This is a genomic window from Pseudomonas sp. SBB6 (assembly GCF_024213215.1).
Classification (GTDB): Bacteria; Pseudomonadota; Gammaproteobacteria; order Pseudomonadales; family Pseudomonadaceae; genus Aquipseudomonas; species Aquipseudomonas donghuensis.
In genome coordinates, this window is the sequence record NZ_JANAVH010000008.1 from 166,959 (window position 1) to 223,880 (window position 56,922).

Sequence of the window (56,922 nt, forward strand, 5' to 3'; positions counted from 1 at the left end):
TGGGGCCGAGCAAAGTCCAACCGGCAAGAGAACTTGGCAATGCCATTCGCAAACGCCGCTCGCTCCTGCTGTTACCCCAGCTGCCAAGCGATACCTTGCTGGATTTCAGCGGATGGAGCTCCCCTGCTCTTTCCAGGCAGAATCTCGAACAATTGCGTGCGCTGGCCATTGCTCCCATCGACCCGCTGGATGGTGCGTTGAGCGATCAGGATGAACAAGGATTGTTCATTCATCAGGGGCAACGCTGCGTGCGCTTGCCCCAAGGGTGGTTTCGCATCGAACAAGGCGCGGATGAGGCCTGGATGATTGTTGACCCGCACACCTCGGCACTTGGCCCACGCATCGTCCGTGGCAGCGCGGGCACCTGGCAACTCGACCTGCGTTTGCACCTGCGTGGCGGCGCGCCAGTTTCCAATGCGGCGCTTAAACGACTACAGACCCAGTTGCGCCAAGCCCACCTGTTGCTGGCGCAGGAAGCTGATGAAATCGCGGCAGGCGAGCGCTTTCGGGGGCTGCCAATAGAAGTCGAAGAGCGGCTGGAAACAAAAGCCCAAGCCCGGCGAGCCTGCGCTAATACCCTGGAAAAGCAGATTGCCAACTCACCTGATCAAAGCACCTCGCAAACCATTGGCCAGTTGCGCTCAAGTGCGCAACGCTTGCAACAAGCCGGGCGACGCCTGCGCATCGAACGTCTGAAAGCCTTACCCCCTACTGCCACCGGGATAGACTTTCTGCATGATCAACACGAGATTGTCATCACCCGCCTGGGTGAGCGCAGCGATGTTTCGGGCGGCAAAGGCATGGACTTTCTGCTGGAGTTCGCGGTGCAGGATCGCCGCGGCAAACCACTGGCCTATGCACACTTCCACTACAGCTCTGCCAGCAGCGCCGAGCTCAACTACCAGGCCGCCCACATCAAAAAACCTGAGCAACGCTTCATGGGTTTGAGCGGGCAAAAGGATCAGGCAAGCCGAGGAATGCCGGTAACCGCCATTTACCGTGATCACATCAGCCCGCAACTGGCGCGCAAACTGCTTTTCCAAGACTGACCTTGCAGCGCCTAGCTGCTTTCCAGCAACCGATCGAGCAACCACAACCCCGCCGGCCCCGGCGGGGTCAGCTTCGACCAGGCCACATCCACCGCAATCGGCCGCGGCCAGCCGCGCAGCTTCAGCTCGGTGAGCTGGCCATGGCCGTACTGCTTGACCAGGCCGTGCGGCAACTCCGCCCAGCCAAAGCCCTCCTCGGTCATCTCCAGCAGCATCAGGTAATCCGGCGCCGACCACACCCGCCCCTGGGGTTTGTTCACACTGTCGGTGTAGGTGTTCAAGTACAACTGCCGATGCCCAGCGAGGTGCGCCTGGGTCGGCTGCGCAAGCTGTGCCAGCGGGTGATTGCTGGCCACGAAAATCCCCATCTGCGCCTGCGCCGCCAGCCGCGTGGCGGCCACATCCGGTGGGTAGCCGGGTTGCGCGGCGAGCATGCCCAAATGTGCGCGGCCGCTCTGCAGCAGGTTCAGCACATCACCCGCCTCGGCAATCATGCATTCCAGCTCGATGTCCTGGTAGCGCTGCTCGAATAACTGCATCACCCGGTTGTCCGGGTTGAGCTGGTGCATGTCGGAAAACACGATCGTCAGCCGCGGCTCGACCTTGTCCGCCAGACGGATGCTCAACTGGTCCAGGCGCTCGCTGGCGGCGAGGATCTCGTGCACATGGCCGAGTACCTTGCGCCCGGCTTCGGTCAGCACGGGTTGGCGGGCCTGGCGGTCGAACAGGGTGACGCCGAGGTCGGCTTCGAGGTTGGCAATTGCGGCGCTGATGGTGGATTGGCTTTTGCGTAGCTTGCGGGCGGCGGCGGAGAAGGAGCCTAGGGCGACGGCTTCGACGAAGGCTTGGAGGGCTTCTGGGGAGTAGCGCATTGGGGGGTATCGATTTTTTCGATGCTGGTAACCATATTGTAGCGGGAAAAGCGATTTCAATACCGCGCCGGCGAAGCGTGCCCTGCCTGCATAACCCGCCGCACCCGCGCAGCCGCCGCTAATTGAGGGTAAACAGGTCCCCTTCCACACTCCGGTCACCGTGTTTACGACGCTGTGCGGCAGCGTCGTAGACGATCAGCAAAAGCTCCCTGCTCTCCTCACCCGATTTGAACAAGCACATGCCCTCTGCATAATCGTCGCCTGTGCCGAACGGCACCTCCAGCACCGTCTCCAATTGATCGGCAAACACCACCTGCTCTTCATCGGCTGCAAAGCCGCCGCGCCAACGGAACACCGTGACCGGGCCGTCCAGGTCCATGGTCGGCCCTGCCAGAATCAGCAGGTCGTCGCCCCTGCTGCACAGGTCTCGCACCCCCAGGCCGTTGAGCGCGAAGAAGTGCTTGCGGTAGCGGCGCCCATCAGGGCCGATCTTCTTGAGCACCAGGGTGTCGGTGGAGTCGCCATCGGGTTCAGGCTCGATCTCCAGCAGCACGGTCCAGCCGCGCAGCACCGGCCCCCGCAGCCCCAACAGCAGGCGCGAGCCGATGACGGCCAAGCCTTCGATGTCGAAACCGTTGTCTTTGCCCGGGATGCGCAGAAAGTCGCGTAGCTGATCGTCCTTGGCAATTTCCGCGGTCAGGTCGTTGCCGAGCGCATTGCCATGCAGCTGCGCCGCCGTACGTCCATCGCCATCCACCTTTTCGGCGAGCACATAGCGGTCGTTCTGCTGCACCACAGGGAGGCGCGCCAACAGAAAGCGATTGCCGTCCGCCTCTACGGTCGACAGGCGCTTGATGTTCTTCTGCGCAGATTTGTCGGCCTCCGCCTTCTTGCGCTTGAGGCTATGGGAGCCGACGACCCAGAGATACCCCCCGTCAGGGGCATAGGCCAGGCCCTCGATGTCGATCTCGGCTTCTGGATCGGGTATGGGCAGGTTCAGGTACTTCATCAGCGGGAAGGAGTGGTGCTCATCGCACGTCACGGCTTCACCGGGTGCTGCGGGCTGGATCGTCAGGCGTTCCAGGCTGGTGGTTTCGTCGTTGGCCAGCCACAGCGTGCCGCCGATCTGCAGGGCAACCGAAAGGCCATCGCGCAATGACGCAGGTGCCGGGTCAAAGTGCAGTATCAGGGTATTGGCTGGCTTGTTCATGGGGGCTCTCCCGCCTTGAGGGGGTAACGCGAAGATGTGTAAAGGCTAGTGGCTGTTTGTTAACAATCAAGGTTATTGGCAAGGTTCCCACCTTACGGCACTTCTTGTTATGGCGGCTTTGCGCAGGGCGCCTTCATGCGTGCCGGGTTCCTTGATCGCTGGCCTGGTAACCCGCGTGCAGCTGCTGCCCTCTTGGTTAGAGTGGCCAAAAAGCTACATGTCGTGAAGTGCTGCGATCGGCCAGAAGCAGACGTCCGCGCCAAGCCCCCCGAAACATCAATACCCATGAAACTCCCGAAATTCCTGGGCCTTGTGGTAATCAATCCACTCCCCCACCTCAAAGGGAATGTACAACTGCTGCCGCGCCCGTGAAATCGCAATATACACCGCGCAGATCCGCTCATCGAACGCGTAGGCATCCTTGAACTGCTCCGTGGTCAGCAACTCGGGCGTCAGCAACACCCGGTCGAATTCCATCCCACCCGCCTCCTGCGCCATCATCAGCATGCAACTGTTGCCCGGCTGGCCTTGCAAGCGGTTCAAGCGAGCGATGTCGGCAACGTTGAAGCCTTTTTCCAGCGCTGCTTCTACCCACAGGAAAGACTCATCGTACTGATTGGCATCGCGCACTTGGCGCCAATCGAGCAGCTCGCTGAAATCCGCGTGCCCGCCCTTCTCGCTTTGCTCGAGGCTGTAGTAACTGGGTTTGAACAGGGCGATAGCCGTGGTCATGAAATGCTGCAGGTCTTCCTGCGCGGCCTTGTTCGGAAAGCTAAAGGCGCAGTTGGCGTCGTGAATCTGCATGAGCCATTTCATGGTGTTCCAGCGCGAAGCCGTCAACACGACACACCCTTCGGGTGGCACGAAACCCTGGGGGTAATGCTCCACCACCACATCAGCGTTACGGGCGCCTTCGAAGTACACCTTGCTCTTGGCCGAGTGTCGCGAAATCAGTGGGTTGACCAATCGCTCCACGTTGCGCCCCGAACGCACGGAATAGCTGATATCGCTGCGCCGCACCTCCCGGGTGCGCTGCACGGTCGCGCCCTTGACCTGCTGGTACTCATCGCCCAGGGTGATCAACACCTGCTTGCTGCGCTCGATGATCTGCAACAGCGAAGCGGGAATGTCCTGACTTTCATCTATAAGCACGTGGGTAAACCGCGCCGGCACAACGCAGCCCGCCAGGCTGGCCCGTTTGATCATCATCAGCGTTGAGAAGTCCCCCTGACCGGCCCACGCAGGGGTTGAGTCCAGATAGGTCCACAGGCGGCTGGAGTATTCGAGCAATACCTTGGCATCCAGCGGCGACAACGCCTGCTGGAAGTGCGGCAGATGTGCAGCAGACAGGCTGTAGTCCCTGGCGCTGCAATAGCGCTTCAATACCTTGAGGCACACGCTCAAGGTGGCTTGAGCATCGAAGCCACGAAAGCCCAGGATATTGAGCTCCAGGGCAAGGGCCTGCTTGGTCGGCAATCTGGTTGGCTTGCTCGTCGGCTGAAACCTGGAACGCTTAAGGAGCTCATACGCAAAGGCCTCGAAGGTCGAGCCTGCCTTCCTGTCATGCTCCCCGCCCATGCGCTGGCGCAAAACATCGAGTTTGCTCTTTGTGCGCGCCAGGACCAGGATGGTTTCGGGGCGCAGGAACTCCAGCAAAGCCCCCAACAGGTGGCTTTTACCCACCCCCGCATAGCCTTGCACATGCAGGTCTTCATCCAGGTTGGCGCGGAAGGTACGCACCAGTTTGTCCTGCGCATCGCTCAGCCAGCGCTCACGATGCCGGGGTGTCACCAAATGCTCGCGGTAGGGGTCGTTCTGCTTGTGGTGACGAATACTAAAGCAGGCGTCCCATTCACCGCTAGGCAAGAGGTAAGGCTGCGCCGCCACCTCCTCTGCCTCCAAAAAACGCAGGTTCAGGTGTTTGATGGCTTCGAGACCGTAATACAACTTGCCCTGGTCGAACAGCCGTTTCGCCTCGGACAACAGGCCTGCCGCGTGCCGCGAGCTGATGGCCCAGCCAATCAGCCTGGCCAACACCTTCTCGGCCCCGGCGGGGTTAAGATCCTTTTCCGTGGCCTGGGCCAGGTTCTGGATGACCAGCACAGCGGCCAGCTCCGGGTCGCTCAGGGAGGCAAGCCCGAGTACGCCGTCGTCGGCCAGCAGGCGTGCGCAGGTTTCCTGAGTGACGGGCAGGAACAGAGGGCTGGATAAATCAAAGTGTTCGGAGTGCATACAATCTCATTGCTACGGCGTCCATTTCACAAAAGACCGCTCTCGCCTTGGGCCTCATTCATTGCGCAGGCATTGCTATCTGGCGAATCCAGCGCTTCAAGTGTCCACTTGTCGGTGATTCGCTCCACTTAAGAGGAGCCTGGAAAGTACGCCGGACGTCCTTGAGCCATCCCAACTCCATCAACCTTGACCGGATCGCTCGAGTGGGCACACAAAAGGTGAGGCCAAGATCCGTGAGAATCCGTTGAGCGGTTTCGATGTTGTGGTGCTGGTGGTCGACGTAGATTCGACCATGCCCACGGAATTTAACACCATAGTGCTCAAGCAAAGGCGCCAGATGACGCTCCAGCACGTCTTCCTCGCTCCACTGATCGACCTTGTTTTCGTCCACTGAATGCGCCTCCGACGGATAGGCGTCGAAGTATGCCACTTCCAATTGTGGTAATGGCCGGATCTAGGAGGCTAGGGAAGAAATTATCTCGGCAGAATGTTTCAACAGCACAGCCGCGCGGCAGGCGTCGCTTGCTTGATCGCTGGCCTGCTGACCCGCGTAAATCTACTGCCCTCTCAGTTAGAGTGGCCAAAAAACTACATATCGTGATGGGCTGCAATCGACCAGGAGCTGCCGGTCAAGGAAGGCCGCATCCGACCCGAAGCGGACAATAGTCTGTGTGTAAGCTCAGACGCCCAGTCTTTATGGCTCCTCAGCAGATACCTGCATAGTACATCTCAGATTCCGCCCCGTTCCCTCTAGCAGGTCGCATCTACGGTGATCATCACCTAGGTTTTGATGAAACGTGGCCGGAACGAGATTCGGCATGCAGAAGCAGAGCTGAATCAGGTGAGGTGTAGGTTCAGATTGGTAGCGCGCAACACTTGCGAAGGCCCTCGGTACTTGGCTTGGGGTGATGGCTTTCTGATTTCATTCCGGCTACGATCATGCGCATCAGGGAGGAGGCGCGATGAGCCAGTACCTTTTGAGTTTTGCAAGGCAGAATCTTGAAGGGCGCAGTGACGCTTACCTCGTGTTGCTCTGGTGCATGTACCAGGCGAACCAGAACAAGGGACGCTATTCCGACCACATCAAAACACACATCACAGCGGCAGCTGACCAGCTGCTGGATCGCAACTACCAGCGCATCGCCACCCGCTTCAAAAAAGTGCTCGACAGCAAGCCGGAGTTGGATCGGATACCGCCTTCCGGCCTTGGTGCGTTGGACTATCTTAGCGTGAAAAACTTCCGAGGCTTCGGAGAATTCGGCCCTGACGACAAAGGCTCCTACATCCGTTTCAGCAAACTGAAAAACATCTTCTATGCACCCAATGGCGGTGGCAAATCGTCCTTGTGCGAGGCGTTGGAGTTCGGCACCACTGGAGACATCAAGGAAGCGTCCAGGCGCAAGACCAGGCTTAGGCAGTACATCGCCCGGGGAGACATTCGGCACCAGCTCCTGCTGATGGGCGCGGATAAGCTTCCAGTCAAGCCAAGCATCAACTGGTCGAGTTGCTTCATCGACCGTAACCGCCTTCAGGAATTTTCACTGCTGGGTTCCAAGGACACTGGCAGTGTCGAGGGTGATGTCCTGGCGACCCTGTTTGGCTTGGAAGAACTCCAGGAGGTCATTGGACGGTTCGTCCGGCCTGAAAGCTTCTCGCTCAAAACCTTCATGCGTGCCGACCAAGCTGAGGCTCTGGAGACCCTGGAGCGCACCCGGGACAGTCTGGGCCAACTGCGGCGTAAGCACAGGGCAGAGCTTCGGGGATCAATTTCCCAAATCTGCGAGCTGCTAGGGCTGCGGTCAGATCAAGACTTCGAGATTCGCCCCAAAGTACTGCGGCTTCGCAAAACTATAGAAATGCATATCCGTGGAGCTGAGCGCTTGCTAGCCGCCAAGGCCCCGATCACTATCCCGCTGAGGCAGGTGAGGCGTATCTGTGCTATCGCTCAGCGCTTGCTCCACCGCAGAGTCGATATCGAGACGGTATTTCTGCAGAGGGCCAGCGAGGTCAATTATCGCGCCGTCTTCGAGGCCTTGAAGGCCATCGAGTAATTGCAGGCGGGGGAAACCTGTCCTGCATGCCTGACCCCCCTCGACAAGGTTACGGTGAACCCATTCGAGAGGGCGCGAGAGCAGATCAAGGCGCTGGGTGCACTGGAATCCCTGAAGCAATCTAGGCAGCGAAATGACGCCCGGATCGCGCTCTGGGCTTCACGAGTCGCCACGGGAATCAGTGCGGTGAAGGGCAATGAGTACGCCAGCGTTCCCTGCCCGCTGAAGATGGACGAATTGGAAGCTGTGCTTGCAGAATTTCATGCCGCTACCGATCGCTCGGAGGTGGCGCCGTCCGTTCTCGACTCGCTTCTGAAGCTTTGCGCGGGGAGTGCAGATCAGATCGAGGCCTATTTGCGTACCTGTGAGCGGAAGTGCCGGGAGGTTGGCCAGGCAGAAGCCCAGGCAGCCCGCCTTGAAGCACGGGTGGTGCAACTGAAAGCGGTTGATGAGTCGCTGAAGCAGCTGTTCGACCGCAAAACCCGCGCGGAAAGCGAGTACAGAGCCGGCAACGGCCAGATGGCAGATCTGGTAACGCAAAAAGCGGCCATGCTCAACGATGCAGTCGATAACAGCCGCTTCAATCAGTTGCTCAAGGATCTGGAGGCTGAGTACCGAACCCTGTATCGCGACCTGCTGGAATACAAGCTTGAGCTGGAGAAAGCGCGAATCACCGGGATCGAAGCTAAAGCTGCCGAGTACTACCGAGCGATCAACAACCACGACGATGACCATGAGCAGATCGCGTCGTTAAGCTTCGACCGGCAGTCGGATAGCTACCGGATCAAGATCACCAACGTGGACGGCTCATTGCTCGATGCGTTTGCTGTGCTCAGCGAAGGGCATCTGAGGGCATTGGGACTTTCCATCCTCCTGGCGATGGCTGAGAAAAACAACTTCCCGCTCATCGTCTTCGATGACGTCGTCAATGCGATCGACACCGAGCACCGATCGAACATCATCGACCTGTTCTTCAGCGATGCTTACCTGCGCCGGATCCAAATGGTAGTCACCACCCATGACCGCCTTTTCTGGGAGCGTTTCTGCATCATCGCCGACCGCCACCCTCAGTGCGATCAGCACATCAGCCATGTGCTCAGCTACACGAACAAGGGCGTCGTGGTCATTGATCACGCGGGTGGCTTCCAGAAGAAAGTCTACGTGGCGCTGTCGGTCTTCGACGTCCGTCAGGCTTTGCTGTATTGCCGTATCTGGTTCGAATCAATGGTGCTTGAGTTCTGCATCGAAAACGGCGTCACAGTCACGGCGAACTTCAATAAGTCGCAGCTCAAGAAGAGCATGTACCTGCAGGTCAGCCTGGAGCACACCTTCTCTCTAGTGGAGCCGTTCATTGACTACGACCTGTCGTACTTCAATTTCATCAAGAATGACCTGGTCAACTGGGGTGGGCAGAACCAGGAGCATCACGCCTTCGACGAGGGCAGCCTTAACTTCGTGCACTCCAAGACCAGCGGCGAGGTCTTGAGAATCTACGATGCCATCCGCTTCCTGGAGTGCCAGCTGTTCACGGCAAGGAAAAAGGAGTCCGGGGAGAAGTATCTTGCCGAAGTCAATCAAAAAATCGAGAAAAGCCAAAGGAAGCTGGCAGGGCTCGCCAAAGCACCAGCAGAGGTGCAGAAGGAGCATCAAGCAGCGTTGAAAGCTCTGGAAAAGCGCGCCGTCGAACTCGACCAGGAGCTTCAGTTCATCGAGCAGTGTCTCGCCAGCGTCGCTCAACGCGAGCAAGCTAAAGAATTGTCTTGAACTCTACTTCGCTTGGCACAGATCTGGCTGCTTTGGGCTGATATTCTGCAGAGTCTCAACGGCCGCTTTAGGTCGGAAGCGGTCATGCACGACCGGCAGCTTTCGACCCAAAGCTGCCTCTGCCGAGCTCGCGCTCCAATAGCAGCGTTTTTATGCCGACCAGCGGTTGGATCGGGCCGGTATGATTCAGCATGCTGTCTTCGGGGCTCATTCACCAATCCTACGAACAGCAGAGCTTGAATGGGGAAATGTGCTAGCGACGATCAATTGATTGACAGCTTTGAGTCGGTCCCGTCGCACCCGGCCTACATGCCTGGCACGCCATGCGGGACAGTGCTTCTCTTTTCGGAAATCTGATCGGTAGCGGTGGGGCTCAGACACTTGATGATGAGTCCGCGCTGCTGAAAAAAGGCCAGCCATCAGCTTCCGCTCAAGCAGAAATCTGCGCAATCGGCGCCCTTTGCTTGCACCGGTATAATGCTATCCTCCAATCTACTTGGTTTCGCCTGCTCCGATCAATTTCACAACCAAGCTTCATAAAACTCTAAAGGTTTTTATAATGGACGATAAAGGCCTGAAAATAACGCGAAATTTGAAGGTTGGCGCTCTTGATGCGGAGGGCGACGCTGAGCTACTGAATCGGTGCTTCGTTGACAACGGCTATTTGAACAGGTTGATGGACGTGGACTCTCCTGAGTCCATCATTCTGGGACGTACTGGATCGGGGAAAAGCGCTTTACTTTATAAGATTCAGTCCATGGCTCAGAAAGTTGTTAAGCTCGACCCTAACGATATTTCCGTCCGATTTTTAGAATACTCCGACATCATTCAGTTTTTCTGTGCGCTAAATATAAATCTTGATCTTTTTTATAGGCTTCTATGGCGCCACGTACTAACTGTGGAGTTTTTGAAGCTCAGATATGATATAAAAAATGAATTTGAAAGCAGAAGCTTTATTGATGGCCTTGTCAGTAAATTTAATAGGGATGTCACCAGAAAAAAGGCGCTGGAGTACTTTGGCGAGTGGGGGGACCGCTTCTGGTTAGATACAGACGAGCAGCTCCGGATAATAACAAATAAGCTAGAATCTGATACTAAAAGCTCTATAGGTGCAAAATACGCCGGTGTAGATCTTTCGCTAGAGGGAGCAAGAAAGCTATCTGACGAAGACAGGGTTGAGATAAAGCAGCGGGCCAGCCTTGTGGTTAACGGCTTACAGATACGTAAGCTCAACGAAGTTTTAGATTTGTTGGCTGAACATTCGTTTGACGATCCTCAGAAAAAATTTTACATCCTCATTGATCAGTTAGACGAAGAATGGGCCGGCACGGAAACTAGGGTTCGATTCATCCGTGCCTTGATAGAGGAAATTAAAACGTTTCGACGAATTCGGCAGACCAAGATAATTGCAGCGCTGCGGAAGGATTTGCTGGTCCTTGTATTTGACATGACACGCGATTCAGGGTTTCAGGAAGAGAAATATGAATCATACCTCCTCGAGCTAAGATGGTCTCCTGAGGAATTGGCGCGCCTCATAGAATTACGTATAAATGAGATCTTCAAGAGTCAATATACTAAGCAGCTGGTACGCTTTGACGATGTTTTTCCAAAAGCTCGTAAAGGAGGGGGGCAGACTGCAATGGAGTTTATTGTTGAGCGAACCTTACGCCGCCCGCGCGACATATTGCAGTTTGTGAACGAGAGCTTTGTTATCGCTGCTGATCGTGAGCGCATTTCTTGGAGGTCTCTGTTTGCGGCTGAAGCGCAATATTCAGAGAAACGATTGAAATCGTTGAAGGAAGAGTGGGGTGAGGTTTATCCATCTTTTGAAGACGTGGTGGAAATTCTCCGTGGCTTGAAGGCCACCTTCACTCGTTCGATGATCAAAGATGCGAGATTGGAAGATGTTATGTTGACGCTCTACGATAATGACACCACTGATCCATGCGTAGCTGTAGTTAAAAAATACTACGACGGCCAAAGCGTTAAGGAATCTGACGTTCTGTCAAGCTTACTTTCTTGTCTCTATCGGGTAGGTGCTATTGGGGTGAAAACCGGGGCTATGGATACGTATATCTGGTGCTATGTTGACCAGGCTTCAGTTACTAGGGGGGAAGTTAAACGAGTTGAGCACATGAAAATTCACAAAATGCTTTATCGTGCTCTTGATGTGATTACTGAGCAAAGAGAGATATTTGAGGCTGAAGATCTAGACTGACGATACTGCTTTTTCTGCGCTAGCGACAGGCTGCTTGTGGACTATTTCAATCGGGCGCCGAATGGCTGCAATGGGTCGAAAGCAGCCATCGGGACCACCCGCTTTCAGCCAATGTTAGCCTCCAGTACTCACCGTCTCCGCATGGAGGGGTCTGCCCTACAATCGCCCACTCTGGAGCAACTGCATCACACTACATACCCGGCACTCCAATTTTCCCCTCGATGCACCGACTACTGCGAGTCGATAGCTCACACCACCATCTCCGTTCTCCTTGCCCTACCCCACCCACCACGTTACTCTCCCCCAGTCGTTGCAAATTCAGCGACCGGGTTTAGCAGCTCGACCAATGATCAAGGTGCATACAGCGCCCCTTCTTGATCAATCGGCGCTTTTTTTGTGCCGGTTGTCTCTTGTTATGGCAGCTGTGCGCGGGGCGCCTTCGTGCGCGCCGGGTTCCTTGATCCCTGGTCTGCTAACCCGCGTACAGCTGCCACCCTTTCGTTTAGCAGCGATGTGTGGCGGTTCCATCGATCAAGGAGCACCACCATGACCAAACCCGTTCCCGATCCACCCTTCACCCCCCAAACCAGCACCACCTTCGGCACCTGCAACGGCAGCCACGACCCGCTGTTCGCCGTCCGCGCCGGTGTCTCGTCCGAAGACGCCCTGATCCACACGTCCATCCTGCTCAAAAGCGCCTACCAGACTAACGCCCACGCCTGTGAATTGGTCGATGCCGAGGTGCGCGGGTTGCTCTGGGCGACCGAGCAATCACTGGAGATGAGCCTCGCCCTGGTCGAGGCGTTGCTGGACGAGGTCGAAGCGCGCTCGGCAACCGCTGCGTTGTTGCGGCGTTCGCTGCAAGCAGGCCAATCGGCGGTGGAGTGATCGCCAGCGAGTGTCCTGGGCCGCCGATGCGGCCCGCTCGTCCAGTGCCGAGCCTGGGCACCCGCCGCGTCGCCCCCGCTCCTTTGGCCCAAATCAAGCCGCCGGGCCTGGTTCGCGAGACGATGGCTGAAAGCCGGCCACCGCCTTGAGCTCAGGCAACGCCATCGATCCAATTGCGCGGCATTGCATACCAGCATCGAATGCGTCATCTGGACTCGCCCCGTGTCAACGTGCGTGTGATTGGGCCAGATTGCCCTGAATACATTCGCCACGTCCTTACGGCAGACACGTTTAGTTGACCAGGTTCAGCCAGGGCCAGCGTTCACGATAGCTAGCCGCTTTTTGGCTGAACAAGCCAGGCAGCGGGTTCAGTTCGTTAAGCCTGAGCAGGTTGTTCTGAAGATCATCCAGGCCGTGTGTGCTGTATAGCGCCCCTGTGTAGACATCCACTCCCAGGCAGGTTGCGCTGATCAGGTAGCGATCTATGCCATCGGTTACTTTTCTCAATTGAGGATAGGCGGCGCCGAATTTCGATGCGTACCACAGGTGAACGCGGGCCTGATTGCGTACCTCTACGTTGACCTCAAGATGGGAGCAGGCATGGCGAACCCGTGTGATAACTCGATCCTCGGCCTCCCATGAAAGGTCCTCATCGAAATAAGCGATGTCGTAATCCTTGATACCCCATTCAGCGGGCTGTCCCGATTGATGATTCCAGAAGGTCTGGAACAGACATCCCGCTGTCAGCATGCAGTGAGGGATGTTCAGTGTCGGCAGGAGCGTAAGTAATGCGTGGTTGATGGCGTTTTCTTGGGCGATCGCCAGCACGTGCTCGTTGGTCAGTGAATGCATCGTTACCCTCCATGGTGGCTGGGGGTGAGCTTACCTGAGCGATGCCCGGGATGAATGATTTAATCTCCGCTTATAACTGTGGATGCAACCCATAGCCGTCATCGGCCCATCACCCCAGTGCTTCGTTATTCTCCATCCATATCGCTCGAATTGAACCCTCGGGTGCCTTCGATTATTTCGTAACCGCGAAACTGAGCGCCTGTTCTTGCAAGCTCGTTTTGATCAATGCAGCCAATTGTTGGGTGGCTGGTGTTGGGTCATCGCCACCGCGGTGAAGCACATAGCCAAGGCTTGGCACGGGGGGTAAGCCAGAAACAACGGTGAGATGACTCGGCAGCCCGATGCGAGTTCGCAGCGTCAGGCCCAATCCGGCGGCGACGGCCGCCCAGATACCACCGACGCTGGGGCTGGTCAGGGCGATCCGCCAAGGTATTTGCGCGCAATCCAGCGCCTGGGTGGCGGCGCTGCGCAATACGCAAGGCGCGTCGAACATGATCAATGGCAGCGGTGAGTCATCAAGGGCAGTCAGCAATGGCGTATCGCGGGCCCCGATCCAGTGCATCTGGGTTTCGCCCAGTCGCGTGGCATAGGGCGACATGTGCCCGGTGTCCCAGGTCAGGGCCAAGTCCAAGCCCTCGCTTTCGACCAGCGCCAGCAATTCGACATTGCGCGCAATCTTCACTTCCAGGCTCACCCTCGGGTACGTCTGGACGAAGCGTCGCAGGATATCGCTGAGGAAATGTTCCCCAAAGTCCTCTTGAAGCCCGAGGCGTATGGTCCCGGCAGTCTGGCTTTCATGCAGGGTCTGGAAAATGCTGTCGTTCAGCTCCAGCAACCGACGGGCATGGCTGAGCAGTGTTTCTCCTACGGGAGTCAACACCAGCCCGCGACCGGATTTAGCCAGTACCGGCGTGCCGACCTGCGCCTCGAGTTTCTTCAACTGGGCGCTCACGGCGGACGTCGATCGACCGAGACGATCCGCCGCTTTGGCGAAGCTGTTGAACTCCACGCCGGTGACAAAGGTGCGCAATACATCAAGATCGAAGGTCGGGCGGCGCATTCTATAGTCCACAAATTCGGGATGATTACCGCTATTAAATCTGATATTCGGCATTATCGCGAATTGATAGTTTTGCCCCGTCGATTAGCCAGTCAGAGGGAAAAACGTCATGACCCCATCCATGAACACTGCGCAAGCGCAACAGGCCGACTACCCGCACACATTTGCCGAATTGACCGAACATATGCTGTTCGGCGACAGGTGGACGCGTACGCAATTGACGCCTCATGAACGCAGCCTCGCCACAGCCCAGGAGTAACCGGCCATGCCATTTGCACGAATTTCACTGCACCGGGGCAAGTCGGCCGAATATTTACAGGCGTTGTCCCAGGGTTTGCACGACGCCTTGGTCGAGAGCTTCGAAGTGCCGAAGACCGATCGCTTCCAGGCCATTCACCAACATGAGGTCGGAGAGCTGATATTTGATCCCCACTACTTGGGTGGGCCGCGTAGCCATGACTTTGTGCTAATCGCGATTACCGCTGGCCGTCCTCGAAGTGTTGAGACGAAACAGCGTTTTTACCGCGATCTGGTCGAGAAACTGGGGCGGACGACGGGACTGAACGCGGAGGATGTCATGGTGGTGATCACCACTACGGCCAGTGATGAGTGGTCGTTTGGTGGAGGGCGGGGCAACTAGCCTTCGGGTGAGTGCAGCGCCTGTATTCCATAAATGCGGGCCGTCTGTGTCTATCGGCACCATTGCCAGATTGATACGGTCTGCATTTATTGTCGTTCGATGAGGCAACAATGGATCTCACTGCAATCCCCTTCGGTACCACCGATTGGTCAACGATAGAACCGGTAGCACATGCCGGTCAGACAGGCACAGCCTATTGGCGTACCTGCCAGTTTGGTTCAGCGCGCGTGCGGATGGTCGAGTACAGCCCTGGCTATTTGGCCGATCACTGGTGTTGGAGAGGACATATCCTGTTGTGCCTGGAAGGTCAGTTGCATACAGAACTGGAAGATGGTCGTCAGTTCACACTGACGCCGGGCATGAGCTATCAGGTGGGTAATAATGCTGAGGGACATCGGTCATTCACCGCCACCGGGGCGAAGCTGTTCATTGTGGATTAGTAGTGGGGACGGACCTGCATAACGCGCCCACCCTACCCGTTTGTGGCCAATGCGACCGCAATCGTGGGGTCTGAAATATATGTGTACAAATGACCGCTTCCGGTCGAAAGCGGTCGGTCGCCAACGACTGCTTCCGGCCAGAAGCGACCCTTGGGCGAACGATGAGCCCAGCATTTTCTGCATTAACTAAAGTTCGGCTCGGTCAACACGTTGCGTCCTGACGGGCGCAATCGCATGCGAAAAAGATAATCACGAAGCTTGGATGTTTTTTTCAGCCATTGTGCACTGTCGGGCACGCGTTCCAAATAATCGAGCATCGGCGTCAGGATGGCGTCCGCCATGCTGTAGTCCGCCCCGCAGAAAAATTGCTGCCCGCCCAACTGCTTCTCCAGCAGCCCAAGTGTTTGGGTAGCCATTGGCTCGGCGGTCGCCACCGCTTCTCTATCGATAGGGCGTGACGGTTGCGCAGGTGAAACCAGCAATAAAAGATAACGACGTATCAATCGATCATCGGCATACATCGCCAAGGCAGCGGACCACTGATCGACCTTTACCCTCTGGGCCAAGTCTGCGGGTCTTAGGGACGTGTGCGCAAAGGCTTCATCCAGGTAGCGGCAAATGGTGGTTGTTTCGATTACGCTCCGCTCTCCATGCAGCAATACCGGGACCTTGCCAAAAGGATGCAGTGCCTCGTGTTCAGGGCTGTGGAGCGTGATCGTTTTACCCTCCACGTGCATCCCGTGCGTGTAATCGAGCGCTTTCTCTTCGCAGTAAAGTCTGACACTACGCACGAAGGTGCTAAATCCAGGTCCCAGTATGTGCAATCGCATGAGTAGCTCCTTGAGGGAAGAGTCGGCAATTCTGGTCGGTATGACTTTATGTTCAAGAACATAAAGTCCCGTTTTGTCATACTCCCTCTCACGCTTTACTGAGGAGAAGACGTATGCCCTGGCCTGCTACACAGCGCGCAACCACTCGACAGGTGATTTTGGATAGCGCAGCACGACGCTTCGCACTGGAAGGTTTCGAAAAAGTCAGCATCGACTCAATTATGGAAAGTGCCGGACTGACCCGGGGGGGCTTCTATAGTCACTTCGCATCCAAAACGGAGCTTTACACCGAAGCGATTAGAAATGCCGCGAACGCGGGGGGCGCGATACTGGAAGAGGCTGGTAAAGACGGTTTGCAGCAGGTAGTGAAAGACTACCTGCGCATGGACCATCGGGATGCAAGCCGTATGCACTGTCCGTTAGCCTTCATGGTCAATGATGCTGCTCAGCAGAACGGAGCCATCCAGGAGAGCTACACCCAAGTGCTCGAAGCTTTCATTGCACGTCTGGAATCCAGACTGAAATCGACGACAGAGACCGATACACGCCAGCATGCTTTGCAAATTGCCGTAGGGATGATTGGTGGCTTGGCATTAGCTCGAGCTGTGGCCGATGAGCAATTGGCGCAAGAGATTCTCACAGCCTGTCAACAGGGGTGTTTGCAGCTCGTTGAGCGATGACATGCCTTAGCAAGCAACGAAACGACTGCATTGGGTCGATAGCGGTCACTCTGCGACCGGCAGCTGCCGACCCACAGCGCTCAGCAGCAGGCTTGGCACAGGTGTCGCTCACGACCTAGTGCAGCAGTTGCCCCTGACACCTCTGTACGTACTTCGGTTGCAGTCAAGCATGACTGGTGCGACACCAACCGCTCGGCGGCTCGGAGGGTTACTCAAACAACTCCGCGTGCGAGTCAGGTTTATAGCCATCAATAACAAGGACCTGCGAGATTTCACAGTCCGGATAGATCCACTTGCCCCAGTTGGCCAAAACCCAATCCCTACTGAGGCCCAGGCATCCTCCATTGCTCTCCCCAGGCAGCAAAACCAGCGGTAGGCCGGCTTTGTACCCAGTGGTAACCATCAGCCCAAAGCGACGATCCTCGTCCAGTGTTTCGAAAACCATGAAATCCACAACCTCTTCATACGGGTATGAGCCCCTGGCTCTGAATATGGTTCCGCGACTGAAAACCTCATTTGAGCATTCAAGAAGCGTTGTCATGAAATTCACTGTTCCTTATGTTCAGGTAGCCCAAGGCGTTGCGCAGTGTATGACAACTCGTGGCTCAAATTCCTGCTGGGCGGCCCAAGATATTGTTTGTCGAACGGCAGCTCTGGGTCGACAGCGGTCAACCGCGACCGGCTGCATTCGACCCATAGCTGCTTCTCGCGAAGGACAGCAACCGGCCAAAAGCGGTCAGTTGTCAGCTCCGATAACTGCCTCAAGTAGCTGGCCATCGAAGTATTCCGTGTCATCGCGGGGCTCTGTATCCAACCGCCGCCTGGCCTCAGCCAACATTTGAGGAACTGCGATTCGCTGATTCAGAAAAGTAGCGACCATGAGATCTGAAAGCTCTTTAAAGGGCGTGTCCCAGGCATCTCGACAGCGTTGTAGTAACGTTGTCGGCGCCTCTCCTTTCCAAGGGCCAATGATGCTGGTTAGTGTCGTCGGTTGGGCCATTGGCATCTGTTCGTGCTGGTTGGGAAAAGGGATCTTACCGACAGTTCATACGCAGTGCGAAGGGCAGCTTCGGGTCGAAAGCGGACGGTCGCGATTGATCGCTTTCGACCCAAAGCGAACGTTCCTGGCCTGTCCGCTTCTACTACATGCTGACGCTGTTGGTCCCGCCCGGGAGAGCCTAATCCTAAGGTCCAGCCTGAACATCGCCAGGGCTACAGGACTTTAAGACCGTTGGCAGTCTCGATGTATGCCTGCAAACCATATCGCTCACTCTGCAGGACACTGACCGGGCCGGAAAAGCCGATAGTCTCAAGGAGGTGTTCCACGCCCTCTGGATCGGGATGAACGACCTCCAAGCGTTGCAATTGGCAGCCCTTATCAGCGAGCCTCTGTGCTGGATGCTCCGAGTCGCCCCAGTCGATCAGGCTAGGCACTACCCCACCCAGCGGTAAGTGCCCGTCAGGCTGAATCGAAATATTCCACGACAGCGCTCCCCTGCTCATCGGCTCGATCATTCCAAAAGCCTTCTTGAGCCTTTCGTCTGCGGCATCTAGATGCTCTGTACGCGCTACCCAATGGGCTAGATAGGGCGCTGCTTGTGCACTCAGCTCATCTAGGCCGAACCACCTTGGTCTAGTGGGTAAAGGCGCCGTACCGTCGGGGGCAATTACCTCGAGATAAAAAAACTCCCCTAAGCGCAGCAGCAGGTTATGTGTACTCATACGCGCATGCTTACCTCCCGGCTGCAACTGCACCCCCAGTTGTTGCTCGACGAGTTGCGCGCCTGCCGTAAGGGTCGGTGACACAATGACCAAATGATCCAGGGTGGAACGCCTCATATGCACAGCTCCAGGTTCAGAAGGTCCTGTATGTCTTGTCGCCGCCTGATCATCCGAAAACTTGCGTTCTCAATCAGGACCTCGGGCAACAAAGGCCGACTGTTGTAGTTTGAAGACATCGAAGCACCATAGGCGCCCGAATCATGGATCACCAGAAGATCACCGACACGGGCCTGCGGCAGGTCTTGGGCAGCCAGGGCGTGTTCGTCCTGGGTGAAAACATCGCCGGACTCGCACAGCGGCCCAGCTACCATGGTAGGTTGCAAAGGGCGAGACACCGCAATCCCGTTGGCGTCTAGCAACGTCATGCGGTGGTAACTGCCGTACAAGGCCGGCCGCATCAAGTCGTTAAAGCCGGCATCAACCAGGATGAAAGTATTGCGGCCCATTTGTTTCACGGCGCGGACCTCGGTTACCAGGTAGCCCGACTCTGCGATCAGATACCGGCCCGGCTCTATCTCCATTCGCACGGAATGGCCAAGTACTTCCTCGATTTCCTTGCGGGCCGCCGCCCATGTCCGAGCGTAGCGCTGGATATCGACCGGCGTGTCGGTGCTTCTATACGGAACAGACAGCCCTCCGCCAATCGAGAAAGCCTCGATATCCCTATCTAGCTGGCCAACAAGCTCAATCATCGATCGAGCAACCTGCTCCAAGTGCTCGTAATCCACTCCTGAGCCGATGTGCATGTGCACGCCTACCAGATGCAAATCGTAGGTCCTGATACAGTCAAGCGCCTCGCCCAGCTGTTCGTGCCAAATGCCATGTTTGCTGTTTTCACCGCCCGTGTTGGTCTTGCGACTGTGTCCATGGCCGAACCCAGGGTTGATCCGAATCCAAACCCGGTGTCCTGGGGAGCGCTCGCCCAACTGCCGGAGCATGTCAATTGAGCCCGCGTTCACTTCTATCCTTGACTCGATCACCCGGGCCAATGTCACCTGGTCCAGCACATCGCACGTCAGCACCACCCCTGCTGGCTGGCCATCGAACGATGCCCCCGCAGCCAGGGCCCGTTCGATTTCACCTAGTGAGACGGCATCGAGGACCAGGCCTCGTGCCCGCATCAAGCGCAGGATATGCACGTTTGGATTGGCCTTCTGCGCGTAGCGAACCGTGTCGAAGCCTTGCAGGTTGTCGATACGATCGATGATGGTTTTTGCGTCGTATGCCCATAGGGGCGAGCCGTGTCGGCGAACCGCGTCGGCCAATAATTCGAACGGTGCAGAGTCGATCATGAAGAGTCCTCGTTCAGGGGGACCATGAGGATGGAGCAAGACGAGCATTCATAAAAATAGCTTTTGTTCTGGAATCGATTCATATCTGATATGACCATTGCATTCTTTCTGGTACCGCTGTGAAGCTATCCTTTCGCCATATCGAGATCTTTCGAGCCATCATGTCAGCCGGAAGCGTCACGGGTGCCGCACGTCTGCTCTTCACCTCACAACCCACCATCAGCCGTGAACTGTCACGGTTGGAACAGCTGCTTGGGCTACGTTTGTTCGATCGCGAGGGTGGCCGCTTGAAGCCAACGGCGCAGGCGTTGCTGTTGATCGAGGAAGTTGAGCTTTCCTACATTGGCCTGGAGCGTATCGACCGGTACGCTCAGGCCATTCGCAACTTCGAACATGGGAGGCTGGCCATCACCTGCCTGCCACTCTTCTCCCAGACCCTCCTACCCGAGGTATGTCGGCAATTCCATCAGCATCACCCAGGCGTGAGCGTAGGCATTACGGCTCAGGAGTCGCCATTACTGGAAGAGTCGCTGGTCGCCCAACAACATGACCTTGGGTTGACCGAAGTCGAGCAGATTCCCCGAGGGACGTCCGGCGAATTGCTGTTCAGCGCCAGGATGGTCTGCGTGTTGCCGAACCAGCACCCCTTGTTACAGAAGACTCAGCTTGAGCTAAGCGATTTTCACGAGGTGGATTTCATCAACCTATCCAGCCTCGATACCTACCGGCAGCAGTTGGATCAGCATTTCAGAATCGCCGGAGTCAACAGGCGCACGGTCATCGAGACCACCAACGCGGCATCGGTGTGCGCTATGGTCAGGCAAGGGCTGGGCGTGGCGGTTATCAACCCGCTGAGTGGGCTGGAAGCCGCGCAGAGTGGGCTGTCGATTCGCCAGCTAGGTGTCTGCGTTCGTTACCAGGTGATGATGATTCGCCCCAACCACCGGCCAGGCTCGGCGGCAGTGGATTTGTTCAGTGAGGCGCTGCGAACGCAAGCCCGAAAAATGAGCGATATCCTGGCAAAAGATTCTTGAAAAGACCTTCACTTTATGTGCGATCTGGGGCCTTACGAGGATGGCCCGAATATCCTCATGTCGAGATCATTCACTGGCGCTTACGTTGGTGGATGGGGCCGTTCGATGCGAGCCATGTACAGAAGCCGCGAACCCATTTAAGGATAATATCCAGACTAAAAACCTGACTTCAAGTTGTAGAGAAGACATCCTGTTTCGGCATAAAAAATCGAGCAAACAATTCAGATTGCGACTTGATATTCAATTTGCCGTAAATGTTGCGGCGGTGAACCTTTATCGTCTCCACCGAGAGGGAAAGCTTCCCGGCTATTTCCTTATTAGAGAAGCCACTCAACAACAACCTGAGCACATCACTTTCGCGCGTTGTTATTTGTGTGCCCAGCTGGGTCATCGTTTCTGGCCATAGCGGTGGCTCCGTGTGATTTTTCCCGACGTCAATTTCAAAACACATGCGTTGATGCATTAACGCAGTCACCCATGGCTTGATAATATCAAGCATTGTTATTTGCTCTTGATTAAAACGGACTTTACTACCAACGGAAATGCACAAGGTCCTGTCGGAATCGAGCTGGACATTGTACTGCACCTCATCCGCAGAAATGTATTGTGCAAAATACTGATGATAATACTCAGTCTCAATAAAATATTCTGGTGCAATATCCAGCAGGTGAAAAAAACCACTCTGTGGGTTTTCTCGATTAGCTATATAAAATGGATCCAGCAGGTAATGCCCCTTCACGTAGCGATGAATGAACGCGTTCACCTCTTCCGCATCTGCCACCTCAGGAAGACTAACCACTTCCACTTGTTGATTGCTGAAAATCAATACAACCCAATTATCGATTTGCACGTATTCATTCAACACCCGAACCAGTGAACTCCAGAACTCTGGACGGTTCAACTGCATGATCAGCTTCCCAATCGAACGGTGCCAAGCCAGGCTATGGAGGTCGAACGGCATTTTCTACCCCTTTTGGGTTAGGGATTCGTAGGTCAGAGCTAAGTATTCGTAGGTATTTACTATTCGGTAACGCCCGGTATATTCACTGCCAAGGCCTAGGATGGCCATGAAGGTACATCGTCTTGACAAGGATGTTGCATGAGAAAATCACATTTGCGAACCATTTTTTCGGCCACGCTTCTCTGTGTAGGGATAAGCACGTCAGTGGCGGCTGCAGAGCCTGGGATGTATCTGTATAACTGGTTCGGGCTGCTCGCACCGGAGACCCCAAAGGCGTTTGAGCAGGAAACCGGCACCCGAGTGCATATGGATGCGTTCGACAGCGCCGACATCATGCAGAGCAAGGTAATGGCTGGGCGCACGGGGTATGACGTGGTGGTGGCCACCTCCGATGTGTTGCCAAGCCTGATCCAGGCGGGAGTACTCCAGCCGTTGGATCGTGAGCAACTGAGTAATTTGTCACATATCGACCCTGATATCTTGGCCCAGGTCGCGGTCAATGACCCTGGCAATCGTTACGCGGTGCCCTATTTATGGGGCACTACCGGCATTGGCTATGACGTTGACAAAGTCAAGGCGGCATTGGGTGATAATGCGCCGGTGAACAGCTGGGATTTGATCTTCAAAGAAGAAAACATCAGCAAGCTCCAGTCGTGTGGCGTGGCAATGCTTGACTCTCCAAGTGAGATCATTTCGATTGCTTTGCATTACCTTGGACTCCCTAGCAACAGTAGGAACCCGGATGATTACCAGAAGGCCCAAGCCCTGCTGTTAAAAATCCGTCCCTATGTCCTCTATTTCGATTCATCCCGAATCGACGCCGACCTGGCTGACGGCAATATTTGTGCGGTTGTGGGATGGGCCAATGGTGCCCTTGCTGCACAGGCCATTAACGAGAAGGCCAAGACTGGACGCAAGATTACCTACAGCCTTCCTCGCGAAGGCGCACTGGTCTGGTCGGAAAATCTGGTTCTGCTAAAAGACGCCCCCCACCCCAAGGAAGGCATGGCGTTTATCAATTATATGTTGCGACCAGAAATTATTGCCAAGACGTCAAACCACACGCTATACCCCAACGCAAATAAAGATGCCACTGCGTTTGTCGAACAGACGCTGCGAGACAACCCTTGGATTTATCCAGACAAAAAGACTGTTGCGACACTTGTTCCACTTGAGCCACTGCCATTGAAACTGGAGCGAATCCGCACACGGGTCTGGACCAAAGTGAAGAGTGGTGTGTGATCTGACGTGATCTGTCGCCTGTTGCTCGATGCAAGCCTTTATTTTTATACCGGCGTGGATCGAGCAGCACGTTAATGCCTGCTACTCCCTTGAGCCCGAGATTACCCAGGGCCCTCTCCGGCCCACTGATTAAACGCCCGGTGAAACACGCTCGCCTCGCGTTGGAGTTGGCGTCGGAAGCTGCCAATCCTGATGGCCCTTGCTTTGGCCATTGCTAGTAACGGCATTCGCGCAGCTGGGTTGATTTTACCCAGCGTCCTGACATTGCTGTCTGCGACAGCGTCAATTCAACACCTTAGGTAAAAAGAGAACAGCGGATGTTCAGCCCAGCCCATCAGACCCACTTCAGTTTGACAATCGACGGTTTTGAGCACGATTTTCAAGTGCTCGCCTTCACCGGAGAGGAGGCGATCAGCAGGCCTTACTTCTTCAACCTGGAGCTTGTTAGCGAGCGGTCTGACCTGGATCTCGAAAGCCTCTTCGACCTCGAGGCTTTTCTGACCTTCGATGCGAAGGGCAACGGCATTCATGGACGGGTCTATCACATCGCTCAAAGCGGTAATGGTCAGCGTCCGACGCGCTACAGCCTGACCCTTGTACCGCACCTGTCCTACTTGCGCCACCGTATCAACCAGAGGATCTATCAACAGTTCTCGGTGCCGAAAATCGTTGCCTTGATATTGGAAGAGCATGGGATTTTGGGCGACGCTTATCGGTTTCATCTAGGGTCGACCTATCCCGAGCGTGACTACTGCATCCAGTACGACGAAACGGATTTGCACTTTGTTCAGCGTTTGTGCGAAGAAGAAGGTATCCACTTCCACTTCCAACACAGTGCTCGAGGCCACGTGCTGGTCTTTGGCGATGATCAGGCGGTTTTTCCCAGGATTGAGCAAGCCACTGCTAATCTTCGTACTATGCAGCGCCGCCACGCGGCGTATCGTCAAGCTGAAGGGCAAAGTGACCAGACCCGGTTAGTCAGTGGCCATGTGCTGGAAATCTCAGGCCATCCACGCCAAGCGTGGAACGCCCTATGGCTACTGACTCAGGTCATCCACGAAGGCAAGCAACCACAGGTATTGAGTGAGCACGTCGCCAGTGGCAACACTGACAACGAGGATGACTTTCATCAGGGTTACCGCAACCGCTTTATGGTGCTGCCGTGGGACGTGTTCTATCGTCCGCCTTTGACTCACATGAAACCTCAGGCGCCTAGCAACCAGACCGCTGTAGTCATCGCTGTGGAAGACGAGGAGATCCAGAGTGATCGGCGCCTCGGAAGGGTCAAGGTCAAGTTCCCCTGGGACCGCGAAGATAGATTTGACGACAAGAGTAGTTGTTGGCTGAGGGAAGCTTCCAGTTGGAGCTGTGAAATTACGCCCCCGCGAACAGGTATGGAAGTCATGGTCACATTTCTCGAAAGCGACCCCGATCAACCGCTGATCAGCGGTTGCCTGTGTTGCCGCTAACCGCAAACCCAATCAGGGCAGCGGGCCGAAATACAGCGCCTCGGCGGTGTACATCACCGGCCCGGCGCGCTCGGCGACGATGATTTCGTAGTCGACGCGGTTTTCCCGCAACGCGTCCGCGCCAAGGATGCAGATGCACAAATCTACGCGCTACTTCGAGCCGCTGCTTCAGGGCTGCACAGAGGCGCAGTTCTCGTACCACGACTTTACAAACTGTCTTCTTTGTAGAGCGATGACTGAAGAAACGCTGCAATCAGCGCTGTAACCTGCTGTTGGATCGCCTCGCGCGGGCGAGCGCTGTCGCCATCCTCGCAAATGATGCCATCGCCTGGTACGTCTTCTTCAAGCATTACCTTCGCACCAGGTTTGCATACCGACAAGAAACTGAAGTGGCTTGCGTCGCTGATTTCGACGTAACGGCTTGACGCCGCTGGCAGGCGTTTGGCCAGGTTGGCAGACTCCAACGCAGCGGGAAGCTCGCGCGACGGTGCGCCGGCAGCGATCACCAGCGCAGGTACTGGCAGCGCGGCCAGGCTTTCATCGGTCAGGCCCCGTGAAAGGCCCAGGTCCAATGTAACCACGGCAGCGACGCGTTTATCGCGCCAGTCAGCGGCCAATGCGGCCTTTGATTTTGAGCTGCTTGCAGGGTTTATCGTTGCGTAGACGGTGCAACCTGATAACTGCGGGTGTGCTTTGCAGTCATTGGCGAAGCGGTCTGGATCGAAACGCGCTCCGGCGATCTCCAGGGCGGTCAAGCCGCCGAGTGAATGGCCCACTACTGCAATTCGGCCATTGGCGACCACGCCGAACTTTTCAGGTTGGGTCGTGACCCTATCAATGACTCGGCGCATATCAACGGGGCGCTGCCATAACTGCGCCGCGGCTTGAGGGCTACGGTCCAAGGTCGTGGTGCCAGGGTGATTGATTGCCGCGACGATGTAACCCCTATGGGCCAGAGCACTGGCAAGCCAGGTCTGGTTGTTCCAGTTGCCCCTGTAGCCGTGGGAGAGCACCAGCAATGGATGCTTGCCAGCAGCTGGCGGCGCGTTACGAACGGCAGAGGCACCGACAAACACCACATCATCGCCGATCAATTGCGTGGCTGCGGTAGTTGCACTGGGGTACCAAACGACCATCTCCAGTGGGCGGTCATTGTGCGGGTCCGCCAGTGTGGACGATTGGAAGCCGACAGGGTTCTCGTCAGCGAGGGCGATAGTCGCCAGGCAGGTCAACAATAAGGCGCTGAACGTTATTTTCAATGTCGTTTCTTCCTTGATTAGACAAATGCACTGCAACCTGAACCCGCCGTTAGGCGCATCCACCTTCGCATGGATGGGTTTGCCCCGCAATGGCCTCGCGCTGGAGCAACTGCCAATCACAGGAAATGCCCGCCCCTCACACTGATGCCTGACCCCGCGCCCACACCTTTGACACAAATCAAAGCGCCGGGCGTGGTTCGCGAGACGATAGCTGCAAGCAAGGAACGGATCGATAACCGGCCAACGCCTTGAGCTCAAGGCAACACCGTCGATTCATGTGCGCAGCATTGTATAAGGAGCCTCATATGACCTCGTTGAACCACGTCCTGGTTGCCACCGACTTGTCCACCTCTGCCCGCAACGCGGCAGAGCGGGCTGCACTGTTGAGCAAGGCGCAGCATGCAGCACTGGATCTGCTCTACGTTGCCAACCCAGCCCCCTTCGAGCGTCTCAAGCAGGTAGTGGTACCTGATGAGAACTTGTTGAAACGCGTGCTGGAGACAGCCGGAGAGAAGATTCACGAACTGGCAGCAATGCTCTTCCAGCGCTATGACATCGACGCTGGCGTACAGGTCGTGCCCGGCGCGGTTGTCAGCGAAATCACCCGTGTGGTGCAGGACAAACGCAGCAACCTGTTGGTGTGTGGGGCGAAGGGGCAAAGCCTGGCCCGTCGCCTGCTGGGCTCTACCGTGCAAAGAATGCTGAGCCGTATGCTCTGCCCGTTGCTGGTGGTCAAGCAGGCACCCCACGACGCTTACCGTAGTTTGCTGGTTGCCGTTGATTTTTCGCCTTCATCGCTGCGCACCATCGAACAGGCAAAAGCTGTTGCCCCGCAGGCCGAGATCATACTCCTGCATGTGTTCGAGGCCCCCTTCGAGGGGAGCATGCGCTTCGCCCACATCGACCAGGACACCCTCACTCACTACCGCAATGTCATCAGGAAAGATGCCGTGGACCAACTCGCGGCATTGAGCGAAGCCGCTGGGCTGGCCAATGCCCGGCAAATCGTGGTGCACGGTGACCCCTCCTGGCGGATCCTTGAGAAGGGGCAGGAGTTGGACTGCGATCTGATCGTGATCGGCAAGCAGGGTGAAAGCGCTCTGGAAGAACTGCTGATCGGCAGCGTCACCAAGCATGTCCTCAACGATTCTCAGTGTGATGTGCTGGTGTCTTTGTAGGCGGTGTAGTGTCGAGGACGCTGAATCAGCGTCCTCGAAAACACTACACGTCAAACTACCGGCAGGCAGGTTTACCCCATCAGTAGCTATGCTTGATCTGTTGCCAGGCACTGGTAGCGACACCGTAAAAGGAGGTGTTTGAGATGCAACTGATCACGTTGAACATCGATAAGCCGCAGGTGACAAACTTCATTTTGGGCCAGACGCACTTCATCAAGTCCGTCGAGGACATCCACGAAGCGCTGGTAAACGCCGTGCCCGGTATCCCGTTTGGCGTGGCCTTTTGTGAAGCCTCTGGCAACTGCCTGGTGCGATGGTCCGGCACCGATACCGCCATGATTGAACTTGCACAGAAAAATGCGCAAGCCATCGCCGCCGGCCATAGCTTCATCATTTTCCTGGGCGACGGTTTCTATCCGCTGAACGTGTTGAACACCCTGAAAATGGTTCCAGAGGTCTGCCGTATATTTTGTGCAACCGCCAATCCAACTGAAGTGATTCTTGCTGAGACCGAACAAGGCCGAGCAATCCTGGGTGTAGTGGATGGCTTCTGCGCCACGGGTATTGAAGGCGACGCAGACATCCTGTGGCGCAAGAACCTGTTGCGCCAGATTGGCTACAAGCAGTGAATTGCTGCTGGTCATGGATGGCCAGCATCGGCCAGAACATCACGGCACCTTGAAACACTTGCCTTTGACCTGAAGGCAAAAGTCATTGTCCCCCAGGCTGCTTTTTCCGCCCCGCGCCTGCACCCAGAATCCACTCCTGATTTGACTTCCCGTTCAGGAGAACCCGTATGAATGTCTTCAAGCCCCTGCTGCTCGCCACCGCCCTGGCCAGCACCGCCCAAGCCTCCCTGGCCGCCGACTGGCAACACTCGCCCTATGGCCAGCACGACGAAATCGGCGCCGCCAACCTGCTCACTGCCGACGTGGTCAAGCAGGCGGTCGGCCTGGTCAAGACGGGCAAGACCTACCCGTTGGCCGTCCCCGTGGACAAGAACCTTCCTGCATACCGCCATCGCAGCTTTCGCCTGTACAACGTGCAGGTCGGGCAGCAGGCCGGCAAGTCGCTGGGGCCGAACCAGTTCACCTTCAACGATGAACTGGTGAACGCCTGGACCGGCGTTGGCACCCAACTCAACGGGATCGGTCATATCGGCATCGACAATGTGTACTACAACGGCAACAAGGCGGCCGACTTCGTGACGGTCGATGGCGTCACCAAGCTCGGCGTCGAGAAAGTGCCGCCGATAGTGACCCGTGGCGTGGTGCTGGACATGACTGCCTACTACGGCAAGGCCATCGTGCCCGGTGGCACGGAGTTCAGCGTGGCCGACATCCAGGCGGTGTTGAAGCAGCAAGGCCTGACCCTGCGCCAGGGCGATGTGGTGCTGTTCAACACCGGCTGGCTGGAATTGATCGGCAAGGACAACCAGCAGTTCCTGGAAGTGGAGCCCGGTATCGGCATGGAAGCGGCGCAGTGGCTGGCCGACCAAGGCATCGTCGCCTTCGGCGGCGACACCTGGGCCAGCGAGGTTTATCCGAACCCACATGGCAAGGACGAGTTCCCGGTCAACCAATACATGCTGGCCAAGCGCGGCATCTACAACCTGGAGCTGATCGACAGCCGTGCACTGGTGCGCGACAAGGCCTTCGAGTTCCTGTTCGTGCTCGGCCAGCCGCTGTACAAGGGCTCGACCCAGGTCAACATCAACCCGGTGGCCATTCACTGATAGCACGCTGGCTTTAGTCGATAAGTGGCTTCACATCCGGTGTCTTCGCAGGCAACCAACATATCGTTTTTTACGATGGAACCTATTTTTAACATAGGCAAAAAAGCGATGACAATGACGCCATCGAAACACACCTCAAGGTGACGTCATGAAACTGCAAGCCACCCACAAATCCTTCGCTGAACGCATCGTCCACGCCGTCGGCTTTGAAGTCATCGCCGTGCTGATCTGCGCGCCGATCGGCGCCTGGCTGCTCAACCGTTCGATGCTGGAGATGGGCGCGCTGGCGGTGATGCTGTCGACCGTGGCGATGATCTGGAACATGCTCTACAACGCGGCGTTCGACCGGCTCTGGCCCGTGAGCCGGGTAGCGCGTACGGTCAAGGTCCGCGCCCTGCACGCTGGCGGCTTTGAAACCGGCTTTGTGCTGATCGGCGTGCCGATTGCCGCGTTGATGCTCGATGTGTCACTGGTGCAGGCGTTTTTGCTGGAGATCGGTTTCTTCGCCTTCATGCTGCCCTACACCATGGCCTACAACTGGGTCTATGACCTGCTGCGTCAGCGCCTACTGAGGGCGCCAGTCAGCGTGGCCCGGGCCCGGTAACCGTACGAGTAAAGCGCGTGGGCCTCTTTAGCATCGAGCTAAATAGTGGCATTCTGCACCCCATGGATATCTACGCGATTCGCAAGCACAACCTGGTGCAGTTGCTCGGCACCCAGCGCAAGGCCAGCTGTGCCGAGCGCTGGGGCATGAGCCCTGCGCACCTGAGCCAGATTCTGTCGATGCGCACGGAAAAAAACCTCGGTGATGAAGTCGCCCGCCGTATTGAACAGGCCGAACACCTGCCGGCAGGCTGGATGGATGTATTGCAAGGCGACGCTGGCGTGCCTGCCAGCAGCAAGGCGCTGAGCAGCGCGTTCGTCAGCATCGCCCACTTCGACATCCGCGGTTCCATGGGCAACGGCAACACGCCGCCAGCCCACGTCGAGGTGATCCGCGACCTGACCGTGCACCTGGACTGGCTGCGCGGCCAGGGCATCAGCTATTCCGGCGCGCATAACCTGGCGATCATCAGCGGCGACGGTGACAGCATGGCCGGCACCTTCAACGACGGTGACGCGTTGCTGGTCGACCGTGGCATCAACGAGGTGCGCAGCGATGCCATCTATGTCTTCAGCCTCGACGGCGACCTGTTCGTCAAACGCCTGCAGCGCCTGACCGATGGCGCCTTGCGAATGATCTCCGACAACCCGCTGTACCCGCCGGTGCTGATCGAGGGTGCGGCACTGGAAATGCTGCAGATTCATGGCCGTGTGCTACTGGTTTGGAACGCGCGAAGAGTATGATGAGAACACAACCGACCGCCCCGGTCGGTTAATCAACATTAAATAGCAGCAGCAGGATGTAGCGATTCCAGCAACGGATTGCTCGACCGAATCCGTGTGACTGAGATCGAATCATGAGCGGCAATCTGTGGGTGTGGGAAGAAGAAGAGCTGCTGGCGCTGCGCAAGGCATTTGCCGCGCTCAAGGCCAGGCAGCGCCAGGCAGAGCGGGTGTCCCAGCGGCGCATGGCCGCCGAGCTGGGCGTCAGCGTGACCACCCTCAATGCCTATATGACCGGCAAGCGCGCGCTGGACATAAAGTTCGCATTGATGTTCGAACGCCTCACCGGCATCCCCACGCGCAGCTACAGCCCGCGCCTGGCTGACGAGATCGAAACCAGCAAGCATCAGCGCAAACCTGCGGTCTAGAGCCTCCCCGGCAATTGCGCCCGGGCATTGCTTGGCCTCGTGAAATTTATCTGGTAGTTTTTCATGAAAAAATACCAATAAAAATTCATGAGGTCCGCCATGTTCAAGCAATCCGCCCAGCATGTCGCCAGCTATTACGCCCAGACCTACCCCGCCCCTATCCCTCTGCGCCCTACCCTGCAGGAACGCCTCGATACCGAGGTGCTGATCATCGGCGCCGGTTTCAGCGGCCTGCACACCGCCTTGCGCCTGGCCGAGGCCGGCAAGCGGGTGACCCTGGTGGAAGCCAGCCGGGTGGCCTGGGCGGCGTCCGGGCGCAATGGCGGGCAGGCGTTGCTGGGCTGGTCGTGCGACATGGCCCCCCTGGAAAAAGCCCTTGGCCAGGAACGCGCACGACGCCTGTGGGACAGCATGCGCTGGGCCGCCAGCGAGATGCGCGAGTTGCCCGAACGCCACGGCTTTGCCGTCGACTACCGGCGCGGCAGCCTGTGGGCGGCGGTGCTGCCCCGGCGCGTGGCCATGCTCCACGCGGCCCGACGTGAGGCCGAAGCTAAATGGGGCTATGACCAGCTGCGGGTGATCGAGCGCGACGAATTGCCCGAATGGATCGGCAGCCCGCGCTACCAGGCCGCGCTGTATGACGCCGAAGGCGCCCACCTCAACCCGCTGAAACTGGCCCAGGGCCTGGCCAGCGCCATCGAGGCGGCCGGCGGACGGATCTTCGAGCAGAGCCGGGTGCTCAGCTACCGCGACACCCCGGCAGGCTTTGTCGCCCGCACCGACCAGGGCGAGATCCGCAGCGATGTGCTGGTCCTGGCCTGCAACGCTTACATCGACCAGCTCGACCGCCCATTGTCACAGCGCCTGCTGCCGGTGGGCTCCTATCAGGTGGCCACCGCGCCCCTGGACCCGGCCCTGGCCCGTTCGCTGCTGCCGCACAACAGCTGCGTGATCGACAACCAGTTCGTCCCCGACTACTTCCGCCTGACCCCGGACCATCGCCTGCTGTTCGGCGGCGGTTGCACCTACCTGGGCGGCATCCCCAAGGACGTTGCCGCCGCCACCCGCCAGGTGTTGGAACGGGCCTTCCCGCAGCTGCAAGGCGTACAGATCGACTACGCCTGGGGCGGCCATATCGATTGCAGCCGGCGCCGCACCCCGGACATCGGCCGCCAGGGCCAGCGCTACTGGCTACAAGGGTTTTCTGGCCATGGCGTGCTGCCAACCCTGGCCGGCGCCCGGGCGGTCAGCGATGCGATCCTTGGCAACCCTGATGTGCTGGCGCTGTACCAGGCCATCGACAACGGCCGCTTCCCCGGCGGCGACCTGCTCGCCGCGCCGCTGGAAGCTGCCGCCAAGGCCTGGTACCGCCTGCGTGACACTATCTGAGAGAACCATCCATGGACATGCAGGAAGAAATCGAAAGCCTGGCGATCCTCATCCGCGACCTGCGCAAGCACCGCAACCTGACCCTCGGCGAGCTGGCCGAACGCATCGACCGTTCGGTGGGTTTTCTCTCCCAGGTCGAGCGCGGCCTGTCACGGCCGACCGTGGCCGACCTGACCGCCATCAGCGAAACCCTGTGCGTGCCCACCACCTACTTCTACAACCTGAGCACGCCACGGCAAGTGGACTGGGTCACCCGCCCCGGCGAACGGCGCACCCTGTACTACGCCGCCGGGGTCACCGATGTGCTGGTCTCGCCCAAGCTCAACGGTGGCTTTTCCATGCTCGAAAGCCACCTGGCGCCGGGCGCCAGCAGCGGTGACGGGCACCTGGACGACAGCTCCGAACAAGGTGGCTTTGTGCTCGAGGGCGAGCTGAGCATCTGGCTCGATGACGCACACGTACCGGTCACCCTGCACGCCAACGACAGCTTCCAGCTGCCGCCGCACAGCCAGTTCCGCTACGCCAATCTGACCGACCACACTACCCGGGTGCTCTGGGTATTCCGTTGAAACCAAGCGCAGGATCGCACGTAATGACAACAATCAAAGACTGCCCTGAACTGCTGAACGAAGTACGCGCGTTTCGCGCCGAGCATCCTCAGGTGCGTTATGTAGACCTGATCAGCCTGGACATCCCCGGGCACTTTTACGGTAAGCGTTACCCCATCAACATGCTCGAAAAGGTCGCCGCCGGCAGCGCCCTGAAATTGCCGCAGAACTGCGTGCTGCTCGGTGTTCAGGGCGGCCTGCACCCGATTGGTGACTATTGCTTCAACGACGGCGACCCGGATGCGCCACGGCGACTGATCCCAGGCACCCTCAAGCCGGTACGCTGGGAGAACCAGCCACTGGGGCAGATGCTGATCAGCTCCGACGGCACCGACGCACCGATCGAATTCGAGCCGCGCGAAGTGCTTGCGCGAGTCTTGCAGCGCCTGCAGCGGCGCGGTATCCGCCCGGTGGTGGCCTTCGAGCTGGAGTTCTACCTGTTCGACCGCTCGCTCAAGGACGGCCTGCCGCAGTTCCCCCATGACCCGTTCAGTGGTGATCCGGATGATCAGCCGAACATGCACATCGAGCGCCTGTCGCGCTATTCCGATGTGCTGCGGGAAATGGTCGAAGCCGCCAACGAACAAGGCGTGGACGCCAACGTGATTACCGCAGAACTGGGCCCGGGCCAGTTCGAGATCAACTTCGGCCACTGCGACGACGGCCTGCGCGCCGCCGACTGGGCCGCACTGTTCTGCCGCAGCACCCGAGGCGTGGCGCTCAAGCACGGCATGCGCGCCAGCTTCATGAGCAAGCCCTACCTGGATGCCCCGGGCAGCGGCATGCACGTGCATGTCAGCCTCTACGACCCGCAGGGCAACAACCTGCTGGCGGCCGATGACCAGCGCCCGCTGCGCCATGCCGTGGCCGGTTGCCTGGAGCTGCTGCCGCACTGCATGCCGATCTTTGCCGCCAACCACAACGCCATGCGTCGCTACGGCGCTATGGTGAATGCCGCCAGCCGCGCCAGCTGGGGTTTTGAAGACCGCGACGCGTGCATCCGCATCCCCGAATCGGATGCGCGCAACCTGCGTATCGAGCACCGCCTGCCCGGCGCCGATGCCAACCCGTACCTGGTGCTGGCGGCGATCCTCAGTGGTCTGGAGCATGGCCTGGATGCTGGCAAGGAGCCGATTGCACCGCTCAACGACGACCGCAGCAGCGGCATCGATTTTCCCAAGGACATGCTCGCGGCGGTGGCGGCCATGCGTCATCACCCGGTGGTCAATGAGCAACTGGGCAGCGAGTTCGTCATGGTCTACTGCGAGAACAAGCGCCAGGACCACCTGGCGTTCATGCATGAGGTGAGTGCGCGGGAGTATCGCTGGTTTCTTTAACGACTGAAGGCAAAACCCTTGCTGGCTGCACCGGCCTCATCGCTGGCAAGCCAGCTCCCACAGGTTTTGCACCAACCTTGAGAACAGCTCCCAGAGAAATTGCAGCCCGCAACTTATTTAGCTATTGACGAAATTTTAGCTTGAAGCTAAATATTAGCTCAAGCCCACATTCAATTCAGAGAGGGCCTACATCCAAGACGGAAGGAGAAACCCATGAGCGTCAACATCGACCGCCTCACCATCACCACTCCGGTGGCCAAGTCGAGCACCGACCCCACTGCCCTGGAACTGACCGGCGCCCAGGCCCTGGAGCAACTGCCCCAGGTCATCGCCACCTTGAGCGACGGCTCGGTCCGCTTCACTGCCCCGACCAAGGGCGCCTCCAGCAAAAGCACCCACCGCACCCGCTGCGAATGGAAAGAGCCCAGCTACTGGTCACTCAACAGCGCAGTCAAACACCACAACCACCAGACCATGACCCTGACCAAGGTCAACTCGGCGCAGAAGGTGGTGATCTCCCAGTTGCACGTCAAAGACGACGACAGCCCGACGGTCAAGGTGTTCTGGAACAAGGGCAAACTCACCTACGGCTTTCGCCAGCGCTACAACCAAACCGCCCCGGCCAGCGTCACCCTGTTGGCCAATGTGCCGCTGGGCGCCGCGTTCGAGATCATCCTCGATGTCACTGCCCAAGGCGTGGTCACCCTCGTCGCCACCTGCAACGGCAGCACCGCCAGCAGCGGCCCGCTGCAGATGGATTCCAGCTGGAACAGCCGCACTTTCAACTTCCACGGCGGGGTTTACAACCAGGTTGACTACAACGACAGCACGCTCAGCACTGACGGTTCGATCTGCATCATCAGCGCACTGGCGCTGGGTCACCATTAAGCCCTGAGCTGCCCGCCAGGCGCTGCTCCAGCCATTGGCAGAAGCTCACAGTCAAGGCCTCCCCTTCACTGTTGCGGTGTACCAGCCATGCCCACTTGGGGCCGCGCACGGTCTGCTCGGTCAGGGCCACCAGGTTGCCCTGCACGCGAGCCTGCTCGGCCAGCAAGGCACTCACCAGGGCAATGCCCAAGCCCTGGCTGGCAGCGTCCAGCAACTGCCCGGGGTCGGAAAAATTCAGGCCCTGCAGCTTTTGCCCGACCGCCTCGCCACCCTGGGTATGCCAGTAGCTCCAGTCCATTTCCCGCTCGCCATGCAAGGTGGTCCGCAGCGGCACATCGACGCCCAGCAAGCGTGGATGACAAGCCGGATACAGCCGATCCTGGAGCAACACGCGAAAGCTGCAATCAGCCTGGGCGCTGATGTCGTCACGCACCGCAACGTCGATGGTTTGAGTGGTCATGTCAGGGATTTCATCGCTGGTGAACAGCCACAGGTCCACTTGCGGATACAGCCGGTGAAAGTCGCCCAGGTGCGGCACCAGCCAGTGCCGGGCAAATGCCGGCGTGGTGTTGACCACCAGTTGGTTGGGCTTGCGGTACTGCTCCAGGCGGCGGATGCCCACGGTCAGTTGCTGCAGCATCACCTGGGTGGTGCTGAGCAGGTCGTGGCCGGCATCGGTGAGCGATACGCTGCGCCCTTCGCGAAAGAACAGCGGTTGCTCCAGGTAGCTTTCCAGGCTGCGGATCTGCTGGCTGATCGCCGACTGGGTCAGGTGCAGCTCTTCGGCGGCCTTGTGAAAACTGCCCAGGCGCGCCGCCGCTTCAAAGCCGCGCAAGGTGTTGAGAGGTGGCCAGTGTTTCAGCATGATTGATAAGCCCAGCTAATCATATATCGGCAAAATCCATCGTTTGTTCAGGGGCAAAGCCCAGTTATAGCATGGACACCCAGGCAATCCTGCTGAAAACAATTACTTAACTGAAGGCTATTGCAATGCACAACGACAGCGCCAACAACAACGGCTGGTTCATGCCCGCCGAATGGGCAAGGCACGCCGCCACCTGGATGGTCTGGCCGCACAACCAGGCCCTGTGGGAGTCGACCTGGGGCGTGACCCTGGCTAATGTGCAGGCCGATTTTGCCCGGGTCGCCAACGCCATCGCCCGCTTCGAGCCGGTAAAGCTGGTGGTCGACCCCAGTGCGGCCGCCCAGGCCCGGGCGCTGTGCGCGGCCAACATCGAGCTGATCGAAATCGCCGTCAACGACAGCTGGTGCCGCGACTCCGGCCCAAGTTTCATCTGCCACCCGCAACAGGGCCTGGCCGGGGTCAGCTGGCGCTTCAATGCCTGGGGCGCCAAGTCGGCCCATGACCTCGATGAGGGCCTGGCCCGGCGAGTGCTCAATGGCCTTGGCCTGCCGTGCTTCGGCAGCTTCCTGGTCAACGAAGGCGGCGCCATTCATGTCGATGGCGACGGCACGCTGATCACCACCGAATCGGTACTGCTCAACCCCAACCGCAACCCGGGCCTGAGCAAAAACGACATCGAGGAAATCTTCATCCGCCTGCTGGGGGTGAACAAGGTCATCTGGCTGCCGGGCGACCCGGATTACGTCACCGGCGACATGACCGATGGCCACGTCGACGGCGTCTGTGCATTCGCCCGACCGGGCGTATTGCTGGTCGATGCGACCCACGACCAAACCTCTACCTACGCCCAGGTGGCCAAAGAGAACCGCCGCGCCCTTGAACGGGCGACCGACGCCCGTGGCCGACACTTCGAGCTGATCGACCTGTACGAAGCCTCGGCGGCCGTCGATACCGACGCCGAAGTGTTCTGCGCCTCCTACACCAACTTCTACCTGTGCAACGGTGCCGTGATCATGCCGGCCTACGGCATCGACGCCGACCAGCAGGCCGCCGCCACCCTGCAACAGGCCTTCCCCGACCGTACGGTGGTCCCGGTGCAGATCAACCAGCTGGCCCACGGCGGTGGCGGCGTGCATTGCATCACCCAGCAGCAACCGGCCTGGCCACTGGCGGGGAACAACGCATGAGCGCCCTGACCGTCGCCAGCCTGCAACTGGCCTGCAACTGGAACCTGGCCGACAACCTCGACCGCGCCGAGCAGTTGGTGCGCGAGGCCGCGGCAGCCGGTGCCAAGCTGATCCTTTTGCCCGAGCTGTTCGCCACGCCGTATTTCTGCATCGAGCAATGCCACACCCATCTGGCGCTGGCCGAGCCCTATGACCACAGCCCGCTGTTGCAGCGCTTTGCCGCCCTGGCCGCAGAACTGGGTGTGGTGCTGCCGCTGAGCTGGTTCGAACAGGCCGGCAACGCCTACTTCAATTCGCTGACCGTGGCCGATGCCGACGGGCGCTTGCTCGGCGTCTATCGCAAGACCCACATCCCCAACGCCATTGGCTACCAGGAGAAGGAATACTTCAGCCCCGGCGATACCGGGTTCAAGGTCTGGGACACCGCCGTCGGGCGTCTCGGCGTGGGCATCTGCTGGGACCAGTGGTTCCCCGAGACCGCTCGCTGCCTGGCCTTGCAGGGCGCAGAAATCCTGCTGTTCCCCACCGCCATCGGCTCCGAACCCGGCGCCGCGGCGCTGGACTCACGCGACCATTGGCAACTGACCCAGCGCGGCCATGCCGCCGCCAACATCCTCCCGGTGATCACCGCCAACCGTACCGGCGTTGAAGTGGCGCGCAGCGATGCCGACCTGCACATGCGCTTTTACGGCTCCTCGTTCATCACCGACCACAAGGGCCGCCTGCTGGCCGAAGCGGATCGCGACAACACCTGCGTGCTGCTGGCCGAGCTGGACCTGGCACACATGCGTGAGGAGCGCTTGACCTGGGGCATTTATCGCGACCGCCGCCCGGACCTGTACGGCGCATTGTTGAGCCTGGATGGCCGTCACCCGCACACCACCTGGAGGCAAGGCGCATGAACAGCCTGAAAACCCTGATCGCCGTTTCCCTGGCCCTGAGCTGCAGCCTGGCCGGTGCCGAAGACAAAGTGCTGCGCCTGTACAACTGGGCGGATTATTTTGCCGAAGACACCCTCAAGGACTTCACCGCCCAGACCGGCATCAAGGTCATCTACGACGTCATGGATAGCAGCGAAACCCTGGAGGCCAAGCTGCTCTCGGGCCACAGCGGCTACGACCTGATCTTCCCCGGCGACACCGTGGCCGAGCGCCTGGCCCGCGCCGGTGCCCTGCAAAAGCTCGACCCGGGCAAGCTCGAGCACCTGGCGGACGTCGAGCCCGGCCTGCAGCGCCTGCACCAGCGCTACCCCAACTCGCGCGAGAGCACCGTGCCCTACACCTGGGGCAGCATCGGCCTGACCTACAACCGCGCGGCCATCGAGCAGCGCATCGCCAATGCCCCGGTCAACAGCCTCGACCTGTTGTTCAAGCCAGAGAACGCGGCGCTGCTGGCCGACTGCGGCATTTCGATGATCGATTCTCCCGACGAGGTGCTGGCGGTGGTGCTCCACTACCTGGGCAAGGACCCGCGCAGCGGCAAGGCCGACGACCTGCTCGCCGCCCGCCAGATGCTGGGGGCGATCAAGCCGTACATCCGCAAGTTCCAGTCGCAGCCGGTAACCCAGCTGGTCAATGGCGAAACCTGTATCTCGCTCGGTTACAGCGGCGACATGATCCAGGCCCAGCGCGCCGCCGATGCCGCCGGTAAAAAGGTCGAGTTCCGCTATCACATCCCGGTGGAAGGCACGACCATCTGGATGGACAGCATGGCCATCCCCGCCGACGCCGCCCACCCGGAATACGCCTACGCTTTTATCAACTTCGTCATGCAGCCGCAGCAGATGGCCGCCATCAGCTCCTTCACCGGCTACCCCACCTGCAGCGCCAAGGCGCGGCCGCTGGTCGAGCCGCAGATGCGTGACAACCCGGACATCTACGTCAACGATGCGACCTACGCGCGGCTGATCCCGGGCAAGGACATTTCCCAGAAAGACATGCGCGCGCGCATGCGCACCTGGACCACCCTCAAGACCTCCTCGGCCCATTGAGCCGTTACTACGAGAGCCACACCGATGACACCCCGTCGTACCTTTCTCAAGCATCTGTCAGTCGCCGCCGGCATCGCCGGCCTCGGCCTGGGCCCGTTGCGCCTGGCCATGGCCGCTGACCAGCGCTGGTTCATGCCCGAAGAAGACCAGGCCCAGCGGCGGATCTTCCTGGCCTTCGCCGCCGCCGAAAATGTCTGGGAAGACCAGGCGGACGCGGTCAACAGCTGTATCGCGCAACTGGCCCGAACCATCGCCCGCTACCAGCCGGTCAGCGTTCTCTGCCGCCCCGAAGACCTGGCTGAGGCGCGCCAGCAATGCGGCAGCGACAACATCGAGTTCCTGCCGATGGCGCTGGACGACATCTGGATCCGCGACTACGGCGGCTGCTTTGTCATCGACGACGACGGCAACAGCGCGCTGATGGACTTCAACTTCAACGGCTGGGGCAACAAGCAACGCCACCGCAACGATAGCCGCGTGGCGGCAACGCTCAGCGAAACCCTGGGCGTGCCCTACCTGCAAAGCGAGCTGACCGGCGAAGGCGGCGGCATCGAAGTGGATGGCCACGGCACGGCGATCATCACCGAAAGCTGCTGGATCAACGCCAACCGCAACCCCGACTGGAGCCGTAGCGACGTCGAGGCCGAGCTCAAAGCCAACCTCGGCCTGCGCAAGATCATCTGGCTACCGGGTATCAAGGGCCAGGACATCACCGATGCCCATGTCGACTTCTATGCACGCTTCGTCAAGCCAGGGGTGGTGATCGCCAACCTCGACAATGACCCGGATTCCTACGATTACCGGGTCACCCGCAAGCACCTGGAGATCCTCAAGCAAGCCACCGACGCCGACGGCCGCCCCTTGACCGTGCACCTGCTGCCACCGCCAAGCAAACTGCGCAGCAACCGCTTCACCCGCGACAACCCGGAGTTTGCTGCCGGCTACATCAACTACCTGCCGATCAATGGCGCGGTGATTGCCCCGCAGTTTGGCGACCCGCAGGCCGACCAGCACTGCAAGCAATTGCTCGGCGAGCTGTACCCGGGGCGGATCATCGAGCAGGTCAATATCGATCCGATTGCCGCCGGTGGCGGCGGGATTCATTGCATCAGCAAGAACATGCCCGATACCCGGCAGTAATCCAGTCAGCCGTCTTGCTCACTTGACGGCGTGCAGCAGTAGGCCAATAATAGATCGATCAGTCAGTCTATTAATGAGCCGAGCATGAGAACCGTAGACCCGGGAAAAGTCGCCGCCAAACGCAAGCAGATCCTCGATGCGGCCATCGAGTGCTTCGCACGCAGTGGCTTTCACTCCACCTCGACGGCGCAAATCTGCGCCGCTGCGGGCATGAGCCCGGGCAACCTGTTCCACTACTTCCCCAGCAAGAACGCGATCATCGAAGCCATTGCCCAGGACGACCAGCATGGCATGGCCGAGTTGATCGCCCACCACGCCAAGGCCAAGGACGCCCTCGTTGCAATCGAGAACATCGCCATCGACATGATGGAGTTGTGCAGCGACCCCACCTATGCCCGGATCAGCCTCGAAGTCGCCGCCGAAGCCTTGCGCAACCCCGAGGTCGGAGCCCTGCTTGCCGCCAATGACGCCAAGGTCAAGGCCGATCTCCAGGCCTTGCTCAAGCGCGGGGTCGAAGCCGGGCAGATTGACCCGACGCTGGATGCATCGATGGCCGCGACCTGGTTGATCGCCCTGACCGAAGGCGGCATCGGCCGCGTCGTGCTTGAGCCAGGCTTCAAGGCCAAAGCCCATAAACCGATACTGCGTACGATCATCCGCAGGTTCCTGCAGATTCAGCCATAAGCCTCCTGACATCGGCCTGTCGTACTCGCTGTTGCCTCCCTTGTTGATGTGCCCACTCGAGATTGATCGCGATGGTATCTGTGCTGCGAGACAAACCCCGCCTGGTGATCCCCGGCCTGCTGTTACTGCTCGTGACTGGCTGGGTGCTGGTGATGCCTGCCAGCGAACAACCGGATATCGCCCCCCCGCAAGTGCCCTTGCTCAAGGTCAGCAGCGTGCTGGCCGAACCCGGCACCGTGAGCCAGACCCTCCACGTCACCGGCAGCCTGGTGGCCCGCGACGAGGTGTCCATCGGTACCGCGCTGCAAGACACACGCATTGCCAGGGTCCTGGTCGAAGAAGGCGACACGGTGGTGGCCGGGCAACTGCTGGCGCAGCTGGAAACCGATACCCTCGACGCCCAGGTGCGCCAGGCCGAGGCAACCCTCAATCGTAATGCAGCCCTGATCAGGCAACAGCAAGCGCTGGATATCGAGGCACAGGCCAGCCTGGTGCGGATCAATGAGTTGGGCAGCATCGGCGCGGTCAGCGCCCAGCAACTCGACCAGCAGCGCGCCCAGGCCCATGCCAGCGCCGCCGCGTTGGCTGCCGCGCGGGCCGAACATCAACAGGCCATCGCGCAACTGACTGACGCCCGCACTCGCCGCGACAAGGCCGACATCCTTGCCCCGGTCAACGGCATCATTTCCGAACGTCACGCCCGCTTGGGTGCCATGGCCGGTAGTGAGCCGCTGTTCAAGCTGATACGTGACGGGCAACTCGAGCTCGATGGCGAGCTGGCGCAAAGCGCCCTGCAGACGATTCGGGTCGGTACCGCGGTTCAGGTGCACGTCGCAGGAATGCCCGATAGCGTCGCCGGCACGGTGCGCTTGCTGGCGCCCAAGGTGGATGCTGGCAGCCGGCTCGGGCGTGTGCGCATCAGCCTCGCGGCAACGCCCGGGGTGCGCGCTGGCAGTTTTGCCAGCAGCAGGATTGAAACCGGCACCAGCGCCGCTGCGGTGGTCATTCCGTTACGGGCGGTGACCTTTACCGACGACGGCGGCGCCACCGTCATGGTGCTCGATGACAATGGCCAGGCGAGCGTGCGCAGCGTGACCCTCGGCCAGCGCAACAGCCTGCGGGTGCAGGTCAGCAGCGGCCTTGCCGGCGGTGAGCGAGTGGTGGCAAGCGCCTCGGCATTCGTGCGCGACGGCGACGTGGTCAGCCTGGCGCAGGAGCCAGGACAATGAGCCTGGCGGTGTCGTCCTGGGCCATTCGGCGGCCCATCCCTACCCTGGTATTGTTCCTGGTACTGGCCGTGGCCGGCTGGGTTTCCTTTATCGACCTGCCGATCAACGCCAACCCGCGGGTCGACTTTCCGGTGATTACCGTCGCCGTTGTCCAGGTCGGTGCCGCGCCGAGCGAACTCGAGCATGCGGTCACCCAGCGGGTCGAGCGCGCGGTGTCCGGCCTGGCCGGTATCCGCCACATCACCTCGACGATTGCCGATGCCATTTCGGTAACCACCGTGGAGTTCCAGCTCGGTATCGACCCCGACCGCGCCGCCAATGATATCCGCGACGCTATCGGGCAAATTCGCGCGGACTTGCCGCAAACCATCGAAGAACCGCTGGTCACCCGCATTGATGTCGAGGGCGGGGCAATCCTCAACTACGCAGTCAAATCCAGCGCCCGCAATGCCGTGGACCTGAGCTGGTTTGTCGATGACGTACTCGGCCGGGAACTGCTTGGCGTGCCCGGGGTACAAAAAGTACAGCGCCTGGGCGGCCTGGAGCGTGAGGTCAAGGTCGAACTCAAGCCCGAGCGTCTTGAAGCACTGGGCATCTCGGCCGACCAGGTCAACACCCAGTTGCTGCACAGCAACAGCAACGTGCCCGGCGGGCGGGCGATTCTCGCCGACAGCGAGCAATCCATACGCACCCTGGGCAGCGCCCTGACCGTGCAAGCCTTGAGTGAAACGCCAATCGCCCTGCCAGACGGACGTTGGGCACGCTTGAACGAGCTGGCAAGCGTGGTCGATGGCGCCGGTGAAATGCGCGCCCTGGCGCGCCTGAACGGTGAGCAGGTGGTCGGCTTTGCCGTGTTTCGCGCCAAGGGTTCCAGCGATACCCGAGTGGCTGCAGGAGTAGAGGCGGCACTACAGCGCCTGCAGCAACATCACCCGGATATCGAGGTCCAGCAGGTCGCCTCGATGGTCGACTACACGCTGGCCAGCTACAACGCCGCGATCATGACCCTGATCGAAGGCGCACTACTCACCGTGCTGGTGGTGTTCCTGTTCCTGCGCAACTGGCGCGCGACCCTGGTGGCGGCCATCGCCCTGCCCTTGTCGATCCTGCCGACCTTTGCCGCCATGGCCTGGTTCGGCTACAGCCTCAACAGCATCACCTTGCTGGCCCTGACCCTGGTAATCGGCATCCTGGTCGACGATGCGATTGTCGAAATCGAGAACATCGAGCGTCACCTGGATCAGGGCAAGCGCCCCTACCAGGCCGCCATTGATGCTTCGGACGCCATCGGCTTTGCCGTGGTGGCGATTACCGCGACCATCGTTGCGGTGTTCCTGCCGGTGAGTTTTATCGGTGGCTTTGTCGGCCAGTACTTCACCCCCTTCGGCATCACCGTGTCGGCGGCGGTGTTGACCTCGCTGCTGGTGGCGCGGCTGCTGACGCCACTAATGGCTGCCTACCTGCTCAAGCCCAAATCGATTGAGCATCAGCAGCATGCTACGCAGGCGCCCGCCGGCTTGCTCGGTCGCTACCTGCGCCTGCTTCAGTGGGCACTGGCGCATCGGCGCAAGAGCCTGGTGATCGCGGCGGCTTTCCTGCTGGCCTCCTTTGCCCTGGTACCGCTGCTGCCTTCGGGGTTCATGCCGGTCAGCGATACCAGCCTGAGCCGCATCGATGTGTCCCTGCCGCCCGGCACGCCACTGGCGCAGACCGACCGGACCCTGCAACAGATGGCGGCGAAACTGCGCGAGCAGCCGCAGGTGCTGTTTGTCTTCAGCACCGCCGGCGGCGAAGATGCCTCCGGCGCCACCGATGTCGCCAGTGGCCAATTACTCGTGCGCCTGGTGCCACCCGAGCAGCGCGAGCTGAGCCAGAAGGCTTTCGAACACTCGCTGCGACCGCTTCTCGGCGAGTTCGCCGATGTGCGCTTTGCCTTTCGCAGCGACAGTGCGGCGCGAGACATCTCGGTGATTCTCGTCGGTGCCGACGCCCGGCAACTGTCCCAGGCAGCCTACGCGCTGCAAGGCGAAATGCGCATGATCAAGGGGCTGGCCAACGTCCAGGTCAATGAGCCCTTGCCGCGCCCGGAGCTGTTGATCCGCCCGCGCCTGGATGAGGCCGCCCGCTCTGGCATCAGTGCCCAGGCCATCGGCACCGTGGCGCGGATTGCCACCGTGGGCGATATCAATGCCAATTCAGCGCGCTTCAACTTCCACGACCGGCAAGTACCGATTCGCGTGCAACTTGCCCAGGCGCAGCAAGGCGACCTCGACACCCTGCGCAACCTGCGGGTGGCCAGCGACAACGGCGGCACCCTGGCCCTGCACAGCGTCGCCGACATCGACTACGGCAGTGGCCCGACAAAGATCGAACGCTTCGACCGGCTGCGGCGAATCTCGGTGGACGCCGACCTCGCCGGCATAACCCTCGGTTCGGCACTGGAAGCGATCCAGGCCACACCCGCCTTGCGGCACCTGCCCCTTGGCGTGCGCGAGGTGGAGTATGGCGATGCCGAGTACATGAATGAAATGTTCGAGAAATTCGCTACGGCAATGACCTTCGGCATCCTCATGGTGTTCGCCGTGCTGGTCCTGCTGTTTCGCGACTTCCTGCAGCCACTGACCATCCTCGTTTCCCTGCCCCTGGCAGTCGGCGGTGCCATCGGTGGCTTGCTGTTGTATGGCGCGGCCATCGACCTGCCGGTGGTGATCGGCTTGCTGATGCTGATGGGCATCGTTACCAAAAACTCGATTCTGATGGTCGAATTCATCATCGAAAAACGCCGCGCCGGCATGCCCCGGCAGCTGGCACTGATGCAATCAGGCGCCGAACGTGCCAGACCCATTGTCATGACCACCATCGCCATGGTGGCAGGTATGATTCCGGCGGTTCTCAGCAGCGGCGCCGATGCCGGCTTTCGCGCGCCCATGGCGATTGCGGTTATCGGCGGACTGGTGACCTCAACCTTGCTCAGCCTGGTCTTCGTGCCGGTGGTCTTCAGCTACATGGACGACCTGAACAATTGGCTGGCCCCGCGCCTGGCCACACTCACCTCCGTGACCGCGCATGACCGGGCGACAGCGCAACTACAACGAACAGAGGCAGACAATGATCAGACCATTTGAAGCAAACGACATGGAAGCGGTTCTGGATATCTGGTTAGCGGCCTCGATCCAGGCCCATGACTTTGTCGATCCAGCCGTTTGGCGCGGCCAGGTCGACAACATGCGCACACTCTATTTACCCGCTTCGCAAGTTTATGTCGCCGAAGACGATAGTAAAACGATCGGCTTTTATGCACTGCATGATAATAACCTGGCGGCGATCTTTGTCCGCCCAGCGTGCCAAGGCCAAGGTATTGGCAAAGCGCTCATTGCCCACGCCAAGCAGCAACGAACAGAATTGACCCTGTCGGTGTATAAAGAAAATCACGCCAGTGTCCAGTTTTATCTGGCGCAGGGCTTTACCCTCATTGCGGAAGCGGTGGATCAACACACCGGCCACCCCGAGTACATCATGCGTACCCGTAAACAGCAGATATAAACGTTATTACCTCTGCCCGAAAGAACGTCCAGCACACAACTGGACACTCCTGCCCTGTGGCAAACGTTATTGCCTGCTTATCAACATCGCCCGCCCTTCTATTATTCATCGCCTACTGTATGGCGCGGCACGACTGTGCCCGAAATTTTTGAAAGCCATTAACTAATTTGCCACTAACAAAGTTTTACATCCTGCACACGGATACTAACAACGAAGCCCCCTAGCATAAAAGATCCTTAGTTCACGAAACTCTCGTAAACCACCATGAAGACAATACGGATTTATACTGCATTGACCGGCTTCTGTCTGATAACCACTTCAGCGCACTTATTGGCCGACGATTGGCAATTTACCCTGCAAGGCGGCGCGGCCAATGCGCCGCGTTACAGCGGCAGCAATGAACGCTCTACGGCACCAGTGCTTGGCTTCGAGATCGAAAGCCCTTACGGGTTCTTCCTCAAGGAAAAAGGCCTGGGCTGGAAACAGGAATGGCACGACGCCAGTTTCAGCACCTACATCGGCACCAGCGACGAACGCAAAGACCGCAAGAAAGGCTATCGCGGCTCCGACCGTCTGCGCGGCATGGGCTCGATCAAATCCCGTGCCCTGGTGGGCATGGAAGGGTCCTACACCTGGGGGCCGCTGACCTTCGGCGCCACGTTCGAACATGCGCTGAAAAAAGACAGTAACAAAGACACCGGCTCCGCCTACCAGACCCTCGAGTTGAGTGTCGGCACCTCGTTGTACGAAGGTGATTTCGGTAGCCTGACCGGCAACGTCAATGCGCTGTTTGGTGACGCCGACTACGTCCGCACCTGGTACGGCGTCAGTGAGCAGCAAGCCGCCAACAGCCGCTTTGCCGCGCACAAGACCCATGGCGGCCTGGTCAGCCAGGGCGTCAACCTGACCTGGAGTCTGCCACTGGGCGAAAATACCCGCCTGCATACCCTGCTGGATGTACAGAACCTTTCCGGGCATGTCAGTGACAGCCCGATCGTCGACCGCCGGGTGCAAACCTCCATCGCCAGCGTGCTCGAGTACAGCTTCTAGAACGCCCCCTTGTGCCCCGGGGCCTGTGCCGCAGGCTCCGCGGGAGGTGCCTGCAGCCCTGTTTGACAACCGCGCGCGCCAGGCCGGAACATGAGCCGCTCACGCACACCAGGAGGTTCATCGCATGAGCAAGGCACCCTATGTCCCGCCTCGGGTCTGGCAGCACGACGCGCCGTCTGGCGGCGAGTTTGCCAACATCAACCGGCCCGTCGCCGGCCCGACACACGACAAGGCCCTGCCCGTGGGCAAGCAGCCGCTGCAGCTTTACTCCCTGGCCACGCCCAATGGCGTGAAAGTCACCATCCTCCTCGAAGAGCTGCTGGCGCTCGGGCATGCCGGTGCCGAGTACGACGCCTGGCTGATTCGCATCAGCGAAGGCGAGCAGTTCTCCAGCGGCTTCGTCGAGGTCAACCCCAACTCGAAGATCCCCGCCCTGCTCGACCGTAGCGTGCAGCCGCCGATCCGGGTGTTCGAGTCGGGTTCGATCCTGCTCTACCTGGCGGAAAAATTTGCCGAGTTCCTGCCCAGCGACCCGGCCGGTCGCACCGAGACCTTGAACTGGCTGTTCTGGCAGATAGGGGCAGCGCCCTACTTGGGCGGCGGCTTCGGTCACTTCTATGCCTACGCGCCGGAAAAGCTCGAGTACCCGATCAACCGCTTCAGCATGGAAACCAAGCGCCAGCTGGATGTGCTCGACCGCCGCCTGGCTGAAAGCACGTACCTGGCTGGCGATCGCTACAGCATCGCTGACATCGCAGTTTGGTCCTGGTATGGTCAACTGGCGCTGGGCAGGCTGTACTCGGCGGGCGAGTTCCTCAGCGTGCAGGACTACCCCCATGTGCAACGCTGGGCACAGGCGATTGCCGAGCGCCCGGCGGTGGTCCGCGGCCTGCGCGTCAACCGCACCTGGGGCGATGAAAGCAGCCAACTGCCCGAGCGGCATGCGGCGCAAGATCTCGACTGATCAGGGACCCTGTTCCAGGATGGAGCACTACACATCACTGCTGCAGGCGCTGTTCTTCTTCGCGCTGACCTTCGCCCTGGGCTATCTCTCGATTCGCCGCATGCGCACGCTGCAGGAGGCCGTCGACCGCGAGTTCCAGGCAGCGCTGCGCCGCCACCACATTGACAGCTACGAAGTACTGCGTGACCGCACCCGCAACCGCTACCACCCGGAGGCGATCCAGGTGCATCGGATACTGCGCGATGACAAAGGCCAGCACTACCTATGTACACATCAGCGACTCGCCCGGGGTGATGCAAGCCCTCAGCCGTGAGCGGGCTTTGGCGGCGTTAGCCTAGGCTGAGCAATCCCACCTTCGACCCATGGATGATCCTGTTGAAACCCCTCAAGCACCGTTTTCTCGCCATCGCCATGCAAGTGGTGCTCAACATCAGTATCTGGAGCGGCGGGCTCTACATGATCTGGGTACTGCTGGACCGTGATGCAACGCGGTACTTCGAAACCTACGTCGTCTTTGCCATCACCGGCCTGTGCCTGTTCTTCTTTACCGCACTGTTTGTGCGCTGCCCGGAATGCAATAAGTCCATGCACCATCTGTACAAGCCTGGTGACGGACTGTTGATGCACCGGGGGTTGCTGCCCCATGAGGTCTTCACCCAGAAGCTGATCGAGTGCCCCGCGTGCAAGCAGGTGGTGAAGTTTCGCGATTAGCGCACGCTGATAACGACCTTGCGTGCGAGCATCCCCACCAGCATGCCGGCGATCGTCAGGAGTACATCGGCGCTGAACTTCGCCGAGTAGTCAGGGGCGTAAATACGGTCATGGGTGTAGAAGGTCGGACCGGTGTTGAACACCGTGTGGTAGCCATTGGGGAAGAATGCCACCAGGCACGGCACCACGATCAGGCCCAGGGTCCAGCCGCCGGTACCGTCGTAGGATTGGCTACGAAACCAGAGGAGAATCCAGGTCAGCACGGCAGCGAAGATGGGGGTCCAGTATTGGCTGGTGATGGCGTCGTAGAATTCCAGGGTGAAGTACATGGCGTTGCTGAGTCCTTTCAATGAAACAGGTGTAGAGGGTTCTGTTGCCCGCCGCAAAAACGCGAAAGGCCCTGGGTTATCAGGGCCTTCAGGTTGATGCCGGCATTCGCTGTGCGCGGTGCATTCTATCACGCTACGCGCACTGACTCCGCACTTGTCCCGCCTCAACCGGCTGGCGCAATACGGACCGTTTCCAGACGGTCCAGGCCTACGCCGTAGAAGAACGAGAACGGCCGCCCGGCCTGATAAGCGAAGTTGCCGCACATTTCACGCAAGCCCTCGCGCCCGGCATCGGCCAGGTCGAAAGGCTGGTATGGGTGCACGCCGAGCGATCCGAATTCAATCGACAGCCAGGACGAACGAAACTTGCCATAGGACATCTGACTGTCCACGCTGACCTTGAGCCCACCGGCCTCGAGGCGCACCCGCAAGTCACGGTCGTCAAAGTACAAACTCGCAGGAACGCGCAAGGCCATTTGATCGTGGGTGAGAATGTCCATGTCGCCCACCAGCTGTGCGCCGTCGGCCTTGAAGCGGGTGATGATGAACGGCAATGCCGTTTGCACGAAGCTATCGACCTGACAAATTGCCTCGCCATTGACCGTGCGGCTACCGGCAAAGGCATGACGCCGCTCGCTGTCGCTGACCAGCGTATTGAGGCTCACCTCTGACGGAAACTCGAACCACAGCGCCAGCACCTTGCGCCCCATTGCGACGACGTTTGCAGGGGCCTGCCCGATTTCCCGCCCCGCTGCATTCAATCGCCTGGCCTGGCTGTAATCAAGCGTCAGTTGCAGGCTGGGAACCACGGCCTTGCGCGCCTGCAGGATGGCCTCGAACTGACGGCTCAAACCCTGGCGCTGCGCAGGGTCAAGGGCATTCTCGGCACCGCGCAGCAGCAGCGTGTCGCTGCGCTGGGGGGCCAGCTCCAGCTGCAGCTGTTGCACGTCGAGTTGTTGCGCGGCCAGCACATGCTGCATGGCCTGCAAATACCCCTCGTGCACTTGCGTGGCGTCGTGGCGAGGATGGGCACCGCCCTGGAACTGCAGCTCGGCCAGCACCACCTTGTGGTCCTTGAGCAGCGCCACGGCGAGCAACACACACAACCCAACGCCCGACCCGACCATCAGCTTCCATGCTGCGCTTTGACTCATTACCTGCCTGCTCCTTCAGATTGACCACAGCGTCTCGCTCAGCCACGCACTGGCACCCTTGCGCCATGCCGGCCCAAGCCAGGGCGGGGATGATAACCGGCATTGCCCGGCATTGCCGCTACAACCGGGTTGACCAGGGGCAGATACCACGCCGTAGGCCACCTGCTGCGCTTATACTGGCCGCAATGGGCCATGGAGGGACATCTTGGACAGCCTTGTGAAACGTCGAATCATCTTGAGCGTCAGCGCACTTGCCGGGTTTTTGCCCGTCACCCTGGTGTTTATCTGGGGCGCCTTGTACTTTCTCGCGGGAACCTTGGGCTCCTCCCCCATTGTCTGGGAGAACCTGCTTGTGGTGCTGGTGCCCATTGCATTTTCGCTTTTCTGCCTCTGGGCATGCTGGAAACTCTACGCCATTTCAATGGCCACAACGCCCGAAGTCCGCCACAAGCGTCTGCTGGTCATGGGTGTCCTGGGTACGATCGTCTGGGGGTTGCCCTGGGCTTATCTGGGCCGTGACTTCCCCATGACGATCTACATTTTCCTGATGCCCGGCCTCACTGCAGCGGTGATGCTGGGCATGGCGCTGAACGGGCAAAGGTCGGCAGTGACGCGCGCTCAACCCGACGCATGAGCGACCTGGCACCTGACAATGCGAGCCAGCCCGGCCAGCCCCGGGCCGCCTCCAGGCCCCTGGCGGCCCGGCCAATGCGAGTAGCCATCCTCCCCCTCCCGTCATAGCATGCTTGCCTAACGGTCGACGCGCCAAACGGACTTGGAAGATGAACGCCAACACACAGCTCGACGCCAGCACCCTAGGCCTGAACGAACAGCGCCTGCGCGCCCTGGCCCACCGCGACACCCTGGAAACCTGCAGCCTCGACCAGCTGCGCGACGTGCAACTGCGCCGCCTGCGCTGGTCGCTCAAGCATGCCTGGCGCAACGTGCCCTGGTACCACCATCAGTTCGAAGCCCAGGGGCTGCACCCCGAGGATCTCCAGCAGCTGGAAGACCTCGCCCGCTTTCCCTTCATCGGCAATGCCGAGTTGCAACATCACTATCCGTTCGAACTGTTCGCCGTACCTGCGCACCAGGTCGTGCGCCTGCAGGCCTGCAACGACGGTAGCGCCCGCTCGCCGGTGATTGGCTACACGCGCAACGACCAGGAGGTCTGGGCGGCGCTGGTCGCGCGCTCGTTGCGCGCCGCCGGTGCCCATGCCGGCGACCGACTGTACGTGCTCGGCGGGCAGGACGCCTTGGGTGCCAGCGGCGGCATCCAGTTGGGCGCCGAGCGCCTGAACTGTGCGCTGATCCCCCTGGCGGCGCGCCAGGCCGGCCAGCAGGTCCGCCTGCTCTGTGACTTCCAGCCGCAGATGCTCATCGCCACGCCTTCCCACTTGCTGGCCCTGGCCAACGAACTGGAGCGCCAGAACATCGCGGCGTCGGCACTGTCCCTGCGCATGGCCCTGATCGGCCCGCAACCCTGCAGCAGCGCCCTGCGCCAGGAGCTCGAACAGCGCCTGGGCATCCAGACCCTGGCACTCTACGGCGTACCGGCACTGATGGACCCGGGTATCGGCATGGAATGCCTGGAAACCCGCGACGGCGTGACCCTCTGGGAAGACCACTTCTACCCGGAAATCATCGACCCGGACAGCGGCACACCGCTGCCTGATGGCAGCTTCGGCGAAGTGGTACTGACCAGCCTGAGCCGCGAGGCCCTACCGATGATCCGTTACCGCACCGGCGATATCGGCCGCTTGCTGCCGGGTACCACCCGCAGCATGCGCCGCCTTGAACGCCTCACCGGCAACAGCGCCACTACCTTGCGCCAGAGCGCCTGAACAGGACCCGGTCAATGACTACGATGCACCAACTGAAAGTCGCCGATATCCGCCGCGAGAGCGCCGACACCGTCTCGATTGCCTTTGAGGTGCCAGCGCACCTGGCCTCGACCTACCGCTTCCAGCAGGGCCAGTACCTGCAACTGGAGGCACAGTTGCAAGGTGAAGCGGTACGGCGCTCTTATTCGATTTTCAGCGCCCCCACCGACGGTGAACTGCGCGTAGCCATCAAGCATGTGCCCCAGGGGCGTTTCTCAAGCTACGCCAACACCCAACTGGCAGTGGGCGACGCATTGCTGGTGATGCCACCCGCAGGCTCGTCGTACCGTCCTGAGCCACAGGCGCAGGTCCATCACTGCCTGGGCATGGCCTCAGGCAGCGGCATCACGGCGCTGCTGCCGATCATCAAGACCACCCTGGAAAACGATGAGCGCAGCCGCTTCACCCTGGTCTATGGCAGCCGCGACCGCGCCAGCATGCTGTTTGGCGAACGCCTGGAGGCACTGAAGGGGGTGTATGCAGAACGTCTGCAATTGATCCTGCTGTTCAGCCGTGAAGCCAACAACAACGGGCTACCGTCCGGGCGCCTGGACATCGCCACCTGTGATTGCCTGTTCCGTGAATGGGTCGACGTCAGCCTGCTCGACGCGGCTTTTATCTGTGGCCCACAGGCCATGGTCGAGACGGTGGGTGGGGCGCTGAAGGATTACGGCCTGGCAGCCGAGCGCCTGCATTTCGAACGTTTTGCCGAGCCACAGCCTCTGCGCGAGGCGTTGCCTTCCTGAACCGCGCGGGCCTTGCGCTGCCTGGCAGCGCAAGACGATCGTTCGCTCAATCGCGGTCGCGATGGTCGGCGACGCCGCGCATCCAGTAGCCCTTGCTGCGGACCAATCGACGTGGAATCGAACAGGCCTCGGTGAGGTAGTCACGCACCTCATTGACGCACTGCGCTTCGCCGGCGATCCAGAACTGCCCGACCCCCGACGGCAATTGCAGACGGTCGATACCCTGCAGCAACAGATTGCTACCGGCGGGATGCTCATCGCGGAAGAACCACTCGCAATTGACTGCGGCCAGCGAATCCAGCGCTTGCAGTTCGGTCATGGTTTCGGCCTCCAGCACCACCAGGGCGCGGTCTCCCGGCGACAGGCTCTCAAGGATGCTCATCACCGCCGGGGTGCCGGTTTCGTCTGCGGCCAGCAGCATCCACTCGGCATCTTCCTGGGGCTGAAACCCACCTCGCAACGCCGAGCAACCAATCTGATCGCCGAACTGTGCCTGCTCGGCCCAACGTCCGGCCGGGCCATGGTCATGGCGCACGAAGTCGATATCGACATTACCCGACTGCGGGTAGTGCCGGCGGATGGTGTAGGCCCGGCTGACCTGGCTGCCGCCACTGGGCAGGAACAGCTTCAGCCACTGCGAAGGCTGGCACGGAAGCGCGGTGGCGAACAGGTCGCCCTTGAAGGTAACACGCCGCACCAGCGGCGTGACATCGCGGATATCGATCACATCGAGGTTGTATTTCAACTTCTTGCGGAACTCGAACATGAATACTCCAGATTTACTTGGCTTTCGCCTTGGGTGAACGGGCCAGCCAGACAATGGCCAGAACAGCGCAGAACAGCCATGCGCTGGCGAGGGAGAAATCGTTCAGGGCCAGCATATGCGCCTGCCGGTCGATGGTTCGCGCCAACGACTCCAGGGCGCCCTGGGCCGACAGCCCGAGCGAGTTGAGGTTGTCCTGGGCCTGGGCGCTCCAGTGGTCGAACGGCGTCATGCGCTCGGCCAGGTCGACCTGGTGCTGGCGTGCCCGGTGATCCCAGAACGCAGGGCCCAGTGACACCGCGAAGCTGGCGCCGGTCATGCGCAGGGCGTTCTGCAAGCCGAGGGCCGCCGGAATTTTCTCCGGTGGCAGGCGCGACAGCGAGATCGCCACCAGCGGGGTGAACAGGAACGCCGTGCCGGCGCCCATCAGCACCGAGTTCCAGCCGATGAACTGAATGTCCAGGTTGGTCTCGAAGTACATGCGCCACAGTGATGCGCCGATCCAGCAAATGAACGCCATGCTCGCCAGTACCCGCGCGTCGGTATGCTGCATCAGCCTGCCGATGAAGGGCGCCAGCACCACCCCGGCGATCCCCAGGGGTGCGGTGGCGATACCGGCCCAGGTCGCGGTGTAGCCCATTTCGGTTTGCAGCCACAACGGCACCAACACCAGCGAGGCGAAGTACAGGGCAAAGCCCAGGCTCACGCTCAGGGTGCCGATGGCGTAGTTGCGCTCCTTGAACAGGCGCAGGTCGAGAATCGGGTGTTGCGCAGTTAGCTCCCAGGTAATAAGGGAGGCGAACCCCAGCACGGCAATGACCGCCAGGACACGAATCGGCGTGGCAGAGAACCAGTCCAGGTCCTGGCCCTTGTCGAGCAGGATCTGCAACGAACCCACGGCAACCATCAGCAGCAGCAGGCCGACCACATCCACCGGCAGCTTGCGCGTGGGGTTGTCCCGCCCGCTCAGCACCTGGCCGAGGGTCAGCAGGATGAAGATGCCAACCGGCACGTTGATATAGAAGATCCACGGCCAACTGATGTTATCGGTCAGGTAGCCGCCGAGGATCGGGCCGCACACCGGCCCCAGGAAGGTGGTCATCGACCACACCACCAACGCCGTTGTACGCCGCGCAGGCGGAAAGATCGCCACCAGCAGCGCCTGGGACAACGGCGCCAAGGGGCCGCAAACGGCGCCCTGGAATACCCGAAACACCAGCAGCGAAGTCAGGTTCGGGGCCAGGCCGCAGCACACCGAGGCCAGCACGAACAGCACCACGGCGCTGAGGAACAGCTTGACCTGGCCGAAGCGCTGGGCCAGCCAGCCGGTGAGCGGCAGGCCGATGGCCAGGGAGATGCTGAACGAAGTCAGCACCCAGGTGCCCTGGTCAGGGGCCACGCCGAGGTTGCCGGAAATGGTCGGCACCGCGACGTTGGCGATGGTGGTGTCGAGCACCATCATGAAGTTGGCCATGCCGATCGCCAGCGCGCCGAGGACCAGCGTGCCACCGCTCAATGGCTCGATGGGACGCTTGGCGCTGCTCATCGATCGTTCCTCGAGACGCTCAGTTTCGATACTTGCAGGTTCTCGGCGATGATCCGGTTGACCAGCGCCTCGCTGCCGCTACCGATGTTGCCGTAGACCTCGGTGTTGTCCTGGACGCTGGTGGGGGCCTGCTCGTCCGACTCACCCAGGGTGGCCTTGGCGGTCATCGACAGGCCGATGCGCAGCGGGTGGCGCAACACTTCTTCGCGGTCCAGGGCGATGCGCACCGGTACCCGTTGCACCACCTTGATCCAGTTGCCGGTGGCGTTCTGCGCCGGGATGGTGGCGAACGCTGCGCCGCTGCCGGCTTCGATACCCTGGATGCGGCCGTGGTAGACCACGCTCTCGCCATACAGGTCAGCAAACAGTTCGACACGCTGGCCGACCTTGATCTGGCCCAGTTGCGACTCTTTGAAGTTGGCCTCGACCCAGACCTTGTCCAGCGGCACCAGGCCCATCAGAACAGTACCCGGTTCGATGTGCTGGCCCACTTGCACCGCGCGCTTGGTAATCAGGCCGTCCACCGGCGCCGGGACCTTGGTCCGCGCCAGCGCCAGGTAGGCTTCACGCACACGCTCGGCAGCAGCGGCCACCTGCGGATGGTTTTCCACGGTGGTGCCCTGGATCCGCGCCTGCAGGCCGACCAGTTTGGCCTCGGCCGCGCGCAGGCCGGATTGGGCGATCTGCGCAGCTTCCTCGGCGTGGTGCAGGTCTTCCCCGGACACCCCGCCCTGGGCAATCACTGAACGGCGCCGTTGCAGGTCCTGATTGGCCCGGTTGGCTTCGGCCTGGCGCAGCTTGACCTGGGCGGTCAGGTCGCTTTCTTCGGCGAACAGGCTGTTGACCGTGCGTACGGTCAGGGCCAGTTGGTGGGTGGCGGCGTCCAGGCTCAGGCGCGCATCGGCCGGGTCGATTTCGACCAGGGTGTCACCGGCCTTGACCGTATCGGTGTTCTGGATATTCACCGCAGTGGCCGTGCCGCGCACCTGGGCGGAAATCAGCACCACGTCGCCACGCACATAGGCGTTGTCGGTGCTTTCATAGAGGCGGCCATATACCCAGTACCACAGGGCGGCAGCCACGGCCGCCGCCAGGGCGACCAGGGTGATGAGCAGGAAAATCGGGCCGCGGCGCGACTTGGCCGGAGCCGGGGCTGGGGTTTGGGTGGCGTCAGTCATGGGAGGTTCCTGCAAGCGTAGTGGAGTTCTGATCAGCTTCTTTCCAGCCGCCGCCAAGCGCGCGCAGCAGGCCGGCATGGTTTTGCAGCGCCGAGGTCTTCAACTGGACCAGTTGCATGCGCGTATCGAGCACCCGGGTCTGGGCGTCGAGCACATGCAGAAAATCGGTGAGGCTTTGCCGGTAACGCAGGTTTTCCAGGTCGTAGACCTGTTCGGCCTCATCCAGCCCCTGCACGGTTTTCAGGCGCTGGCCTTCGATGGCGCGCAGTTGCGAGACATGCCCGGCCACTTCGCTCAGGGCATTGACCAGGGTCTGGTTGTAACTGGCCACCGCTTCGGCGTAACCGGCCTGCTGCGCCCGGTACTGGCCACGCAGACGCCCGGCGTCGAAGATCGGCAAGGTCACCGCGGGGCCCACGCCATAGGTGCGGCTGTCGTGGTGGAACAGGTTCTGAAAACTGAAACTCTGAAAGCCTGCGAATGCGAGCAGGTCGATGTTCGGGTAGAACGCCGCACGCGCCGCGCCAATGCGTTTGCCTTGCGCTTCGACGCGCCAACGCTGGGCGACCACATCAGGCCGGCCACCGATCAGCTCGGCAGGCAGATGCCCCGGCAAGGCCACGCTACGCCGGGGGTCGGCGACCTTGGGCTGCCATTGCTCGCCCCAGCCCGGGCCCTTGCCGGCCAGGGCCGCCAGGCGCAGTTGATAGCCGCGGGCGGCGCCTTGCAGGCGCGCCTGCTCGGCTTCGAGCAACGGGATCGGTCCCCGTGCCCGCACCACGTCGACCTGGGTGCCCAGACCGGATTTCAGCCGGTCTTCGCTCAGGCGCAGGATGCTGCGGCGCTGCTCCAGGGTCTGGTTGACGATGGCCTGCTGCTCGAGCACGCCGCCCAGGGCAAACCAGGTTTCCACCAGGCTGCCGCTGAGCGCCAGACGGGCCACCGCCTGATCGGCCTGGGCGGCGCGCAGGCTGCCCACCGCCGCTTCGTTCAGGGACCGGTTCAGGCCCCACAGGTCGAGGTTGTAACGCCCTTGCAGCAGCGCTTGGCCATCGGTGTGCCAGACCCCGGCTTCATTGGCGCCGGTCTTGTAGTTCTGCGAATCCTGGCTGCGCAGGATCTGGGTCATGGCCGACAGATTCGGCCGGGTGTTGGCCAGGGTGATGCCGGCGTCGGCTTGTGCCCGGTCGATGCGCGCACTGGCAATCGCCAGGCTTGGCGATGTGTCCAGGGCGGCAGCCAGCAG

The 56,922-nt window shown here is 59.9% G+C and carries 55 protein-coding genes and 2 pseudogenes (2 of these 57 running past the window's edge); 36 read left to right on the forward strand and 21 right to left on the reverse strand.

The window, feature by feature from the left end; all coding sequences use genetic code 11:
• Positions 1-1,049: the 3' portion of a DUF6543 domain-containing protein gene (locus NLX68_RS17385; protein WP_254284990.1), read on the forward strand. 2,209 nt of this gene lie to the left of the window's left edge; only the last 1,049 of its 3,258 coding nucleotides appear in the window; the start codon falls outside the window, past its left edge; it ends in the stop codon at positions 1,047-1,049.
• An 11-nt stretch (positions 1,050-1,060) separates the two neighbouring features.
• Here NLX68_RS17385 and NLX68_RS17390 read toward each other — a convergent pair whose 3' ends face one another.
• The 4 genes from NLX68_RS17390 to NLX68_RS17405 form a co-directional block, all read right to left on the reverse strand.
• Entirely contained in the window at positions 1,061-1,921 is an 861-nt protein-coding gene (locus tag NLX68_RS17390; RefSeq protein WP_254284991.1) for a LysR family transcriptional regulator, read from the reverse strand.
• A 118-nt stretch (positions 1,922-2,039) separates the two neighbouring features.
• Positions 2,040-3,131, reverse strand: coding sequence for a DUF3616 domain-containing protein (locus tag NLX68_RS17395; RefSeq protein ID WP_254284992.1), 1,092 nt, complete (start codon positions 3,129-3,131; stop codon positions 2,040-2,042).
• Between the two features lie 276 nt (positions 3,132-3,407).
• Positions 3,408-5,363, reverse strand: a complete 1,956-nt coding sequence (locus NLX68_RS17400) for a hypothetical protein (RefSeq protein ID WP_254284993.1) — start codon at positions 5,361-5,363, stop codon at positions 3,408-3,410.
• Positions 5,364-5,421: 58 nt separating this feature from the next.
• Complete coding sequence (locus NLX68_RS17405) at positions 5,422-5,754, reverse strand: hypothetical protein (RefSeq protein ID WP_254284994.1); 333 nt, start codon at positions 5,752-5,754, stop codon at positions 5,422-5,424.
• 571 nt (positions 5,755-6,325) lie between these two features.
• Between NLX68_RS17405 and NLX68_RS26530 the strand changes: the two are divergent.
• Positions 6,326-9,178: pseudogene (locus NLX68_RS26530) on the forward strand (AAA family ATPase).
• Between the two features lie 82 nt (positions 9,179-9,260).
• Here the strand turns inward: NLX68_RS26530 and NLX68_RS26465 are convergent.
• Positions 9,261-9,389 (reverse strand): hypothetical protein, encoded by a 129-nt coding sequence (locus tag NLX68_RS26465; protein WP_302056236.1) that lies wholly within the window; start codon positions 9,387-9,389, stop codon positions 9,261-9,263.
• 348 nt (positions 9,390-9,737) lie between these two features.
• Between NLX68_RS26465 and NLX68_RS17420 the strand changes: the two genes are divergently transcribed.
• Both NLX68_RS17420 and NLX68_RS17425 read left to right on the forward strand, forming a co-directional pair.
• On the forward strand, positions 9,738-11,396 hold the full coding sequence (locus NLX68_RS17420) for a DNA repair protein (RefSeq protein ID WP_254284997.1): 1,659 nt from the start codon (positions 9,738-9,740) through the stop codon (positions 11,394-11,396).
• A gap of 546 nt (positions 11,397-11,942) precedes the next feature.
• Complete coding sequence (locus NLX68_RS17425) at positions 11,943-12,284, forward strand: DUF3077 domain-containing protein (RefSeq protein ID WP_254284998.1); 342 nt, start codon at positions 11,943-11,945, stop codon at positions 12,282-12,284.
• 291 nt (positions 12,285-12,575) lie between these two features.
• On the opposite strand, the gene NLX68_RS17430 is transcribed toward NLX68_RS17425, so the two are convergent.
• Positions 12,576-13,136, reverse strand: coding sequence for a nucleotidyltransferase family protein (locus tag NLX68_RS17430; protein ID WP_254284999.1), 561 nt, complete (start codon positions 13,134-13,136; stop codon positions 12,576-12,578).
• A 172-nt stretch (positions 13,137-13,308) separates the two neighbouring features.
• The gene (locus NLX68_RS17435; RefSeq protein WP_254285000.1) at positions 13,309-14,196 is read right to left on the reverse strand and encodes a LysR substrate-binding domain-containing protein; all 888 of its coding nucleotides are present in this window, start codon (positions 14,194-14,196) and stop codon (positions 13,309-13,311) included.
• A 109-nt stretch (positions 14,197-14,305) separates the two neighbouring features.
• Between NLX68_RS17435 and NLX68_RS17440 the strand changes: the two genes are divergently transcribed.
• From NLX68_RS17440 to NLX68_RS17450, 3 genes are all read left to right on the forward strand, one after another.
• Positions 14,306-14,455 carry a hypothetical protein gene (locus NLX68_RS17440; RefSeq protein ID WP_254285001.1) on the forward strand — a complete coding sequence of 50 codons (150 nt, stop codon included), beginning with the start codon at positions 14,306-14,308 and terminating at the stop codon, positions 14,453-14,455.
• Between the two features lie 6 nt (positions 14,456-14,461).
• Positions 14,462-14,836 carry a tautomerase family protein gene (locus NLX68_RS17445; protein ID WP_010225399.1) on the forward strand — a complete coding sequence of 125 codons (375 nt, stop codon included), beginning with the start codon at positions 14,462-14,464 and terminating at the stop codon, positions 14,834-14,836.
• 110 nt (positions 14,837-14,946) lie between these two features.
• Positions 14,947-15,276, forward strand: a complete 330-nt coding sequence (locus NLX68_RS17450; RefSeq protein ID WP_063913491.1) for a DHCW motif cupin fold protein — start codon at positions 14,947-14,949, stop codon at positions 15,274-15,276.
• 182 nt (positions 15,277-15,458) lie between these two features.
• On the opposite strand, the gene NLX68_RS17455 is transcribed toward NLX68_RS17450, so the two are convergent.
• A complete protein-coding gene (locus NLX68_RS17455) occupies positions 15,459-16,106 on the reverse strand; it encodes a glutathione S-transferase family protein (RefSeq protein WP_254285002.1) in 648 nt (215 codons plus the stop codon).
• A gap of 113 nt (positions 16,107-16,219) precedes the next feature.
• Between NLX68_RS17455 and NLX68_RS17460 the strand changes: the two genes are divergently transcribed.
• Entirely contained in the window at positions 16,220-16,786 is a 567-nt protein-coding gene (locus NLX68_RS17460; RefSeq protein ID WP_254285003.1) for a TetR/AcrR family transcriptional regulator, read from the forward strand.
• Between the two features lie 208 nt (positions 16,787-16,994).
• On the opposite strand, the gene imm45 is transcribed toward NLX68_RS17460, so the two are convergent.
• The 3 genes from imm45 to lysA all read right to left on the reverse strand — a co-directional run bounded on the left by imm45 (position 16,995) and on the right by lysA (position 19,860).
• Positions 16,995-17,327, reverse strand: a complete 333-nt coding sequence (gene imm45 / locus NLX68_RS17465; RefSeq protein WP_254285004.1) for an Imm45 family immunity protein — start codon at positions 17,325-17,327, stop codon at positions 16,995-16,997.
• A gap of 671 nt (positions 17,328-17,998) precedes the next feature.
• Entirely contained in the window at positions 17,999-18,625 is a 627-nt protein-coding gene (locus tag NLX68_RS17470; protein WP_254285005.1) for a VOC family protein, read from the reverse strand.
• Entirely contained in the window at positions 18,622-19,860 is a 1,239-nt protein-coding gene (lysA, locus tag NLX68_RS17475; RefSeq protein WP_254285006.1) for a diaminopimelate decarboxylase, read from the reverse strand. The genes NLX68_RS17470 and lysA overlap by 4 nt, the downstream gene beginning before the upstream one ends.
• A gap of 119 nt (positions 19,861-19,979) precedes the next feature.
• Here lysA and NLX68_RS17480 point away from each other — a divergent pair, with 119 nt between their 5' ends.
• Entirely contained in the window at positions 19,980-20,894 is a 915-nt protein-coding gene (locus tag NLX68_RS17480; protein WP_254285007.1) for a LysR family transcriptional regulator, read from the forward strand.
• Positions 20,895-21,063: 169 nt separating this feature from the next.
• Here the strand turns inward: NLX68_RS17480 and NLX68_RS17485 are convergent, their stop codons facing one another.
• Positions 21,064-21,855 carry a response regulator transcription factor gene (locus NLX68_RS17485; protein ID WP_254285008.1) on the reverse strand — a complete coding sequence of 264 codons (792 nt, stop codon included), beginning with the start codon at positions 21,853-21,855 and terminating at the stop codon, positions 21,064-21,066.
• A 138-nt stretch (positions 21,856-21,993) separates the two neighbouring features.
• On the opposite strand from NLX68_RS17485, the gene NLX68_RS17490 reads away from it, so the two are divergent.
• Together NLX68_RS17490 and tssI are read left to right on the forward strand one after the other, a co-directional pair.
• Positions 21,994-23,097 (forward strand): polyamine ABC transporter substrate-binding protein, encoded by a 1,104-nt coding sequence (locus NLX68_RS17490; RefSeq protein WP_254285009.1) that lies wholly within the window; start codon positions 21,994-21,996, stop codon positions 23,095-23,097.
• Positions 23,098-23,414: 317 nt separating this feature from the next.
• Entirely contained in the window at positions 23,415-24,566 is a 1,152-nt protein-coding gene (gene tssI / locus NLX68_RS17495; RefSeq protein ID WP_254285010.1) for a type VI secretion system tip protein TssI/VgrG, read from the forward strand.
• Between the two features lie 18 nt (positions 24,567-24,584).
• On the opposite strand, the pseudogene NLX68_RS17500 reads toward tssI, so the two are convergent.
• Both NLX68_RS17500 and NLX68_RS17505 read right to left on the reverse strand, forming a co-directional pair.
• Positions 24,585-24,695: pseudogene (locus NLX68_RS17500) on the reverse strand (SAM-dependent methyltransferase); the annotation flags it as partial.
• Between the two features lie 77 nt (positions 24,696-24,772).
• On the reverse strand, positions 24,773-25,825 hold the full coding sequence (locus tag NLX68_RS17505; protein WP_254285011.1) for an alpha/beta fold hydrolase: 1,053 nt from the start codon (positions 25,823-25,825) through the stop codon (positions 24,773-24,775).
• A 305-nt stretch (positions 25,826-26,130) separates the two neighbouring features.
• Between NLX68_RS17505 and NLX68_RS17510 the strand changes: the two genes are divergently transcribed.
• The 10 genes from NLX68_RS17510 (at position 26,131) to NLX68_RS17555 (ending at position 34,714) form a co-directional block, all read left to right on the forward strand.
• Positions 26,131-27,003, forward strand: coding sequence for a universal stress protein (locus tag NLX68_RS17510; protein ID WP_254285012.1), 873 nt, complete (start codon positions 26,131-26,133; stop codon positions 27,001-27,003).
• 143 nt (positions 27,004-27,146) lie between these two features.
• Positions 27,147-27,632: an adenosine-specific kinase gene (locus tag NLX68_RS17515; protein ID WP_213570722.1), complete on the forward strand. Its 486-nt coding sequence runs from the start codon at positions 27,147-27,149 to the stop codon at positions 27,630-27,632.
• 167 nt (positions 27,633-27,799) lie between these two features.
• Entirely contained in the window at positions 27,800-28,738 is a 939-nt protein-coding gene (locus NLX68_RS17520; protein WP_254285013.1) for a cyclase family protein, read from the forward strand.
• A 148-nt stretch (positions 28,739-28,886) separates the two neighbouring features.
• Positions 28,887-29,342 (forward strand): multidrug/biocide efflux PACE transporter, encoded by a 456-nt coding sequence (locus tag NLX68_RS17525; RefSeq protein ID WP_254285014.1) that lies wholly within the window; start codon positions 28,887-28,889, stop codon positions 29,340-29,342.
• A 62-nt stretch (positions 29,343-29,404) separates the two neighbouring features.
• Positions 29,405-30,085 carry a S24 family peptidase gene (locus NLX68_RS17530; protein WP_254285015.1) on the forward strand — a complete coding sequence of 227 codons (681 nt, stop codon included), beginning with the start codon at positions 29,405-29,407 and terminating at the stop codon, positions 30,083-30,085.
• Positions 30,086-30,198: 113 nt separating this feature from the next.
• Entirely contained in the window at positions 30,199-30,492 is a 294-nt protein-coding gene (locus tag NLX68_RS17535) for a helix-turn-helix transcriptional regulator (protein ID WP_254285016.1), read from the forward strand.
• Between the two features lie 99 nt (positions 30,493-30,591).
• A complete protein-coding gene (locus NLX68_RS17540) occupies positions 30,592-31,881 on the forward strand; it encodes an FAD-binding oxidoreductase (RefSeq protein ID WP_254285017.1) in 1,290 nt (429 codons plus the stop codon).
• A gap of 11 nt (positions 31,882-31,892) precedes the next feature.
• Positions 31,893-32,450: a helix-turn-helix domain-containing protein gene (locus NLX68_RS17545; protein ID WP_254285018.1), complete on the forward strand. Its 558-nt coding sequence runs from the start codon at positions 31,893-31,895 to the stop codon at positions 32,448-32,450.
• Between the two features lie 23 nt (positions 32,451-32,473).
• On the forward strand, positions 32,474-33,826 hold the full coding sequence (locus tag NLX68_RS17550) for a glutamine synthetase family protein (protein ID WP_254285019.1): 1,353 nt from the start codon (positions 32,474-32,476) through the stop codon (positions 33,824-33,826).
• Between the two features lie 213 nt (positions 33,827-34,039).
• Complete coding sequence (locus NLX68_RS17555; RefSeq protein ID WP_254285020.1) at positions 34,040-34,714, forward strand: polysaccharide lyase family 7 protein; 675 nt, start codon at positions 34,040-34,042, stop codon at positions 34,712-34,714.
• Here the strand turns inward: NLX68_RS17555 and NLX68_RS17560 are convergent.
• Positions 34,686-35,579, reverse strand: a complete 894-nt coding sequence (locus tag NLX68_RS17560; RefSeq protein ID WP_254285021.1) for a LysR substrate-binding domain-containing protein — start codon at positions 35,577-35,579, stop codon at positions 34,686-34,688. The two genes, NLX68_RS17555 and NLX68_RS17560, sit on opposite strands and share 29 nt — an antisense overlap.
• 125 nt (positions 35,580-35,704) lie before the next feature.
• Here NLX68_RS17560 and NLX68_RS17565 point away from each other — a divergent pair, with 125 nt between their 5' ends.
• From NLX68_RS17565 to NLX68_RS17620, 12 genes are all read left to right on the forward strand, one after another.
• Entirely contained in the window at positions 35,705-36,766 is a 1,062-nt protein-coding gene (locus NLX68_RS17565; RefSeq protein WP_254285022.1) for an agmatine/peptidylarginine deiminase, read from the forward strand.
• Positions 36,763-37,668: an N-carbamoylputrescine amidase gene (gene aguB, locus NLX68_RS17570; protein WP_254285023.1), complete on the forward strand. Its 906-nt coding sequence runs from the start codon at positions 36,763-36,765 to the stop codon at positions 37,666-37,668. The genes NLX68_RS17565 and aguB overlap by 4 nt, the downstream gene beginning before the upstream one ends.
• On the forward strand, positions 37,665-38,756 hold the full coding sequence (locus NLX68_RS17575; protein ID WP_254285024.1) for an extracellular solute-binding protein: 1,092 nt from the start codon (positions 37,665-37,667) through the stop codon (positions 38,754-38,756). Before aguB ends, NLX68_RS17575 begins: the two co-directional genes overlap by 4 nt.
• A gap of 24 nt (positions 38,757-38,780) precedes the next feature.
• Positions 38,781-39,896, forward strand: coding sequence for an agmatine/peptidylarginine deiminase (locus tag NLX68_RS17580; RefSeq protein ID WP_254285025.1), 1,116 nt, complete (start codon positions 38,781-38,783; stop codon positions 39,894-39,896).
• 84 nt (positions 39,897-39,980) lie between these two features.
• On the forward strand, positions 39,981-40,580 hold the full coding sequence (locus tag NLX68_RS17585; RefSeq protein ID WP_254285026.1) for a TetR/AcrR family transcriptional regulator: 600 nt from the start codon (positions 39,981-39,983) through the stop codon (positions 40,578-40,580).
• An 80-nt stretch (positions 40,581-40,660) separates the two neighbouring features.
• Entirely contained in the window at positions 40,661-41,809 is a 1,149-nt protein-coding gene (locus NLX68_RS17590) for an efflux RND transporter periplasmic adaptor subunit (protein WP_254285027.1), read from the forward strand.
• Positions 41,806-44,934 (forward strand): efflux RND transporter permease subunit, encoded by a 3,129-nt coding sequence (locus NLX68_RS17595; RefSeq protein ID WP_254285028.1) that lies wholly within the window; start codon positions 41,806-41,808, stop codon positions 44,932-44,934. The genes NLX68_RS17590 and NLX68_RS17595 overlap by 4 nt, the downstream gene beginning before the upstream one ends.
• Positions 44,918-45,352 carry an N-acetyltransferase gene (locus NLX68_RS17600; RefSeq protein WP_254285029.1) on the forward strand — a complete coding sequence of 145 codons (435 nt, stop codon included), beginning with the start codon at positions 44,918-44,920 and terminating at the stop codon, positions 45,350-45,352. The genes NLX68_RS17595 and NLX68_RS17600 overlap by 17 nt, the downstream gene beginning before the upstream one ends.
• Positions 45,353-45,616: 264 nt before the next feature.
• Positions 45,617-46,402: a MipA/OmpV family protein gene (locus NLX68_RS17605; RefSeq protein ID WP_254285030.1), complete on the forward strand. Its 786-nt coding sequence runs from the start codon at positions 45,617-45,619 to the stop codon at positions 46,400-46,402.
• 124 nt (positions 46,403-46,526) lie between these two features.
• On the forward strand, positions 46,527-47,366 hold the full coding sequence (gene yghU / locus NLX68_RS17610) for a glutathione-dependent disulfide-bond oxidoreductase (RefSeq protein WP_100782305.1): 840 nt from the start codon (positions 46,527-46,529) through the stop codon (positions 47,364-47,366).
• Positions 47,367-47,385: 19 nt separating this feature from the next.
• Positions 47,386-47,679 carry a hypothetical protein gene (locus tag NLX68_RS17615; RefSeq protein ID WP_254285031.1) on the forward strand — a complete coding sequence of 98 codons (294 nt, stop codon included), beginning with the start codon at positions 47,386-47,388 and terminating at the stop codon, positions 47,677-47,679.
• 62 nt (positions 47,680-47,741) lie between these two features.
• Positions 47,742-48,077: a hypothetical protein gene (locus tag NLX68_RS17620; RefSeq protein WP_026001451.1), complete on the forward strand. Its 336-nt coding sequence runs from the start codon at positions 47,742-47,744 to the stop codon at positions 48,075-48,077.
• Here NLX68_RS17620 and NLX68_RS17625 read toward each other — a convergent pair.
• Positions 48,074-48,406: a hypothetical protein gene (locus NLX68_RS17625; RefSeq protein ID WP_254285032.1), complete on the reverse strand. Its 333-nt coding sequence runs from the start codon at positions 48,404-48,406 to the stop codon at positions 48,074-48,076. The genes NLX68_RS17620 and NLX68_RS17625 overlap by 4 nt on opposite strands.
• A gap of 164 nt (positions 48,407-48,570) precedes the next feature.
• The gene (locus NLX68_RS17630; RefSeq protein WP_254285033.1) at positions 48,571-49,560 is read right to left on the reverse strand and encodes a hypothetical protein; all 990 of its coding nucleotides are present in this window, start codon (positions 49,558-49,560) and stop codon (positions 48,571-48,573) included.
• A gap of 205 nt (positions 49,561-49,765) precedes the next feature.
• Between NLX68_RS17630 and NLX68_RS17635 the strand changes: the two genes are divergently transcribed.
• From NLX68_RS17635 to NLX68_RS17645, 3 genes are all read left to right on the forward strand, one after another.
• Positions 49,766-50,194: a hypothetical protein gene (locus tag NLX68_RS17635; protein WP_254285034.1), complete on the forward strand. Its 429-nt coding sequence runs from the start codon at positions 49,766-49,768 to the stop codon at positions 50,192-50,194.
• Positions 50,195-50,342: 148 nt separating this feature from the next.
• On the forward strand, positions 50,343-51,404 hold the full coding sequence (locus tag NLX68_RS17640; protein WP_254285035.1) for a phenylacetate--CoA ligase: 1,062 nt from the start codon (positions 50,343-50,345) through the stop codon (positions 51,402-51,404).
• Positions 51,405-51,418: 14 nt separating this feature from the next.
• Positions 51,419-52,189: an FAD-binding oxidoreductase gene (locus tag NLX68_RS17645; protein WP_254285036.1), complete on the forward strand. Its 771-nt coding sequence runs from the start codon at positions 51,419-51,421 to the stop codon at positions 52,187-52,189.
• A gap of 46 nt (positions 52,190-52,235) precedes the next feature.
• Here NLX68_RS17645 and NLX68_RS17650 read toward each other — a convergent pair whose 3' ends face one another.
• The 4 genes in view from NLX68_RS17650 to NLX68_RS17665 are tightly spaced (at most 13 nt apart) and all read right to left on the reverse strand, a layout consistent with a single transcriptional unit that may run on beyond the window.
• Positions 52,236-52,955 (reverse strand): siderophore-interacting protein, encoded by a 720-nt coding sequence (locus tag NLX68_RS17650; protein WP_254285037.1) that lies wholly within the window; start codon positions 52,953-52,955, stop codon positions 52,236-52,238.
• A gap of 13 nt (positions 52,956-52,968) precedes the next feature.
• On the reverse strand, positions 52,969-54,498 hold the full coding sequence (locus NLX68_RS17655; protein WP_254285038.1) for a DHA2 family efflux MFS transporter permease subunit: 1,530 nt from the start codon (positions 54,496-54,498) through the stop codon (positions 52,969-52,971).
• Complete coding sequence (locus NLX68_RS17660) at positions 54,495-55,676, reverse strand: HlyD family efflux transporter periplasmic adaptor subunit (protein ID WP_254285039.1); 1,182 nt, start codon at positions 55,674-55,676, stop codon at positions 54,495-54,497. The genes NLX68_RS17655 and NLX68_RS17660 overlap by 4 nt, the downstream gene beginning before the upstream one ends.
• Positions 55,669-56,922 carry the 3' portion of an efflux transporter outer membrane subunit gene (locus tag NLX68_RS17665; RefSeq protein WP_254285040.1) on the reverse strand. The gene runs 216 nt beyond the window's last position, so only the last 1,254 of its 1,470 coding nucleotides appear in the window; its start codon lies beyond the right edge, outside the window — the gene reads right to left on this strand; its stop codon occupies positions 55,669-55,671. The genes NLX68_RS17660 and NLX68_RS17665 overlap by 8 nt, the downstream gene beginning before the upstream one ends.

Coding starts and splice junctions, on each gene's coding strand:
- NLX68_RS17560 (WP_254285021.1), bottom strand. CDS start 35,579: ATGCTGAAACACTGGCCACCTCTCAACACCTTGCGCGGCTTTGAAGCG.
- NLX68_RS17580 (WP_254285025.1), top strand. CDS start 38,781: ATGACACCCCGTCGTACCTTTCTCAAGCATCTGTCAGTCGCCGCCGGC.
- NLX68_RS17390 (WP_254284991.1), bottom strand. CDS start 1,921: ATGCGCTACTCCCCAGAAGCCCTCCAAGCCTTCGTCGAAGCCGTCGCC.
- NLX68_RS17485 (WP_254285008.1), bottom strand. CDS start 21,855: ATGCCGTTCGACCTCCATAGCCTGGCTTGGCACCGTTCGATTGGGAAG.
- NLX68_RS17490 (WP_254285009.1), top strand. CDS start 21,994: ATGAGAAAATCACATTTGCGAACCATTTTTTCGGCCACGCTTCTCTGT.
- NLX68_RS17430 (WP_254284999.1), bottom strand. CDS start 13,136: ATGCATTCACTGACCAACGAGCACGTGCTGGCGATCGCCCAAGAAAAC.
- aguB (WP_254285023.1), top strand. CDS start 36,763: ATGAGCGCCCTGACCGTCGCCAGCCTGCAACTGGCCTGCAACTGGAAC.
- NLX68_RS17515 (WP_213570722.1), top strand. CDS start 27,147: ATGCAACTGATCACGTTGAACATCGATAAGCCGCAGGTGACAAACTTC.
- NLX68_RS17615 (WP_254285031.1), top strand. CDS start 47,386: ATGGAGCACTACACATCACTGCTGCAGGCGCTGTTCTTCTTCGCGCTG.
- NLX68_RS17435 (WP_254285000.1), bottom strand. CDS start 14,196: ATGCGCCGCCCGACCTTCGATCTTGATGTATTGCGCACCTTTGTCACC.
- NLX68_RS17455 (WP_254285002.1), bottom strand. CDS start 16,106: ATGCGATTGCACATACTGGGACCTGGATTTAGCACCTTCGTGCGTAGT.
- NLX68_RS17605 (WP_254285030.1), top strand. CDS start 45,617: ATGAAGACAATACGGATTTATACTGCATTGACCGGCTTCTGTCTGATA.
- NLX68_RS17575 (WP_254285024.1), top strand. CDS start 37,665: ATGAACAGCCTGAAAACCCTGATCGCCGTTTCCCTGGCCCTGAGCTGC.
- imm45 (WP_254285004.1), bottom strand. CDS start 17,327: ATGACAACGCTTCTTGAATGCTCAAATGAGGTTTTCAGTCGCGGAACC.
- NLX68_RS17565 (WP_254285022.1), top strand. CDS start 35,705: ATGCACAACGACAGCGCCAACAACAACGGCTGGTTCATGCCCGCCGAA.
- NLX68_RS17420 (WP_254284997.1), top strand. CDS start 9,738: ATGGACGATAAAGGCCTGAAAATAACGCGAAATTTGAAGGTTGGCGCT.
- NLX68_RS17640 (WP_254285035.1), top strand. CDS start 50,343: ATGAACGCCAACACACAGCTCGACGCCAGCACCCTAGGCCTGAACGAA.
- NLX68_RS17510 (WP_254285012.1), top strand. CDS start 26,131: ATGACCTCGTTGAACCACGTCCTGGTTGCCACCGACTTGTCCACCTCT.
- NLX68_RS17625 (WP_254285032.1), bottom strand. CDS start 48,406: ATGTACTTCACCCTGGAATTCTACGACGCCATCACCAGCCAATACTGG.
- NLX68_RS17545 (WP_254285018.1), top strand. CDS start 31,893: ATGGACATGCAGGAAGAAATCGAAAGCCTGGCGATCCTCATCCGCGAC.
- NLX68_RS26465 (WP_302056236.1), bottom strand. CDS start 9,389: ATGAGCCCCGAAGACAGCATGCTGAATCATACCGGCCCGATCCAACCG.
- NLX68_RS17395 (WP_254284992.1), bottom strand. CDS start 3,131: ATGAACAAGCCAGCCAATACCCTGATACTGCACTTTGACCCGGCACCT.
- NLX68_RS17425 (WP_254284998.1), top strand. CDS start 11,943: ATGACCAAACCCGTTCCCGATCCACCCTTCACCCCCCAAACCAGCACC.
- NLX68_RS17530 (WP_254285015.1), top strand. CDS start 29,405: ATGGATATCTACGCGATTCGCAAGCACAACCTGGTGCAGTTGCTCGGC.
- NLX68_RS17555 (WP_254285020.1), top strand. CDS start 34,040: ATGAGCGTCAACATCGACCGCCTCACCATCACCACTCCGGTGGCCAAG.
- NLX68_RS17540 (WP_254285017.1), top strand. CDS start 30,592: ATGTTCAAGCAATCCGCCCAGCATGTCGCCAGCTATTACGCCCAGACC.
- NLX68_RS17585 (WP_254285026.1), top strand. CDS start 39,981: ATGAGAACCGTAGACCCGGGAAAAGTCGCCGCCAAACGCAAGCAGATC.
- NLX68_RS17600 (WP_254285029.1), top strand. CDS start 44,918: ATGATCAGACCATTTGAAGCAAACGACATGGAAGCGGTTCTGGATATC.
- NLX68_RS17470 (WP_254285005.1), bottom strand. CDS start 18,625: ATGAGGCGTTCCACCCTGGATCATTTGGTCATTGTGTCACCGACCCTT.
- NLX68_RS17660 (WP_254285039.1), bottom strand. CDS start 55,676: ATGACTGACGCCACCCAAACCCCAGCCCCGGCTCCGGCCAAGTCGCGC.
- NLX68_RS17460 (WP_254285003.1), top strand. CDS start 16,220: ATGCCCTGGCCTGCTACACAGCGCGCAACCACTCGACAGGTGATTTTG.
- NLX68_RS17440 (WP_254285001.1), top strand. CDS start 14,306: ATGACCCCATCCATGAACACTGCGCAAGCGCAACAGGCCGACTACCCG.
- NLX68_RS17645 (WP_254285036.1), top strand. CDS start 51,419: ATGACTACGATGCACCAACTGAAAGTCGCCGATATCCGCCGCGAGAGC.
- lysA (WP_254285006.1), bottom strand. CDS start 19,860: ATGATCGACTCTGCACCGTTCGAATTATTGGCCGACGCGGTTCGCCGA.
- NLX68_RS17535 (WP_254285016.1), top strand. CDS start 30,199: ATGAGCGGCAATCTGTGGGTGTGGGAAGAAGAAGAGCTGCTGGCGCTG.
- NLX68_RS17550 (WP_254285019.1), top strand. CDS start 32,474: ATGACAACAATCAAAGACTGCCCTGAACTGCTGAACGAAGTACGCGCG.
- yghU (WP_100782305.1), top strand. CDS start 46,527: ATGAGCAAGGCACCCTATGTCCCGCCTCGGGTCTGGCAGCACGACGCG.
- NLX68_RS17630 (WP_254285033.1), bottom strand. CDS start 49,560: ATGAGTCAAAGCGCAGCATGGAAGCTGATGGTCGGGTCGGGCGTTGGG.
- NLX68_RS17650 (WP_254285037.1), bottom strand. CDS start 52,955: ATGTTCGAGTTCCGCAAGAAGTTGAAATACAACCTCGATGTGATCGAT.
- tssI (WP_254285010.1), top strand. CDS start 23,415: ATGTTCAGCCCAGCCCATCAGACCCACTTCAGTTTGACAATCGACGGT.
- NLX68_RS17520 (WP_254285013.1), top strand. CDS start 27,800: ATGAATGTCTTCAAGCCCCTGCTGCTCGCCACCGCCCTGGCCAGCACC.
- NLX68_RS17525 (WP_254285014.1), top strand. CDS start 28,887: ATGAAACTGCAAGCCACCCACAAATCCTTCGCTGAACGCATCGTCCAC.
- NLX68_RS17655 (WP_254285038.1), bottom strand. CDS start 54,498: ATGAGCAGCGCCAAGCGTCCCATCGAGCCATTGAGCGGTGGCACGCTG.
- NLX68_RS17450 (WP_063913491.1), top strand. CDS start 14,947: ATGGATCTCACTGCAATCCCCTTCGGTACCACCGATTGGTCAACGATA.
- NLX68_RS17400 (WP_254284993.1), bottom strand. CDS start 5,363: ATGCACTCCGAACACTTTGATTTATCCAGCCCTCTGTTCCTGCCCGTC.
- NLX68_RS17595 (WP_254285028.1), top strand. CDS start 41,806: ATGAGCCTGGCGGTGTCGTCCTGGGCCATTCGGCGGCCCATCCCTACC.
- NLX68_RS17445 (WP_010225399.1), top strand. CDS start 14,462: ATGCCATTTGCACGAATTTCACTGCACCGGGGCAAGTCGGCCGAATAT.